Annotated in this window: 46 protein-coding genes and 2 pseudogenes; 23 read left to right on the top strand and 25 right to left on the bottom strand. The window is 70.1% G+C overall.

The features are described from left to right. The first annotated feature begins 138 nt into the window (after window positions 1–138). The 3 genes from ACIP6U_RS47835 to ACIP6U_RS47825 all read left to right on the top strand — a co-directional run bounded on the left by ACIP6U_RS47835 (window position 139) and on the right by ACIP6U_RS47825 (window position 2,788). Window positions 139–321 carry a DUF6104 family protein gene (locus ACIP6U_RS47835; protein ID WP_019058231.1) on the top strand — a complete coding sequence of 61 codons (183 nt, stop codon included), beginning with the start codon at window positions 139–141 and terminating at the stop codon, window positions 319–321. Window positions 322–513: 192 nt separating this feature from the next. Then, window positions 514–1,674, top strand: a complete 1,161-nt coding sequence (locus tag ACIP6U_RS47830) for a DUF4097 family beta strand repeat-containing protein (RefSeq protein ID WP_401729738.1) — start codon at window positions 514–516, stop codon at window positions 1,672–1,674. Window position 1,675: 1 nt separating this feature from the next. Beyond that, window positions 1,676–2,788, top strand: a complete 1,113-nt coding sequence (locus ACIP6U_RS47825; RefSeq protein WP_401729736.1) for a helix-turn-helix transcriptional regulator — start codon at window positions 1,676–1,678, stop codon at window positions 2,786–2,788. Window positions 2,789–2,917: 129 nt separating this feature from the next. Here the strand turns inward: ACIP6U_RS47825 and ACIP6U_RS47820 are convergent, their stop codons facing one another. The 5 genes from ACIP6U_RS47820 to ACIP6U_RS47800 form a co-directional block, all read right to left on the bottom strand. Beyond that, complete coding sequence (locus ACIP6U_RS47820) at window positions 2,918–3,559, bottom strand: hypothetical protein (RefSeq protein WP_401729734.1); 642 nt, start codon at window positions 3,557–3,559, stop codon at window positions 2,918–2,920. Between the two features lie 142 nt (window positions 3,560–3,701). Next, window positions 3,702–4,328, bottom strand: a complete 627-nt coding sequence (locus ACIP6U_RS47815; RefSeq protein ID WP_401729733.1) for a Clp protease N-terminal domain-containing protein — start codon at window positions 4,326–4,328, stop codon at window positions 3,702–3,704. Continuing rightward, the gene (locus tag ACIP6U_RS47810; RefSeq protein ID WP_123997798.1) at window positions 4,328–4,537 is read right to left on the bottom strand and encodes a helix-turn-helix domain-containing protein; all 210 of its coding nucleotides are present in this window, start codon (window positions 4,535–4,537) and stop codon (window positions 4,328–4,330) included. Before ACIP6U_RS47810 ends, ACIP6U_RS47815 begins: the two co-directional genes overlap by 1 nt. Before the next feature lie 118 nt (window positions 4,538–4,655). After that, window positions 4,656–5,621: a zinc-binding dehydrogenase gene (locus ACIP6U_RS47805; protein WP_401729731.1), complete on the bottom strand. Its 966-nt coding sequence runs from the start codon at window positions 5,619–5,621 to the stop codon at window positions 4,656–4,658. 268 nt (window positions 5,622–5,889) lie between these two features. Continuing rightward, window positions 5,890–7,122, bottom strand: a complete 1,233-nt coding sequence (locus tag ACIP6U_RS47800; protein WP_401729729.1) for an NADP-dependent malic enzyme — start codon at window positions 7,120–7,122, stop codon at window positions 5,890–5,892. A gap of 588 nt (window positions 7,123–7,710) precedes the next feature. On the opposite strand from ACIP6U_RS47800, the gene ACIP6U_RS47795 reads away from it, so the two are divergent. The 3 genes from ACIP6U_RS47795 to ACIP6U_RS47785 are packed head-to-tail and all read left to right on the top strand — an operon-like array spanning window position 7,711 to window position 10,409. Continuing rightward, window positions 7,711–8,673: an ABC transporter substrate-binding protein gene (locus ACIP6U_RS47795; RefSeq protein ID WP_401729727.1), complete on the top strand. Its 963-nt coding sequence runs from the start codon at window positions 7,711–7,713 to the stop codon at window positions 8,671–8,673. Window positions 8,674–8,705: 32 nt separating this feature from the next. Next, complete coding sequence (locus ACIP6U_RS47790; protein ID WP_401729725.1) at window positions 8,706–9,635, top strand: amino acid ABC transporter permease; 930 nt, start codon at window positions 8,706–8,708, stop codon at window positions 9,633–9,635. 21 nt (window positions 9,636–9,656) lie between these two features. Next, on the top strand, window positions 9,657–10,409 hold the full coding sequence (locus ACIP6U_RS47785; RefSeq protein WP_401729739.1) for an amino acid ABC transporter ATP-binding protein: 753 nt from the start codon (window positions 9,657–9,659) through the stop codon (window positions 10,407–10,409). A gap of 62 nt (window positions 10,410–10,471) precedes the next feature. On the opposite strand, the gene ACIP6U_RS47780 is transcribed toward ACIP6U_RS47785, so the two are convergent. Next, a complete protein-coding gene (locus ACIP6U_RS47780) occupies window positions 10,472–11,230 on the bottom strand; it encodes a methyltransferase domain-containing protein (RefSeq protein WP_401729723.1) in 759 nt (252 codons plus the stop codon). 100 nt (window positions 11,231–11,330) lie between these two features. Between ACIP6U_RS47780 and ACIP6U_RS47775 the strand changes: the two genes are divergently transcribed. Continuing rightward, on the top strand, window positions 11,331–11,960 hold the full coding sequence (locus ACIP6U_RS47775) for a CGNR zinc finger domain-containing protein (protein WP_401729722.1): 630 nt from the start codon (window positions 11,331–11,333) through the stop codon (window positions 11,958–11,960). On the opposite strand, the gene sodX is transcribed toward ACIP6U_RS47775, so the two are convergent. Continuing rightward, a complete protein-coding gene (gene sodX / locus ACIP6U_RS47770; protein ID WP_401729720.1) occupies window positions 11,864–12,298 on the bottom strand; it encodes a nickel-type superoxide dismutase maturation protease in 435 nt (144 codons plus the stop codon). The two genes, ACIP6U_RS47775 and sodX, sit on opposite strands and share 97 nt — an antisense overlap. A gap of 144 nt (window positions 12,299–12,442) precedes the next feature. Here sodX and sodN point away from each other — a divergent pair, with 144 nt between their 5' ends. After that, window positions 12,443–12,838 carry a superoxide dismutase, Ni gene (gene sodN, locus ACIP6U_RS47765; protein ID WP_019058247.1) on the top strand — a complete coding sequence of 132 codons (396 nt, stop codon included), beginning with the start codon at window positions 12,443–12,445 and terminating at the stop codon, window positions 12,836–12,838. 110 nt (window positions 12,839–12,948) lie between these two features. Here sodN and ppk2 read toward each other — a convergent pair whose 3' ends face one another. Genes ppk2 through ACIP6U_RS47750 form a run of 3 tightly spaced genes read right to left on the bottom strand, consistent with a single transcriptional unit; the run spans window position 12,949 to window position 15,288 of the window. Then, entirely contained in the window at window positions 12,949–13,851 is a 903-nt protein-coding gene (gene ppk2, locus ACIP6U_RS47760) for a polyphosphate kinase 2 (RefSeq protein ID WP_401729718.1), read from the bottom strand. 32 nt (window positions 13,852–13,883) lie between these two features. Beyond that, a complete protein-coding gene (locus ACIP6U_RS47755; RefSeq protein ID WP_401729716.1) occupies window positions 13,884–14,117 on the bottom strand; it encodes a hypothetical protein in 234 nt (77 codons plus the stop codon). 16 nt (window positions 14,118–14,133) lie between these two features. Continuing rightward, window positions 14,134–15,288, bottom strand: a complete 1,155-nt coding sequence (locus ACIP6U_RS47750) for an anion permease (protein ID WP_401729715.1) — start codon at window positions 15,286–15,288, stop codon at window positions 14,134–14,136. Window positions 15,289–15,390: 102 nt separating this feature from the next. On the opposite strand from ACIP6U_RS47750, the gene ACIP6U_RS47745 reads away from it, so the two are divergent. From ACIP6U_RS47745 to ACIP6U_RS47735, 3 genes are read left to right on the top strand one after another with little or no spacing between them, the layout of a single operon-like run. Beyond that, window positions 15,391–15,783 (top strand): helix-turn-helix transcriptional regulator, encoded by a 393-nt coding sequence (locus ACIP6U_RS47745; protein WP_401729714.1) that lies wholly within the window; start codon window positions 15,391–15,393, stop codon window positions 15,781–15,783. Window positions 15,784–15,809: 26 nt separating this feature from the next. Then, a complete protein-coding gene (locus ACIP6U_RS47740) occupies window positions 15,810–16,223 on the top strand; it encodes a VOC family protein (protein WP_401729712.1) in 414 nt (137 codons plus the stop codon). Continuing rightward, complete coding sequence (locus ACIP6U_RS47735; protein WP_401729711.1) at window positions 16,220–16,984, top strand: VOC family protein; 765 nt, start codon at window positions 16,220–16,222, stop codon at window positions 16,982–16,984. The genes ACIP6U_RS47740 and ACIP6U_RS47735 overlap by 4 nt, the downstream gene beginning before the upstream one ends. On the opposite strand, the gene ACIP6U_RS47730 is transcribed toward ACIP6U_RS47735, so the two are convergent. From ACIP6U_RS47730 to ACIP6U_RS47710, 5 genes are all read right to left on the bottom strand, one after another. Further along, a complete protein-coding gene (locus ACIP6U_RS47730; protein WP_401729710.1) occupies window positions 16,968–17,231 on the bottom strand; it encodes a hypothetical protein in 264 nt (87 codons plus the stop codon). The genes ACIP6U_RS47735 and ACIP6U_RS47730 overlap by 17 nt on opposite strands. Then, window positions 17,228–17,545, bottom strand: coding sequence for a DUF952 domain-containing protein (locus ACIP6U_RS47725; protein WP_401729708.1), 318 nt, complete (start codon window positions 17,543–17,545; stop codon window positions 17,228–17,230). Before ACIP6U_RS47725 ends, ACIP6U_RS47730 begins: the two co-directional genes overlap by 4 nt. Window positions 17,546–17,627: 82 nt before the next feature. Beyond that, window positions 17,628–18,845 (bottom strand): RNA polymerase sigma factor, encoded by a 1,218-nt coding sequence (locus tag ACIP6U_RS47720; protein ID WP_401729707.1) that lies wholly within the window; start codon window positions 18,843–18,845, stop codon window positions 17,628–17,630. Between the two features lie 5 nt (window positions 18,846–18,850). Then, window positions 18,851–19,264 (bottom strand): YciI family protein, encoded by a 414-nt coding sequence (locus ACIP6U_RS47715; RefSeq protein ID WP_401729705.1) that lies wholly within the window; start codon window positions 19,262–19,264, stop codon window positions 18,851–18,853. Window positions 19,265–19,554: 290 nt separating this feature from the next. Beyond that, window positions 19,555–20,139, bottom strand: coding sequence for a dihydrofolate reductase family protein (locus ACIP6U_RS47710; RefSeq protein WP_401729703.1), 585 nt, complete (start codon window positions 20,137–20,139; stop codon window positions 19,555–19,557). Between the two features lie 147 nt (window positions 20,140–20,286). Here ACIP6U_RS47710 and ACIP6U_RS47705 point away from each other — a divergent pair, with 147 nt between their 5' ends. Continuing rightward, the gene (locus tag ACIP6U_RS47705) at window positions 20,287–20,883 is read left to right on the top strand and encodes a TetR/AcrR family transcriptional regulator (protein ID WP_401729701.1); all 597 of its coding nucleotides are present in this window, start codon (window positions 20,287–20,289) and stop codon (window positions 20,881–20,883) included. 75 nt (window positions 20,884–20,958) lie between these two features. Here the strand turns inward: ACIP6U_RS47705 and ACIP6U_RS47700 are convergent, their stop codons facing one another. From ACIP6U_RS47700 to ACIP6U_RS47690, 3 genes are all read right to left on the bottom strand, one after another. Continuing rightward, a complete protein-coding gene (locus ACIP6U_RS47700) occupies window positions 20,959–21,579 on the bottom strand; it encodes a GNAT family N-acetyltransferase (RefSeq protein WP_401729699.1) in 621 nt (206 codons plus the stop codon). A 298-nt stretch (window positions 21,580–21,877) separates the two neighbouring features. Beyond that, window positions 21,878–22,969 carry a family 2 encapsulin nanocompartment cargo protein polyprenyl transferase gene (locus ACIP6U_RS47695; RefSeq protein ID WP_401729697.1) on the bottom strand — a complete coding sequence of 364 codons (1,092 nt, stop codon included), beginning with the start codon at window positions 22,967–22,969 and terminating at the stop codon, window positions 21,878–21,880. A gap of 113 nt (window positions 22,970–23,082) precedes the next feature. Continuing rightward, complete coding sequence (locus ACIP6U_RS47690) at window positions 23,083–24,489, bottom strand: family 2B encapsulin nanocompartment shell protein (protein ID WP_401729695.1); 1,407 nt, start codon at window positions 24,487–24,489, stop codon at window positions 23,083–23,085. A gap of 210 nt (window positions 24,490–24,699) precedes the next feature. Here ACIP6U_RS47690 and ACIP6U_RS47685 point away from each other — a divergent pair, with 210 nt between their 5' ends. Continuing rightward, window positions 24,700–25,620, top strand: coding sequence for a 1-aminocyclopropane-1-carboxylate deaminase/D-cysteine desulfhydrase (locus ACIP6U_RS47685; RefSeq protein WP_401729694.1), 921 nt, complete (start codon window positions 24,700–24,702; stop codon window positions 25,618–25,620). Here the strand turns inward: ACIP6U_RS47685 and ACIP6U_RS47680 are convergent. Next, window positions 25,598–26,095 carry a hypothetical protein gene (locus tag ACIP6U_RS47680; protein WP_401729692.1) on the bottom strand — a complete coding sequence of 166 codons (498 nt, stop codon included), beginning with the start codon at window positions 26,093–26,095 and terminating at the stop codon, window positions 25,598–25,600. The genes ACIP6U_RS47685 and ACIP6U_RS47680 overlap by 23 nt on opposite strands. Before the next feature lie 93 nt (window positions 26,096–26,188). Beyond that, window positions 26,189–27,784: a Na+/H+ antiporter gene (locus ACIP6U_RS47675; protein WP_401729691.1), complete on the bottom strand. Its 1,596-nt coding sequence runs from the start codon at window positions 27,782–27,784 to the stop codon at window positions 26,189–26,191. A 63-nt stretch (window positions 27,785–27,847) separates the two neighbouring features. Between ACIP6U_RS47675 and ACIP6U_RS47670 the strand changes: the two genes are divergently transcribed. From ACIP6U_RS47670 to ACIP6U_RS47660, 3 genes are all read left to right on the top strand, one after another. Then, window positions 27,848–28,108, top strand: a complete 261-nt coding sequence (locus tag ACIP6U_RS47670) for a UBP-type zinc finger domain-containing protein (protein WP_401729689.1) — start codon at window positions 27,848–27,850, stop codon at window positions 28,106–28,108. A 261-nt stretch (window positions 28,109–28,369) separates the two neighbouring features. Further along, entirely contained in the window at window positions 28,370–28,783 is a 414-nt protein-coding gene (locus ACIP6U_RS47665) for an anti-sigma regulatory factor (RefSeq protein WP_030784224.1), read from the top strand. Further along, window positions 28,780–29,937: a SigB/SigF/SigG family RNA polymerase sigma factor gene (locus tag ACIP6U_RS47660; RefSeq protein ID WP_401729687.1), complete on the top strand. Its 1,158-nt coding sequence runs from the start codon at window positions 28,780–28,782 to the stop codon at window positions 29,935–29,937. Before ACIP6U_RS47665 ends, ACIP6U_RS47660 begins: the two co-directional genes overlap by 4 nt. Before the next feature lie 592 nt (window positions 29,938–30,529). Here ACIP6U_RS47660 and ACIP6U_RS47655 read toward each other — a convergent pair. Continuing rightward, entirely contained in the window at window positions 30,530–30,979 is a 450-nt protein-coding gene (locus tag ACIP6U_RS47655; protein WP_401729685.1) for a hypothetical protein, read from the bottom strand. Window positions 30,980–31,116: 137 nt separating this feature from the next. Here ACIP6U_RS47655 and ACIP6U_RS47650 point away from each other — a divergent pair, with 137 nt between their 5' ends. Both ACIP6U_RS47650 and ACIP6U_RS47645 read left to right on the top strand, forming a co-directional pair. Next, window positions 31,117–32,085: a diacylglycerol/lipid kinase family protein gene (locus tag ACIP6U_RS47650; protein ID WP_401729683.1), complete on the top strand. Its 969-nt coding sequence runs from the start codon at window positions 31,117–31,119 to the stop codon at window positions 32,083–32,085. Window positions 32,086–32,404: 319 nt separating this feature from the next. Further along, window positions 32,405–32,662, top strand: coding sequence for a WhiB family transcriptional regulator (locus ACIP6U_RS47645; RefSeq protein ID WP_010353616.1), 258 nt, complete (start codon window positions 32,405–32,407; stop codon window positions 32,660–32,662). Between the two features lie 226 nt (window positions 32,663–32,888). Here ACIP6U_RS47645 and ACIP6U_RS47640 read toward each other — a convergent pair whose 3' ends face one another. Both ACIP6U_RS47640 and ACIP6U_RS47635 read right to left on the bottom strand, forming a co-directional pair. Then, entirely contained in the window at window positions 32,889–34,364 is a 1,476-nt protein-coding gene (locus ACIP6U_RS47640; RefSeq protein ID WP_401729681.1) for a sensor histidine kinase, read from the bottom strand. 357 nt (window positions 34,365–34,721) lie between these two features. After that, window positions 34,722–35,804 carry an SIS domain-containing protein gene (locus tag ACIP6U_RS47635; protein ID WP_401729679.1) on the bottom strand — a complete coding sequence of 361 codons (1,083 nt, stop codon included), beginning with the start codon at window positions 35,802–35,804 and terminating at the stop codon, window positions 34,722–34,724. Between the two features lie 206 nt (window positions 35,805–36,010). On the opposite strand from ACIP6U_RS47635, the gene nagB reads away from it, so the two are divergent. The 4 genes and pseudogenes from nagB (at window position 36,011) to ACIP6U_RS47615 (ending at window position 39,119) form a co-directional block, all read left to right on the top strand. Next, window positions 36,011–36,796: a glucosamine-6-phosphate deaminase gene (gene nagB / locus ACIP6U_RS47630; protein WP_401729677.1), complete on the top strand. Its 786-nt coding sequence runs from the start codon at window positions 36,011–36,013 to the stop codon at window positions 36,794–36,796. A gap of 398 nt (window positions 36,797–37,194) precedes the next feature. Further along, a pseudogene (locus tag ACIP6U_RS47625) lies at window positions 37,195–37,641 on the top strand (sensor histidine kinase); the annotation flags it as partial. After that, window positions 37,638–38,309 carry a response regulator gene (locus ACIP6U_RS47620; protein WP_401729676.1) on the top strand — a complete coding sequence of 224 codons (672 nt, stop codon included), beginning with the start codon at window positions 37,638–37,640 and terminating at the stop codon, window positions 38,307–38,309. The pseudogene ACIP6U_RS47625 and the gene ACIP6U_RS47620, both read left to right, overlap by 4 nt. 429 nt (window positions 38,310–38,738) lie before the next feature. Continuing rightward, window positions 38,739–39,119, top strand: a complete 381-nt coding sequence (locus ACIP6U_RS47615; protein WP_401729674.1) for an AQJ64_40280 family protein — start codon at window positions 38,739–38,741, stop codon at window positions 39,117–39,119. An 85-nt stretch (window positions 39,120–39,204) separates the two neighbouring features. On the opposite strand, the gene ACIP6U_RS47610 is transcribed toward ACIP6U_RS47615, so the two are convergent. After that, window positions 39,205–39,708 carry a transposase domain-containing protein gene (locus tag ACIP6U_RS47610; protein WP_401729672.1) on the bottom strand — a complete coding sequence of 168 codons (504 nt, stop codon included), beginning with the start codon at window positions 39,706–39,708 and terminating at the stop codon, window positions 39,205–39,207. Between the two features lie 242 nt (window positions 39,709–39,950). Here ACIP6U_RS47610 and ACIP6U_RS47605 point away from each other — a divergent pair. Beyond that, a pseudogene (locus ACIP6U_RS47605) lies at window positions 39,951–40,091 on the top strand (IS5/IS1182 family transposase); the annotation flags it as partial. A 43-nt stretch (window positions 40,092–40,134) separates the two neighbouring features. On the opposite strand, the gene ACIP6U_RS47600 reads toward ACIP6U_RS47605, so the two are convergent. Further along, on the bottom strand, window positions 40,135–40,407 hold the full coding sequence (locus ACIP6U_RS47600) for a transposase (protein ID WP_401729670.1): 273 nt from the start codon (window positions 40,405–40,407) through the stop codon (window positions 40,135–40,137). Between the last annotated feature and the right edge of the window lie 458 nt (window positions 40,408–40,865).

Raw genomic sequence — 40,865 nt, 5'->3', positions numbered from 1 at the left:
CGGGGACGCTGGGGGTGCTGTTTGCGTTGTGGGGTCAGTTGTCGGTGGGTTCCCCGATGGCGGGTTTCTTGTGGGGCGGGCCCCCCCCCCCGCGGGGGGGGGGCGCCCCGGCCGTTTCCGCGCACTTATCCTTGACCCATGTACTTCACGGACCGTGGCATCGAAGAACTGGAGAAGCGGCGCGGCGAGGAGGAAGTCACCTTCGAGTGGCTCGCCGAGCAGCTGCGGACGTTCGTCGATCTGAACCCGGACTTCGAGGTGCCGGTGGAGCGGCTGGCGACGTGGCTGGCCCGGCTGGACGACGACGAGGACGACGAGTAGAGACCGACAACCAGACAACGACGAGCAGTTGGCTACGCCGAAGGCGTCCCCTGGCAGGGGGCGCCTTCGGCGTCTCGGGCGCACGGCCGCGCTCCGGATCCCCTGAACGAGTGGCTTGACTTTCCTCGACCGCGATATATCGTGAATAGCGGAAGACGCGATATGGCGCGTCAGGACGGGGAGGTCCGGAACATGTCCGAGTGGTCCGTCGCAGAGCCGAGGAAGCTCACGTTCGATGAGCCCGTGCGAGAGCTGCATGTGCGAGTCGTCAACGGAACGGTGAACGTGGTGGGCGCCGAGGAAGGTTCCGCCCGCCTGGAGGTCTCCCGGATCGAGGGACCTCCCCTGACAGTGACCCAGCGGGACGGCACCCTCACGGTCGCCTACGAGGATCTGCCCTGGAAGGGCTTCCTCAAGTGGCTCGACCGGAAGGGCTGGCGGCGCTCCGCCGTCGTCTCCCTGGCCGTTCCGGTGGACACCCGCGTCGAGGTGGGCGTGGTCGGCGCGGCGGCCGTGGTCTCCGGGCTCGACGGGCGCGCGGAGGTCAAGGGAGTCACCGGCGACACCACGCTGGTACGGCTCACCGGCCCGGTCCGCGCGGACACCGTCTCGGGGAACGTGGAGGCGCAGGCTCTCAGCGGCGACCTCCGTTTCAACTCCGTCTCCGGTGATCTGACCGTCGTCGAGGGCGCGGGCTCCTCTGTCAAGGCGGAGTCGGTGAGCGGCTCGATGATCGTCGACCTCGACCCGGCCGGTCGCCCGACCGACGTCAGCCTGACCAGCGTCTCCGGCGAGATCGCCATCCGGCTGCCGCACCCGGCGGACGCGGAGGTGGAGGCCAACACCGCGAGCGGCTCGGTCTCCAACGCCTTCGAGGACCTGCGGGTGAGCGGCCAGTGGGGCGCCAAGCGGATCACCGGCCGGCTCGGCTCGGGCAGCGGCCGCCTGAAAGCGACCACCGTCTCGGGCTCCATCGCCCTGCTGCGGCGCCCTCCGACGGAGGACGGGCCTGAGGACGGGCCCTGGGACTCGACGCCGGACGACTTCGAGGCCAAGGTCGACGACTTCGAGGCGGAGGTTCCGGATGCGGCTCCGAGCTCCGGCGACGCGGCCCGGGACGCCGACCTGTTGACCAAGGACGCCACCGAGGACACCGCTGAGGACACCCAGGACATCGAAGACACCGCCAAGGACATCGACCCGGCGGCCGAGGGTTCCGCCCCGGCGACCCGGTCCGACGACACCCCGTCGGCCGAACCTGACAGCAACTCGGGGGACAATTCCGTTTCCGGCCCGGGCGACGGCACGAGTGACGCCCCGACCGACGGTACGACCGACAAGAAGGTGCTCTGACATGCCCCCCGTCTTCGCCCACGGCCGCCTGCGCCTCTACCTGCTCAAGCTGTTGGACGAGGCCCCGCGCCACGGCTACGAGGTGATCCGCCTCCTCGAAGAACGGTTCCAGGGGCTGTACGCGCCGTCGGCGGGCACCGTCTACCCCCGGCTCGCCAAGCTGGAGGCGGAGGGCCTGGTCACCCACACCACCGAGGGCGGCCGCAAGGTGTACGCCATCACGGACGCCGGCCGCGCCGAACTCGCCGACCGCAGCGGCGAACTGGCCGACCTGGAGCTGGAGATCCGCGAGTCGGTCGCCGAGCTGGCCGCCGAGATCCGCGCCGATGTGCGCGGCGCGGCGGGCGATCTGCGGCGCGAGATGCGGGCCGCGGCGAGCGAGGCCCGCAGCGGTGCCGGCGCCGGCGCCAGGAGCCGCGGGGATGGCGAACACGCCGGTCCCGCCGGCGACTTCGGGGACTTCACCGACAAGGAGTCCTGGCGCGTCGCCAAGGAGGAGATGCGGCGGGTCAAGCAGGAGTGGAAGGAACAGGCCCGACGGGCCAAGGACGAGAGCCGGCGGGCCCGTGACGAGGCCCAGCGGGCCCGGCGCCAGGCCAAGGAGGCTCAGGAGCGGGCCCGGGCCCAGGCGCAGGAGGAGTTGCAGCGCATCGGCAAGCGGGTCCAGGAGCAGGTGCAGGACCACTTCTCGCGGGGCGACTGGCCGACCGGGGTGCGCGAGGGGCTGACCGAACTGGCCAAGGAGTTCGGCGAGTTCGGGAAGGACTTCGGCAAGGAGTTCGGGAAGGACTTCGGGTTCGGGCGGGGCGGCGCGGGAGCCGGCGCCGGCGCTGGTACCACCGGTGCGGGTGCGGACGCTTCCGGCACGCAGCCCGACTACTCGCAGACACCTGAGGACTTCCCTGCCGAGTTCGAGCCGAGCTGGGCGCACGACGACTCGACGACCGGTGACGCGGCACGTGACCTCGACCGGTTGCTCGACCGCTTCCGGGACGACATCCGCGACGCGGCCCGGGATCACGGGGTCACGGACGACCAACTGCGCGATGCCCGACGCCACTTGTCGACGGCGGCGGCGCACATCGGGGCGATACTGCGTACGCCGAAGGCCTGAGCGGGCGAGCGGGCGAGCGAGCGGGACGGCACCAGGCGCACCCCACAGTGCGCCCGGCCTGCCCCTCACAGCCGGCGCCAGTCACACGCGCCACCAGCCGCATGCGCCGCCGGCCGCATACAGCGCCAGTCACATGCACTGCCAGAGGAACCGGCCCTCCTTGCCGTCCGGGGCGAGAAAGGCGTAACCGACGCCCGAGTCGCCGAAGTCGACGTCGAAGGGCAGTTTGCCGGAGTCGAGCTGGACGACCAGGGACCAGTCGTCGCCGGGAGGCTCCTCGCCCTGGAGCCAGTGCGGTTCGACCCCGGGTCCACCGAGGTACTGCCAGGGCCGACGGTTCACCCCGTCGCCGTCTCCTTCGGCCCCCTCGGCGTCGGCGGCACCCGGCAGATGGTCGACGCCCGCGCTCGGCCCCTCCGCCCGATCCTCGACGGTCACGAACTCAGGGACGCGGCCGTCGGGTTGGATCACGAGGGCGTTCTCCCCGCCCTCAGGGTCGAAGGTGCCGTCGACGGAGTCGTTGCCGCTCCCGGTCATGAAGAGGTACGCGAGCCGACCGCCCGCCAGGGCGAACTGCCCCAGGAACTCCATCGGTCGCCCGGTCTCCCGGGACAGCGGCCACTGCGGCCCCGCCAGCCACACCGGCTGCCCGCCCACCTTGGTCACCGCGTCCCGCACGGCTCCGTCCGCCGGGACGAGGACGAGCGGCACGGGCTCGGACACGGACACGGTCTCGGACACCGGATCGGACACCGGTTCGGACGCAGTCATGGGCTCTCCTTCGAAGGACCAGGTCATTCTCGGCAGGCCCAACCCCAGTACCCATCCCTGACACCCCCACGGCCACATCTTCGCCACCCTGTTCGCCGAGCCCTGGTCGCCGCTGTTCGCCGCTCTCCGGCGCCCGGCCCGATCAGCCGGCCTTGGCCTCGCCGCCGTCGGCACCCGCCCCGTACAGCACCCGTGACAGCGACTCGTACGTCACGCCGTGATCGGCGAGCACTTCGGCCGGTACGCCCGGCATGACAGTGAGGGCCAGGAGGAGATGTTCGTCGCCGACGTGCCGGTCTCCGTGGGCGAGGGTGGCGCGCAGTGCTCGTACGAGGACGTCCTTCGCGCCCCGTTCGAAGGGCCGGCGCCCCAGCCCACGGCTACCGGACCCGCGGCCTCCAGGCCCGCGACCGCCGGTCACACGGCCGCCGCTCCCGCGGTCCCCGGACATCGCCCCGACTCCGTGGACCTCCTCGACCCGGGCGACGATCTCCGAGACGTCGATGCCGAGCCCGGCGAGGGCCTCCGCCTCGGCCTGGGACAACCCGGCCCGGCGTCGCGCCTCGGACAGGGCCCGGCGTACGGACTCCTTGCGCTCGGGGTCGGTCACGCCGAGCGCGGCCAGGGCGAAGGACGCGCGGCTGCCTTGGCGGTCCAGCAGCGCGAGCAGTATGTGCTCGGCGTCCACGGACCGCGCCCCCGACCGTTCCGCCTGCTCCACCGCGCCCTGGACCACCGTGCGGGCGTCCTTGGTGAACCGCTCGAACATCAATGCCTCCCGTACTTCTTGTGCACGGCCTGCCTGCTCACTCCGAGTTCCGCGGCGATCTCCTGCCACGACCAGCCCTGATTGCGGGCGTTGCGCACCTGCACCGCCTCCAACTGCTCCAGCAGGCGGCGCAGGGCGCTGACGGCCCGTAGGCCGACCCGTGGATCGCGATCGCCCGCGCGCTCGGCGAGATCCGTTGCTTCGGTCATGATGTCAACTTACGTTGACACACCTCGCATGTCAACCACAGTTGACAAACGCCGACGGCCGACCCGTCGTGAAGCACAGGTCGGCCGTCGTGGAGGGAGTGGAGAGAGAAGAGCGGGGTCAGCCGTTCGTGAGGACGATCTTTCCGAACTGGTCGCCGGACTCCAGTCGTTCGAAGCCCTCGCGGGCGCGGTCCAGCGGGAGGATCTCGTCGATGACGGGACGTACACCGGTGGCGGCGCAGAAGGAGAGCAGGTCCTCCAGCTCGTCCTTGGTGCCCATCGTGGAGCCGACGACCTTGAGTTCGAGGAAGAAGATGCGGGTCAGTTCGGCGTGCGAGGGGCGGTCGCCGCTCGTCGCGCCGGAGATGACGACCGTGCCGCCGGGACGCAGGGACTTGATCGAGTGCGACCAGGTGGCCGCGCCGACCGTCTCGATGACGGCGTCCACACGCTGCGGCAGCCGCGCGCCCGACTCCACCGCCTCGACCGCGCCGAGTTCCAGCGCCCGCTTCCGCTTGGCCTCGTCCCGGCTGGTGGCGAAGACCCGCAGCCCCGCGGCCTTGCCGAGCACGATCGCGGCGGTCGCGACCCCGCCGCCGGCGCCCTGGACGAGGACCGAGTCGCCGGGGCGGACACCGGCGTTGGTGAAGAGCATGCGGTACGCCGTGAGCCAGGCCGTGGGCAGACAGGCGGCCTCCGCGAAGGAGAGTTCCTTCGGCTTGGGCAGGATGTTCCAGGTCGGGACGGCGACCTGCTCGGCGAAGGTGCCCTGGTAGCGCTCGGTGAGGATGGAGCGGGGTTCCTTGGGGCCGACGCCGTGACCGCTCTGGCCGATCACGGAGTGCAGGACGACCTCGTTGCCGTCCGCGTCGACACCGGCGGCGTCACAGCCGAGGATCATCGGCAGCCGGTCCTCCGGGAGGCCGACGCCCCGGAGCGACCAGAGATCGTGGTGGTTGAGGGAGGCGGCCCTGACATCGACGGTGCTCCAGCCGGGACGGGCCTCGGGGGCGGGTCGGTCCCCCGACTCCAGTCCGGCGAGCGGTTGGTCGCGGTCGATTCGGGCGGCGTAGACGGCGAACATGGCGTCGACGATAGGCTCCGCGGGTTTCGCGGGGAACCGATGGGCGTTGTGACACACGCCCTCTTGCCATGAACGCAGACCAGCGCTTGTCAGCCCGGCCGCACTCAGGGGCCTTCTGCCCGCGCGACGACCGGCGTTTCCTTCTCAGCCGGCTTGGCTTGGCGTCTTTCAGCCCGTCCGGCGTTTGAGGACGAGGCCGCAGGCCGATGGGGGTCTGGGGGCGCAGCCCCCAGGACGCGCACCCCCACCGGCCCGCACAAACGAACCGTCAGCGACGGGCAACGCCCTCGGCCCGAGCAGCCGCAGCCACCGCCGAGGTCACCGCCGGGGCAACCCGCTCGTCGAACGGCGACGGAATCACGTAATCCGCGGCGAGGTCATCCCCGACAACCCCGGCCAGGGCCTCCGCCGCCGCGATCTTCATCCCCTCCGTGATCCGAGAGGCCCGCACCTGCAGCGCACCGGCGAAGATGCCCGGGAACGCCAGCACGTTGTTGATCTGGTTCGGGAAGTCGGACCGCCCGGTCGCCACGACCGCCGCGTACTTGTGCGCGACGTCGGGGTGCACCTCGGGGTCCGGGTTGGCCATGGCGAACACGAACGCGCCCTTCGCCATGGAGGCGACGGCCGCCTCCGCGACCGTACCGCCGCTGACGCCGATGAAGACGTCGGCGCCGGACAGGGCGTCCTCCAGGGAGCCGGTCAGGCCCGCCTTGTTGGTGAAGCCGGCCACCTCGCGCTTGACGGAGGTCAGGTCGTCCCGGTCGGCCGAGACGACGCCCTTGCGGTCGGCGACCGCGACGTCGCCGATACCGGCCTCGACCAGCATCCTGGCGATCGCGACCCCGGCCGCGCCGGCGCCGGAGATGACGGCCCGCAGATCCGCGATGGACCGCCCGCTCAGCCGCGCCGCGTTGCGCAGGGCGGCCAGCGTCACGACCGCCGTGCCGTGCTGGTCGTCGTGGAAGACCGGGATGTCCAGCCGCTCCTGGAGCTTGCGCTCGATCTCGAAGCAGCGGGGCGCCGAGATGTCCTCCAGGTTGATGCCACCGAAGGACGGGGCGAGGCGCACCACGGTCTCGACGATCTCGTCGACGCCGGTGCACGCCAGCGCGATCGGCACCGCGTCCACGCCGCCGAACTGCTTGAACAGGATGGCCTTGCCCTCCATCACCGGGAGGGAGGCCTCCGGGCCGATGTCGCCGAGGCCGAGCACCGCCGTGCCGTCGGTGACGACGGCCACCACGGACGACTTCCACGTGTAGTCGTTGACCAGGTCCGGCTGCTCGGCGATGGCGGTGCACACGCGCGCGACGCCGGGCGTGTAGGCCAGGGACAGGTCGTCCTTGTCACGGAGCGGCACGGTGGCCTGCACGGCCATCTTGCCGCCACGGTGGAGCGCGAACGCCGGGTCGAAGGAATCGAGGGGCTCGGCCCCGCCGTCCTGGTCGCTATGTCCCGGCTTGTTGTCGCTGCGAGGATTGACGATCTCCGCTGCCACTTTGTTTTACCCCTTAAGTCTTCAATGGTTGAGGGTGGGCCACTTCGGGTGAGAAGTGGGCGGGACCGCGCATGCCCACGTGATTGGTGCGTACGGGTCATACGCGACGGGCGCGTCGCACACGCGCCCGGGGCCCCGGATGAGGGGTGTAAAGCACCTTCTTACCGGACGTCCCGCGCCGAGGACGAGTCCATTCGGCGCAAGGTCACATCGCGGGTTGAGAAGGTCACATCTCGATGACAAGAATCGTCATGAAATAAGCGGACACGTCCTCGACAAGCCCCTGACCGGCGCCTAAACAGTGATCAACGCCTCGGGGCGCCGGTCCGCATCCTGGGATGCGCCGAAGATCTTCCGGCCGGAACAGTGGATTCCCGCAGATGGTCCGGACATGTCGTACCGAACCGGCGCGGTTCGGGGGTCACCCGTTATCCGATTTTGACATGGCTGGCACCTTGAACGGCTCAGTCCGAATGGCAAGATGCCGTAATCACACAAGGTCGCGACACCCGAAGCCGTGTGTTCTCGTCGACCCAACGGCACTGTCGACCTGTCGGCAAATCAACCCATCCGCCGGAGGAACCCAAGATGACCGCACGCTCCACGCTTCGTACCACCGCCGCGCACCACCGCCTGGCCGCAGTGGGTGCGATCGCGGTCGCAGGCACTCTGCTGCTCGCCGGCTGCGGCGACCAGACCAAGGACAAGGACAGCTCCGACAGCGGCAGCGCGTCCACCAGCTCGGCCCCGCTGGCCGCCAAGCTCCCCCAGGCGATCCGCGACAAGGGGGTCGTCAAGGTCGGCTCCGACGTCGCCTACGCCCCGGTCGAGTTCAAGGACTCCTCCGGCAAGACGGTCGGCATCGACCCGGACCTCGCGGACGCCATGGGCAAGCAGCTCGGCGTGAAGTTCCAGTTCGAGAACGGCACCTTCGACACCCTGATCACGGGTCTGCGCTCCAAGCGCTACGACATCGCCATGTCCGCGATGACCGACACCAAGGACCGCCAGGAGGGTGTCGACTCCGAGACCGGCAAGAAGGTCGGCGAGGGCGTCGACTTCGTCGACTACTTCACCGCCGGTGTCTCGATCTACACCAAGAAGGGCGACGACCAGGGCATCAAGACCTGGGCCGACCTGTGCGGCAAGAAGATCGCGGTGCAGCGCGGCACGGTCTCCGAGGACCTCGCCAAGGCCGAGGCCAAGAAGTGTCCGAGCGGCAAGAAGCTGTCGATCGAGTCCTTCGACAACGACCAGCAGGCCCAGACCCGGGTCCGCTCGGGCGGCGCCCAGGCCGGTTCCTCCGACTTCCCGGTCACCGCGTACGCGGTGAAGACCTCGGGCGGCGGCAAGGACTTCCAGATCGTCGGCGAGCAGGTCGAGGCCGCCCCGTACGGCATCGCGGTCGCCAAGGACAACACGCAGCTGCGGGACGCCCTGCAGGCCGCGCTCGACGCGATCATCAAGAACGGCGAGTACGACAAGATCATCACGAAGTGGGGCGTCGCCGACGGCGCCGTCACGGCCGCCGCCGTCAACGGCGGCAAGTGACCGCGGCCCGCGGACACTGAGAGGCAATCCCCGTGACTGCTGACATCGACAAGACGGCGGAGCCGCAGGACACTCCCCCGGCCGGACCGGAGGCCATCAAGGCCGTCCCGGTCCGGCACTACGGGCGGTACATCTCGGCCGTCATCGCGATCGCCCTCCTGGTCGCGATCATCTACGCGTTCGGCCAGGGCAAGATCAACTGGAACGCCGTTCCGGACTACTTCTTCGACCACCGCATCATCAAGGGCGTCGGCCAGACGATGCTCCTGACGGTGCTGTCGATGGTGATCGGCATCGTCGGTGGCATCCTGCTCGCCGTCATGCGGCTGTCGAAGAACCCCGTGACCTCGTCCATCGCCTGGTTCTACATCTGGTTCTTCCGGGGCACCCCGGTCCTGGTCCAGCTCTTCGTCTGGTTCAACCTGGGTCTGGTCTTCGAGTACATCAACCTCGGCCCGATCTACAAGAACTACTGGTCGGACTTCATGACGCCGCTCCTGACGGCGCTGCTCGGCCTCGGCCTCAACGAGGCCGCGTACATGGCGGAGATCTGCCGGGCCGGTCTGCTCTCGGTCGACGAGGGCCAGACCGAGGCCTCGCACGCCCTGGGCATGAGCCACGGCAAGACCCTGCGCCGGATCGTCATCCCGCAGGCGATGCGCGTGATCGTGCCGCCCACGGGCAACGAGGTCATCAACATGCTGAAGACCACCTCGCTGGTCTCGGCGGTGCAGTTCTACGAACTCCTGCGCTACGCCCAGGACATCGGCCAGACCTCCGGCGCCCCGGTGGAGATGCTGTTCCTGGCCGCCGCCTGGTACCTGATCCTCACCTCGGTGCTGAGCGTGGGGCAGTACTACATCGAGCGGTACTACGCCCGCGGCTCCAGCCGCAGCCTCCCGGACACGCCGTTCCAGAAGATCAGGGCGAACATGCTCTCCCTCGCGAGCTGGAGGCGCTGACCGATGAGCGACAACACGGCAATGGTCAAGGCCGAGGGCGTGCACAAGTCCTTCGGTCCGGTCGAGGTCCTCAAGGGCATCGACCTGGAGGTAAAGTCCGGCGAGGTCTTCTGCCTCATCGGCCCCTCCGGCTCCGGCAAGTCGACCTTCCTGCGGTGCATCAACCACCTGGAGAAGGTCAACGCCGGGCGGCTGTACGTCGACGGTGAGCTGGTCGGCTACCGCCAGAAGGGCGACAAGCTGTACGAGCTCAAGGACAGCGAGGTCGCGCTGAAGCGCCGGGACATCGGCATGGTCTTCCAGCGCTTCAACCTGTTCCCGCACATGACGGCGCTGGAGAACATCGTCGAGGCGCCGATCCAGGTCAAGGGCGCGAGCAGGGCCGCGGCCCGGGAGCGCGCCGGGCAGCTCCTGGAGCGGGTGGGCCTGGCCGACAAGGCGGGCAGCTACCCCTCACAGCTCTCCGGCGGCCAGCAGCAGCGCGTCGCCATCGCCCGGGCCCTCGCCATGGACCCGAAGCTGATGCTCTTCGACGAGCCGACCTCGGCCCTGGACCCGGAGCTGGTCGGTGACGTGCTCGATGTCATGCGCGACCTCGCCGAGTCCGGCATGACGATGATCGTCGTCACCCACGAGATGGGCTTCGCCCGCGAGGTGGGCGACAGCCTGGTCTTCATGGACGGCGGTGTGGTCGTCGAGTCCGGCAACCCGCGCGACGTCCTGACCAACCCGCAGCACGAGCGGACGCAGTCGTTCCTGTCCAAGGTGCTGTAGCGGTACGACGGTGAAGGGGCGGTACGGAGATCTCCGTACCGCCCCTTTCCGCATGGGCCGGCCTACTTGAGCGCGAGCAGCAGCGTGTCCGACGGCGAGCACCACACCGGACGCGCCTCCTCGAACCCCTTCTCGCGCAGCACGCGTGCGTGCCACTGGGCGGAGGGCATGTCGCCGTCCGCGTGGGCGCCGTAGATCTCGAAGCGGCGGGCGGTGGGGGCGGCGAGGACGGGGTCCTGGGCGGCGCGCTGCCACCACTCGGCCCAGTCCAGGGCGCCGTTGCGCAGGGCCTGGTCCATCTGCCGGTGACGCTGGCCGGATTCGGCCGCGTTGATCCGGGGCGTGGTCTCGTCGATCATGTGGTCGGCGTTCATGAAGACGCCGCCGTGGCGAACCAGTTCGCCGATCTGCCCGTAGAGGGCAGCGAGGGGTTCGGTGTGCAGCCAGTGCAGGGCCGTCGCGGTCAGGACGGCGTCGTACGACGCGTGGGGCAGTCGCGTGGGCCAGTCGGGGTCCTTGAGATCGGCCTCTACGAAGGTGACGCGGTCGTCGCCCTCGAAGGTGCCGCGGGCGATGGCGAGCAGGGCGGGGTCGAGGTCGATGCCGGTGCTGGTGGCGTTCGGGAAGCGGGCGAGCAGGCGGGCGGTGATGCTGCCGGTGCCGCAGGCGAGGTCGAGGACGCGGGGTTCGGGGCCGGCGAAGGCCTCGACCATGTCCAGCATGATCCGGAATCGCTCCTCGCGGTCCGGCATGTACCACTCCTGCTGCCGGTCCCAGCTCTCCTGCCAGGACTGCCAGTCGGTTCCGGTCGCAGTGGCCATGGAATCCCCTCTTCCCTTCAGCCGCGTAATACCCTGGATACACGACCGGCTGTTACCCGACCGCACCCACGACCATAGAGCGCCTCTGTAAGGACTACAAGTGGAACTGGCCTATTACTCGGATTACGCCGTACGTCTCGTCAACACCGAGGAGCCGGCCCGGGGGACGGACGGGCTGACCTCGGTCGAGGCCGTGCGGGAGCTGTTCGGTGCCAACCAGGAGTCGGCGCGGCGCACCACCGACGCCGACGTCACGCGCTTCCGTTCGGTCCGGGCGCGGCTGCGGGCGGTCTTCGAGGCGGCGGACGGCGGGGACGAGACGCTCGCGGTGAACCTGCTGAACTCGCTGCTGCTGGAGTTCCCGGTGAGCCCGCAGATCTCCGGGCACAACTTCCGGGACGACGACGGGCGTCCGCTGTGGCACATGCACCTGGCGGACCACCCGTCCAACGCGACGGCGGGCTACGCGGCGATCGCGGCGATGGGCCTGGCGTTCCACCTCACCGAGTACGGCGTGGACCGGCTCGGCCTGTGCGAGGCGCCCCCCTGCCGCAACGCCTACCTGGACACCTCGACCAACCGCTCCCGGCGCTACTGCTCCGACCGCTGCGCGACCCGCGCCAACGTGGCCGCCTACCGGGCCCGCAAGCGCCTGGAGGCCGACCGGCCGGAGAGCACGGGCCGGGCCGCCGAGAGCACCCAGCGGGCCACCGCGAGCGGCGAGCGCTGATCCGGCTTGGGCGGCCGGTAGCGGAAGCGCACCCTGCCCAGCACCAGGTCCTCGGGGACGGCGCCGTAGTCGGTGCTGTCCCCGCCCGCGTACGAGTTGTCGCCGAGCACCCACCAGCCGCCGTCGCGGCGCTCCACCGCGCGCTTGACGACCAGCAGGTCCTGTTGGAACGGATGCCGCAGGACGACCACGTCACCGGGCCGGATCCTGGCCCCCCACCGCACCACGAGACGGTCCCCGTGCCGCAGTGTGGGCACCATCGACGGCCCGGTCACCTCGGCCACCCCAAAGGGCAGCAGCGCCCTACTCCGCTCGATCTCCTGCGACAGCTCCGGCATCCCCGGCACCTCCCCGGTCGTTCGTCCACCAGTCTCAGTCTGACCCTGGACTTTTGTCCTAAGCCCTAGGGGGCACCCGCGAAATCAAGCTTCCCAGGGAGTAATGTCCCACCTGAGAAGACGATCACGAGGAAGGAATGCTCCATGCTTTCCCGCCTGTTTGCCCCCAAGGTGAAGGTCAGCGCGCACTGCGACCTGCCCTGCGGTGTGTACGACCCGGCCCAGGCCCGCATCGAGGCGGAGTCGGTGAAGGCCGTGCAGGACAAGATGGCCGCCAACGACGACCCGCACTTCCAAGCGCGCGCCATCGTCATCAAGGAGCAGCGCGCCGAGCTCGCGAAGCACCACGTTTCCGTGCTCTGGAGCGACTACTTCAAGCCCCCGCACTTCGAGAAGTACCCGGAGCTGCACCAGCTGGTCAACGACACCCTGAAGGCCCTCTCGGCCGCCAAGGCGTCCACCGACCCGGCGACCGGCCAGAAGGCCCTCGACTACATCGCCCAGATCGACAAGATCTTCTGGGAGACCAAGAAGGCCTGACGGACTTCCCGTCCACAGACCGGCGATCGGTGCACCATCGCAGGTCGACGGGCATCCCGAAGGGGCCCGGCCGAAGTTCTGGCCGGGCCCCTTCGGCGTGCGGACCGGCCTCAGGCGCTCTCGAAGATCCCCTGGTCGTCCTCGCCCGCCTCCAGGAGTCCCGCCGCCTCGCCCACGATGCGTGGGTCGGGGCTGCCCACGACCTCCTCGTCCTTGTCGTGGTAGTCGAAGCGGGCCAGGACGCTGCGCATGGCCTCGACGCGGGCGCGCTTCTTGTCGTTGCTCTTGACCACGGTCCAGGGGGCGTGTTCGGTGTCGGTCTCGCGGAACATGGCGACCTTGGCGGCGGTGTAGTCGTCCCAGAGGTCCAGGGACGCGAGGTCCATGGGGCTGAGCTTCCACTGCCGTACGGGGTCGACCTGGCGGATGGTGAAGCGGGTGCGCTGTTCGCCCTGTGAGACCGAGAACCAGAACTTGATGAGGTCCACGCCGTCGTCCGCGAGCATCCGCTCGAACAGCGGGGCCTGGCGCATGAAGCGGCGGTACTCGTCGTCCGAGCAGAAGCCCATGACCCGTTCGACGCCGGCCCGGTTGTACCAGGACCGGTCGAAGAGGACTATCTCGCCGGCGGTGGGCAGGTGCTGGACGTAGCGCTGGAAGTACCACTGGCCGCTCTCGCGTTCGGTGGGCTTCTCCAGGGCCACCACCCGTGCCCCGCGCGGGTTGAGGTGCTCCGTGAACCGCTTGATGGTGCCGCCCTTGCCGGCCGCGTCCCGTCCCTCGAAGACGATGACGAGCCGGCGCCCGGTCTCCTTGATCCAGCTCTGCAGCTTCAGCAGCTCGATCTGCTGGAGCCGCTTGTGCCAGTCGTACTCCTTGCGCTCCATGCGCTCCGGGTACGGGTAGTTCTCCCGCCAGGTGTCCACCGGGCTTCCGTCCGGGCGGATGAGCACGGGCTCGTCGGGGTCGCTGTAGTCGACCTTCAGGTCGGACAGCAGGGGTTGCGTCGTCATCCCGTCCTCCTCCTGTGGTGGGGTCATCGGCGTCAGTGGAACTGCGGCACGATCAGATAGATCCCGTACGCCACCACGGCCGAACACGCCAGGAAGCAGAGCCCGGCCTGGGCCGCGCCGACGGTCGACGTGCCCCCGCCATCCTCCCGCGCTCCCTCGAAACGGGCGAGACCGAGGACGCCGAGGGCGAAGACGACGACCACGGCCACCGTGACGCCGATGCTCACCGCGGCGACCTGGCCGAGTGCGTTCCAGTCGAGATTCATGTCGGGTCTCCCTGGCTCAGGCGGCGGTGCCGACGTGGGTCGGTGCCACGGTGCGGACGGCGACCTCGTGGTGGTCGTTGACGTTGTCGGCGTGCACCGGGTTGCGGCGCGAGAGGACGACGATGCCGACGGCGACCGCGGCACCGACCAGCGCGACGACGACCGTCCCGAAGTTGCCGCCGTGCTTGACCGCGGCCGCCGAGACGCCGCCGACCAGCGCCGCGCACGGCAGGGTGATCAGCCAGGCGGCGGCCATCCGGCCGGCGACGCCCCAGCGGACCTCCGCCAGACGCCGGCCCAGGCCCGCGCCGAGGATGCTGCCCGAGGCGACCTGCGTGGTGGACAGCGCGAAGCCGAGGTGGGCCGAGGTGAGGATGACGGTCGTGGAGGCCGTCTCCGCGGCGAAGCCCTGCGGGGACTGGATCTCGGTGAGCCCCTTGCCCATGGTGCGGATGATGCGCCAGCCGCCGAGGTAGGTGCCCAGGCCGATGGCGAGACCGGCGCACGCGATCACCCACACCGGCGGCCCCGCGTCGTGGCCGAGGGCGCCCGCCGAGATCAGGGTCAGAGTGATGACGCCCATCGTCTTCTGGGCGTCGTTGGTGCCGTGCGCGAGCGAGACCAGCGAGGCCGAGGCGATCTGACCGAGCCGGAAGCCCTTGGTCACCGACTCCTTGCGGCCCCGGGCGGTCAGCTTGTAGGCGAGGTAGGTGGCCAGCAGCGCCGCGACACCCGCCACGATCGGCGAGGCGACGGCCGGGATCAGGATCTTCTCGACCACCTTGTCGAAGTGGACGCCGTCGGCCCCCGCGCCGACCCACACCGCACCGATCAGACCGCCGAACAGCGCGTGCGAGGAACTGGACGGCAGACCGACCAGCCAGGTCATCAGGTTCCACAGGATCGCGCCGATGAGCCCGGCGAAGATCATCCCCGGTGTGACCAGGGTGTCGTCCACGATGCCACCGGAGATCGTCTTGGCGACCTCCGTCGACAGGAAGGCGCCGACGATGTTGAGCACCCCGCTGATGAGCACGGCGGTTTTCGGCTTGAGGGCACCGGTGGCGATGGAGGTGGCCATCGCGTTCGCGGTGTCGTGGAATCCGTTGGTGAAGTCGAAGGCCAGGGCCGTGACGATGACGACGGCCACGAGGAACGTGATGTGGTCCATTCCTTTATGGGAACAAGCGCTTCCGTACAGCAGGCGAACTCAAGGCAAAGGCAGGTTCAGGACCCGGCACCCGTGCAGTGAGGATCGTGCGATCCTGACGAGGTGAACCTCGACGACCTGGTACGGCTGCGGCAGGCCCGCGACCGGATGGACCGCGAGTACGCCGAGCCCCTCGATGTGGCCGCCCTCGCGAGCACCGCGCTGATGTCGCCGGGCCACTTCCAGCGCAGCTTCCGCACCGCCTACGGCGAGACCCCGTACGGCTACCTCATGACCCGCCGGATCGAGCGCGCCAAGACGCTGCTGCGCCGCGGGGACCTCACGGTCACCGAGGTCTGCATGGCGGTCGGCTGCACCTCCCTCGGCTCGTTCAGCGCCCGCTTCACCGAGCTGGTGGGCGAGACGCCGAGCTCCTACCGGGCCCGCTCGCACGAGGAGAGCGCGGAGATCCCGCCCTGCGTGGTGCGGGCGTACACACGCCCCCGCCGGACGTGACGCCGTATCGACCTTAGGTTGGATCCATGGACCTGAAACTGAGCAACTGTTTCATCGCCGTCGACGACCACGACAAGGCTGTCACCTTCTACTGCGACGTCCTGGGCCTGGAGATCCGCAACGACGTCAAGTACGAGGGGATGCGCTGGGTGACCGTCGGGTCGCCGCTGCAACCGGACGTGTCGATCGTCCTGGAGCCGCCCGCGGCGAACCCGGACCTCTCCCCGGCCGACCGCGAGGCGATGGAGCAGCTGCTGGCCAAGGGCATGCTGCGCGGGGTCAACTTCACCACCGAGGACTGCGACGCCCTCTTCGCGCGCGTCCGGGAATCCGGCGCCGAGGTGATCCAGGAGCCGACGGACATGCCCTACGGAGTGCGTGACTGCGCGTTCCGGGACCCGGCGGGGAACATGTTGCGGTTCATGGAGCGGGCCGCGTGAACCAACCGGTCCTGTGGATCCACGCCTTCATCGACCGACCCCTCACGCACTTCGACCGTGCCTGTGAGTTCTGGACGGCGGTCACGGACACCCGGTTGTCCGAACTGCGCGGTGAGCGGCAGGAGTTCGTGACCCTGGTGCCGAAGGACGCCGATGCCGCGTTCAAGGTCCAAGGGGTCGTCTCGGGCGAGGGCGGTGCGCATCTCGACTTCGCCGTCGAGGACGTGCCGGCGTTCGTGGACTCGGCGCTGAAAGCGGGGGCGGAGGTCGTCACCGAACACGCGCGGTGGGCGGTGCTCGGCTCGCCCGCCGGGCAACTGTTCTGTGTCGGCCCCTGGGAGAACGGGGAGTCGACCCGGCCCCCCGTCGTACGCGGCAGCCGTCTCGACCAGGTGTGCCTCGACCTCGCACCGTCCGTCTTCGACGCCGAAGTCGCCTTCTGGAGCGCCCTGTTGGCCGACTGGCGGTCACTGCCCGGCTCGCGCCCCGAGTTCCACGTGCTCGAGCCGCCGGCCGGCCTGCCGATCCGCATCCTCCTGCAACGCCTCGACGAGGAGCGGCCGGCCTCCGCCCATCTGGACCTCGCCTGCGCCGACATCGACGCCACCCGGGCCGAACACGAGCGCCTGGGCGCCGAGTTGGTGTCCCGCGCCACCCACTGGACGGTGCTGCGCGACCCGACGGGCGGCCTGTACTGCCTGACCGGCCGGGACCCGGAGACGGGCGGACTGCCGAAGGGGGCCGCTACGGCCGGGTCCTGATGAAGCACAGGACGCCTGCGTCATGGTCCCCGTCCCGGTCGGCGGTGGCCGTGGCCGTGACCTGCGGGCACAGGCTCTCCCAGCCCTCCGGAAGCGACGGACTCGGGCTGCTCTCCCCCGGCCCGAGCTGCGACGCCGACTCCGCCGCGTCCCGCAGCAGGAACGTCAGTCCGCCCCCGAGGACCACGACGACCGCCCACACGAGCAGCGCCCGGCGCCACACCAGGCCGCGCGGTAAGCCGGTCACGTCCACCGCTCCACGTCGACGACCGCGGCCACCGGGATCGGCCCGTACACGTGCGGGAACTCCTCGCCGCCGGGCTTCGCGGACTCGTACTTCAGGGGTACGTCGAGCAGATCGGGGTCGACGACCAGGACCACCAGGTCGTCCAGGCCGGCGAAGAACGCGGCGGCGGTGCGCGGGAGTTGGGCGCGGGTCGAGCAGTGGATGAAGCCCTCCTCCTGGAGGGTCCGGCCACGCGTCGAGATCTCGTACGTGCCCGTCGCGCGGGCGGCGTCCCAGTGGGAACGTTCGGTCAGGTGCAGGATCGGCTCGGGCATGGGATCACGGTACGGGGCGCGGCCCCGCCGCCGACACAGCACCGTCCCGCCGCCGACACATCATCGTCCCGCCCCCAACACGTCACGGCCCCAGCCGCGCCGCCCGCGCCCGCAGATACCGCTGCTCCGGCAGGCTCAGGGTCTGCCCGGCGGCCGACTCGTAGGCGGCGCGGGCCTCCTCGTACGCCCCCGCCCGCTCCAGGAGATGTCCGCGCACCGCGTCCGGGCGGTGGCCCAATTCCCCTTCCAGGACGGTGAGTTCCGCGAGCCCGGCGTGCGGTCCTTCGACCATGGCGACGGCGACGGCACGGTTGAGGCGCTCGACGGGACCGGGGACCAGGCGGACCAGGACCTCGTACAGGCCGAGGATCTGGGGCCAGTCGGTGGCCGCCGCGTCCGGTGCCTCGTCGTGCAGGGCTGCGATGGCCGCGCGCACCTGGTAGGGGCCGGCCGGTCCCCTGGCCAGCGCACCCGTGACCAGCGCGACGCCCTCCTCGATCGCCGACTTGTCCCAGCGCTCGCGGTCCTGTTCGTCGAGCGGGACGAGTTCGCCGTGCGGGCCGGTGCGGGCCTCGCGGCGGGCGTCGGTGAGCAGCAGCAGGGCGAGCAGTCCGGCCACCTCGCCGTCCTCGGGCAGCAGCCGGTGGACGGTGCGGGTCAGCCGGATCGCCTCGCCGGACAGCTCACGGCGCTGCAGGCTCGTACCGGAGGTCGCCGTGTAGCCCTCGTTGAAGATCAGGTAGAGGGTGTGCAGGACGGCGGGCAGCCGGTGCTGCCAGTGGTCCGGGCGGCCGAAGCGCACGCCCCGCACCTTCGCCTTGGCCCGGCTGATGCGCTGGGCCATTGTCGGTTCGGGGACCAGGTACGCGCGGGCGATCTCGGCGGTGGTCAGGCCGCCGACCGCGCGCAGGGTGAGCGCGATCTGGGCGGGCGGGGGCAGGTCGGGGTGGCAGCACAGGAAGAGCAGCGAGAGGGTGTCGTCCTCGCGCGGGGCCCGGTCCCCGGCGGTGAGCGGCGCGCGCGGTTCGAGGGCCACGGCCCGCTCCTCGCGCGCCCGGCGGGCCTCGTCGGCGCGCAGCGCGTCCGTCAGCCGCCGCGAGGCGACCTTGATCAGCCAGCCGCGCGGGTTGTCCGGCACACCCGCCGACGGCCACTGCCCGGCCGCCGCGAGCAGCGCTTCCTGTACGGCGTCCTCGGCCGCGTCGAAATGGCCGTACCGGCGCACCAGCGCGCCGAGGACCTGCGGCGCGTGGCGGCGCAGCAGGTCCTCGATGCCGGTGCTCCCGGTGGTGTCGCGCATCCGGCTCAGATGTCCCCGGCGCCGTCCGGGATGGGCCGGATGACCACCGCGCGCTTGACGGCCTCGGCGGGCTGGGGGCAGCGGGTGACGTGTTCGGCGATCTCCGTGACGCGCTCCAGGCTCGCGCAGTCCAGGACCCAGTAGCCGGCCATCAGCTCCTTGGTCTCGCTGTACGGTCCGTCGGTGATCACGGCCTTGCCGTCCTCGCCGAGCGCCACCAGCCGGGTCTTCGCCGGTTCGGCCAGCCCCTGCGCGTCGATGAACTCACCCGACTCGGACAGGTCGTCGTTGAGGGCGCCCATGTAGGCGAACATCGCCTGCATCTCGGCCTCGCTCCAGGCCGGGCAGCCCGGGCTGGGCTTGCCCTGCATGCCGTCGTACTCCGCCTGTGTGCCCTGCACCATGACCAGGTACTTCATGAGTCCGCTCCTTCGGCTCGTGCCGCCCGGTCGTGGGCGGCTTCTCACGGGGGACGTCGGAGCCGGGTCCAGGTTCTCGACAGGGGTGAGGATATTTCTCAGGACTTTTTTTCCGGGGGTTCTTCCGCCGGGTTCGGGAACGTCTCGCACTCGGGGTTCCTGCACGGTCCCGCCACCCATCGCGGGACCCACGCGCCCAGCGTCTTGTGGCGCCGGACGACCGTCTCCACAGGCTGTCCGCAGGCCGGACAGACGTGCTCTGAGCTGTCCATGCCCTCAGCGTAGGACGGTCAGCGCTTGCGCGCGTACGTGCGGACGAGGACGCCGTTGGTGAAGGCGCGTACGGACTCCAGGGTGAAGTCGGTGGCGGAGAAGCCGGCGCCGAACATCGGCATACCGGAGCCGTACACCTGGGGGTAGGTCTTGATGACCAACTCGTCGACCTCGTCGAGCAGTTCGCCGGCCACCCGGGAGCCGCCGCAGAGGTAGACGCCGAGTTCGCCGTCCTCCGCCTTCAGCGCGCGGACCCGGCCGGCCAGGTCCTCGGCGATGATCTCGACGTCCGGGTCAGGGGACGCGTCGAGCGTGCGCGAGGCCACGTACTGGCGCAGGTGGGCGTAGGGGCTGGTGACACCCTCCTTCAGGGCGAGCTCGTAGCTGGCCCGGCCCTGGACGATCGTGTCGAACCGCTTGTTGGGCAGGTCGTCGAGGCCGAGGTGGCGACGGCCCCGGGTCGCGAGGGTCTCGGGGTACTCCGCCGCGAGGAAGCCGAGGAACTCCTCGTCGACGAAGGCGTACATGGACGTCGCGTCACCGGCCGGGTCGCCGATGAAGCCGTCGATGGAGCAGGCGATGAAGTAGGTGAGCTTTCGCAAGCTGTGCTCTTTCCGTAGGCTGCGGATGCCGTGTGAACCACTTCAGTTGTAGTACTTCAGTTGTAGTGGTCGCAAGGGTGTTTCCGGGTGAACCCCGGAACGGGCTCGAGCCGGGCGTAGCCGGTCAGGCAGGAGAGGGGATTCCGTATGGCGGGCAACCCGCGGCGCAGGGCCGCTCTCGTCGACGCGGGCGTCGAGGTGCTGGCGCGCGAGGGCGCGCGGGGGCTGACGTTCCGCGCGGTGGACGCTGAGGCGGGGGTGCCCGCGGGCACGGCCTCCAACTACTTCACCGGCCGCGACGAACTGCTCCGCCAGATCGACGCCCGACTGCACCAGCGCCTCGCGCCCGACCCCGAGGTGACCGGCGAGCTGATGAAGGCGCCGAAGGACCGGGCCCTGGTCGCCGCCCTCATGCGGGACATCTTGGCGCGGGCGACCGGCGACCGGACGGGCTATCTCGCCCTCCTGGAGATGCGCCTGGAGGCCACCCGGCGGCCCGAACTGCGCGCCTCCTACACCGAGTCGGTCCGCGCCGACCTGGAGGAGGGCATGGCGTTCCACCGGGCGGCGGGTCTGCCGGGCGGCGACGAGACGGTCACCGTGCTCTACCTCGCCATGCTCGGCCTGATCCTGGAGCACCTGACCCTGCCGGGCGTCCTGGACGGCGTACTGCCCGGGGTGGGTGTGCCGGAGGGGCTGGTGGAGCGGATCGTGGCGACGGTGGTGCCGGAGGAGGACCCCTGAGGTACGGGGCCCCGTCCGTGCGGCGGCGGGCTCGCGTCGGATACGTCCGGTACGACACGGGGCTCGCGGGATACGTCAGATACGGGGCTCGCGCCACATCGGCCACATCTGCGGGCCGTCGGGCAGGTCGAGGGGGCGGTCGTTGAGTTCGAAGCCGAGACGTTCGTACAGGGCGCGGCTGCGGGCGCTGCTCGCCTCCAGGTACGCGTGCAGGCCCTCGCGGTCGCAGCGGTCGAGCTCGTGGCCGATGAGCGCGGCGCCGAGGCCTTCGCCCTGGCGCCCCGGTACGACGCCGATCATCCACAGGTACTCGTGCGGGCGGTCGGTGGGGTGGATGTCCTGCGTCAGCCGGCCGATCAGCTCGACGCGCTCGTTCTCCGGGTCGACGGCGGCGCGCAGTTGGACGGGCCCGTCGTCCTCGCCGTCGGAGCCGGCTTCACCGTCGGAGTCGGCGTGCTCCCCCGCGGGCACGGACAGCCACAGCGCGCACGCGGCGCCGTCCTCGGCGATGTCTATCCGGCCCTCGGCGAACACGATGTCCGTGAAGGCCGCCATCAGCCGGTGATGGGTCGCCCGGAAGTACTCCTCGCCGGGGAAGACCCAGTTGCTGACCGGATCCTCCTGGAAGGCCTCGTCCAGCAGCCTCACCACCAGCTCCCGGTCGCCCTCGCCCGCCGTCCGGATCACCACGCCCATGGATCGCCCCACCCCTCGTCTCAACCAGCCTTGGCTGTACGGGCGTTGACCCTACCGAGTGCGTGTGGGCGTACAAGGGCGGGCCCCGCACACCGTGGGGATGTGCGGGACCCGCCCGAACCGGAGCCGACGCCGACCGTGCGGGGTCAGGAGCCGCATGATCGGTCGATCGGGTCCGGGGTCCAGATACCTGCCCAGAACCTGCCCAGAACCTGCCTCCGCTATCTGTCCGGTGGCCGCCCGGTATCCGCGCTTCGGCTGAACCGGTCCTGTGGGGGCCCGGTATCCGTGTTCCGGCTCAACTGCTGCGCCGCGTAACGAATTCCGCCAGCGCCAGCAGTCCGCCCGCCGCCTCCGGGTCGGCGACCGCGCGGGTCAGTTCGTCCATCGCGCGGGCCATCCGGTCGGCGGCCTGGACCTGCGCCCAGTCGCGTCCGCCGGCCCGCTCCACGGCCAGCACCGTCCGCTCCAGATCCTCCTTGGCGTAAGGGAGTTCGTACAGCTGGGCCAACTCGGCAGCCGCCGGGGTGCCCGAGGTGAGCGCGGCGACGACGGGCAGGGACTTCTTGCGGACGGCCAGGTCCGCGCCGGCCGGCTTGCCGGTGCGCTTCGGGTCGCCCCATATGCCGATGACGTCGTCGATCAACTGGAAGGCGAGCCCGGCCTGGCGGCCGAACGCGTCCAGCGCCTCGACGTCGTCGTCCGACGCCCCCGCGTACAGCGCGCCCAGGGCGCACGCGCACCCCAGCAGAGCGCCCGTCTTGGCCTCGGCCATGGTCAGCACCTCGTCGAGGGTGACCTCGCCGGGGTGCCGCCGCTCCAGCGCCGTGTCCGCGTGCTGTCCCGCGCACAACTCGACGACACAGGCGGCGAGTCGGGCGGCGGCCGCCGAGGACGCCGGGTGCGGGTCCTCGGCGAGCAGCCCCAGGGCCAGTGCCTGCAACGCGTCCCCGGCGAGGATCGCGTCGGCGTCGCCGAACACGGTCCACGCCGTGGGCCGGTGCCGGCGGGTGGTGTCGCGGTCCATCACGTCGTCGTGCAGCAGCGTGAAGTTGTGCACCAACTCCACGGCCGCGGCTGCCCGTACGGCCGCTGCGCGCGCCCCCGGTCCGCCGAGAGCGGCGGCCGCGGTGAGGACCAGCGCCGGGCGTATCGCCTTGCCCGCGCTGCCCGCCGCCGGTGTGCCGTCCGCGTGTTCCCAGCCGAAGTGGTAGAGCGCGATCCGGCGCATGGAGCCGGGCAACGAGTCGATGGCGGCGCGCAGTTCGGGGTCGACGGACGCCCGGGTGCGCTCCAGGATCTCCGCCGCCTCGTGCCCGTCGAGCGACGGCCCGGCGACGGACGACTGCTCCGCCGCCGGCTGTTGCTCCGCCGTCCTGAACTCGGCCATGGGATCTCCCTCGGTCAGTCCGCGGACGGTGGAGCTTCCGCTGCCGCTGGGCGCGTACGACCGAGATCTACCCTCCCCGACCGGCGCGGACACGGCCCGGAGGTGCAGAAACGTCACCTCCAGCGGCCGATCTCGACGTTCTCCAGAACGCCGAGCGCGTCCGGCACCAGGACCGCGGCCGAGTAGTACGCCGTCACCAGGTAGTTGATGATCGCCTGTTCGTTGATGCCCATGAAACGCACGGACAGGCTCGGCTCGATCTCGTCCGGGATGCCCGCCTGCTGCAGACCGATCACGCCCTGCTCGGCCTCGCCGGTGCGCATCGCGATGATCGAGGTCGTACGGGCCTCGCTCACCGGGATCTTGTTGCACGGGTAGATCGGCACACCGCGCCAGGTCGGGATGCGGTTTCCGGCCACCTCGATGGTCTCCGGGACCAGTCCGCGCTTGTTCAGCTCGCGGCCGAACGCGGAGATCGCGCGCGGGTGGGCGAGCAGCAGCTTGGTGCCGCGGCGCCGGGTGAGCAGCTCGTCCAGGTCGTCGGGGCTGGGTACGCCGTCGTGCGGCTGGAGGCGCTGGTCGTACTCGCAGTTGTTGAGCAGTCCGAACTCGCGGTTGTTCACCAGCTCGTGCTCCTGGCGCTCCTTCAGCGCCTCGACCGTCAGCCGCAGCTGCTGCTCGGTCTGGTTCATCGGCTGGTTGTAGAGGTCGGCCACGCGCGAGTGGATGCGCAGGACGGTCTGCGCGATGCTCAGCTCGTACTCGCGCGGCCGGGCGTCGTAGTCGACGAAGGTGTGCGGGATGTCCGGCTCGCCGGAGTGGCCGGCCGCGAGGTCGACCTCCTTCTCGCCGAACTTGTTGGTGCGCTGCTCCGGGATCGAGCGCGCCTGCTGGAGGTGCTCGCGCAGGGAGTCGGAGCGCTCGGCGACCATCTCGACGTCCGAGCGGGTCAGCGTCAGCACCGTGCAGGCGGTGACCGCGCGGGCCGTGCACTCCCAGATGGCGTCCGGGCCCAGCAGGGCCGCCTCGCCGAAGTAGGCGCCGTCGGCGAGCACGCCGAGGACCGCGTCGTCGCCGTAAGGGCCCTGGCCGATCTTCTCGACCCGGCCGTGTGCCAACAGGTAGACCTCGTCGGTCGGGCTGCCGAACTCGGCGATCACCTCGCCCGCCGCGATCTCCCGCTGCCGGCAGCGCTGGGCGAGTTCGGCGAGCACCTCCTCGTCCTCGTAGGAGCGCAGGACCGGCAGTTCGCCCAGCTCGGCGGGGATGACCTCGACCCGGTCCCCCGTCTTCACGAATGTGACCCGCCCGTCCCCCACGGCGTAGCTCAGTCGCCGGTTCACCCGGTACGTACCGCCCTGGACGTTCACCCACGGCAGCATGCGCAGCAGCCAGCGCGAGCTGATCTCCTGCATCTGCGGCGCGGACTTGGTCGTGGTGGCCAGGTTCCGCGCGGCAGCCGTGCCGAGACTCTGCTGCGGCTTGCCCTGCTCCGTACGGACCTCTTCGCCTACCGACATATGAGAATTGCCCTCCCGGTCTGCACCGGCGCCGGTCAGCGCCGGAGCATCAATGTGCACGGGCAACCCTTCCATCACGGAGCGTGCCGGTGCTATTACACGAAAGAGCGGGAATGGATCACCAGCGGCTGGGAAGAGTCGGACGCATAGTCGATTGGCACGTCGAACACCGAACGAGCGGGACCGCCCCACGGCCGGGACAATGGCCGGGTGACCGGCTCCGACAACCCCGCCGCCCCCGACCCGGCGGCCGCCCTGCACCCCCGACTCCCCTCCCCTCTCCAGGAGTTGGCCGACGAGCGGTTCGCGCGCCACGGCGTCCGTCTCCTCCTCAAGCGGGACGACCTGATCCACCCGGAGCTGATCGGCAACAAGTGGCGCAAACTCGCCCCCAACCTCACCGCCGCAGCCGGCCGCCCCGTCGTCACCTTCGGCGGCGCGTACTCCAACCACCTCCGGGCCACGGCCGCCGCCGGCCGCCTGCTCGGCCTGCCCACGATCGGTGTGGTGCGCGGCCAGGAACTGGCGGACCGACCCCTCAACCCCTCACTCGCCCGCTGCGCGGCCGACGGCATGCGACTCCACTTCGTCGACAGGTCGACGTACCGCCACAAGACCGACCCCGACACCCTCGCGCGCGTGCTGCGCGAGGCCGACGCGTCGGACGCCTACGTCGTCCCGGAGGGCGGCAGCAACACCGAGGCGGTACGCGGCTGTCGGGCCCTGGGTGAGGAACTGCGCGGCCACGCGGACGTCGTCGCCCTCCCCTGCGGCACCGGCGGCACCCTGGCGGGCCTGGCAGCGGGCCTCGCCCCCGGCCAACGCGCCCTGGGCGTCCCGGTCCTCAAGGGCGGCTTCCTGGGCGCCGACATACGATCCCTGCAACACGCGGCCTTCGGCGGCCCCCGCGGCGACTGGACCCTCGACGACCGCTTCCACTTCGGCGGCTACGCGCGCACGTCCCCCGAACTCGACGCGTTCGCGGGGGATTTCGAGGAGCGGCACGGGGTGGCCGTCGAGCGGGTGTATGTCGCCAAGTTGCTGTACGGACTTGTCGCCCTTGCCGACGAAGGCGCGTTCCCACGCGGGACGACGGTGGCGGCGGTGATCACCGGACGGCCCTTTCCCTGAGCCGGCCTATGGCACGCAGGACGTCGTCCCGGTTCTTCGCCCGCTTGATCCACACCGGCAGGCGCGCCACCAGCGTCATCTTCCGTCCGGTGTCGTACCAGGGCGCCCGCTCACGAAGCCGCGCCTGGACGAAACGGCTGATCAGGTCGAGGTGTTCGAGGTCGTACGCCCACAGCCACCCGTGTCGGGTCTCGACCTGGAGCCACAGCGGCGTGCCGAAGTACGGATCCGTCACGGGACCGGCCGAGCCGCGGGCCGGCGCGACCTCGCGGCCGCTCCACATCCGCGACAGCCCACAGCCGCGGCAGACGAGACGTCGAGGCCTGAACAGCAACCAGGCCCGGGGGTCGTAGGCCCCCGGCTCCGGAACCACACGGGCGGCCTTCGCGCAGCCCGGGCAGCACACGATGATCGAGCCGAGGAAGTCGTCAGCGGTGTGTCGCGGGTCCCGGAAGCGGCCGGAGGGCGGAGCCATGCCGGGAGTATGCGATCGCCCCGCGGGCCGGCGCATCCGGATTTCGATCGCCGCGATCGGTCGACGCCCTCACCCCGCGCTTCCGGCGGAGCCTCACGCCGCTTCCCGGAAGGCCGCTGCCTCCTCCAGGTCGAGTCTGCGCAGCATCGTGCGCAGCATTTCGTCGTCGATGTAGCGGCCGTCGCGGAGGCGGACGAACATCGCGCGTTCGGCGCTGATCATCTCGCGGGACAGGCGGCGGTAGGTGTCGTCGACGGATTCGCCGGTGATGGGGTTGACCTGGCCGAGGCGTTCCCAGACCGCGTTGCGGCGGCGTTCCAGGGCCGAGCGGAGGCGGTCGGCGAGGGGCGGCGGGAGCGCGTTGCTCTCGTCGGCGAGGAGTTCGTCCAGGCGCTGTTCGGCGACTCGTGAGGCCTGCGCCTGGGCGTTGGCCTCGGCGAGGGTCTCGGCCTGGGTGTCGCGGCCGGGGAGCTTCAGCAGGCGGATCAGCGGGGGCAGGGTGACGCCCTGGACGACGAGGGTGCCGATGACCGTCGTGAAGGTCAGGAAGAGGATGAGGTTGCGGCCGGGGAATTCCTCGCCGTTGTGCATGTGCTCCGGGATGGAGAAGGCGATCGCCAGCGAGACCACGCCCCGCATGCCGGCCCAGCCGATGACGAACGGCGCCTTCCAGGTGGGGTTCTCCTCGCGTCTGCGGATTCTGGCCGAAAGGATCCGGGGCAGGAAGGTCGCCGGATAGACCCAGATGAAGCGGGAGGCGACGACCACGAGGAAGACGGCGACCGCGTACCAGGCGGCCCGGCCACCCTCGTAGGCACCAAGGCCCTTGAGGACTACGGGCAGTTGCAGGCCGATCAGGGCGAACACCGCTGATTCCAGGACGAATGCCACCATCTTCCAGACGGCCTCCTCCTGGAGGCGGGTCGCGAAGTCGACCTCCCAGTTGCGGTGGCCCAGGTAGAGCGCGACGACGACCACGGCGAGCACACCGGAGGCGTGCACCTGCTCGGCGACCGCGTACGCGACGAACGGGATCAGCAGGGAGAGCGTGTTCTGGAGCAGCGCTTCCTTGAGGTGGGTGCGCAGCCAGTGGAGCGGCACCATCAGGATGAGGCCGATGCCCACGCCGCCGACCGCGGCCAGCAGGAACTCGCCGATCCCGCCCGCCCAGGTCGCGCCCTCGCCGACCGCGGCGGCGACCGCGACCCGGTAGGCGGTGATGGCGGTGGCGTCGTTCACCAGGGACTCGCCCTGAAGGATCGTGGTGACTCGGGAGGGCAGTCCGACCCGGCGCGCGACGGCCGTGGCCGCGACCGCGTCCGGCGGCGCCACCACCGCGCCCAGCACCAGCGCCGCGGTCAACGGCAGCCCCGGCACGATCTGGTAGGCGGCCCAGCCGACCACGAAGGTCGCGAAGAGCACGTACCCGACCGACAGCAGCGCGACCGGCCGCAGTTGCGCGCGCAGGTCGAGATAGGAGCTGTCGGTGGCCGAGGTGTAGAGCAGCGGCGGGAGCACGAGCGGCAGTACTACGTCAGGATCGAGGGTGTACCCCGGCACTCCGGGGACGTACGAGACCACCAGGCCCGCCGCGACCAGCAGCAGCGGCGCCGGCACCGGTGTGCGCCGCGCCGCCGCGGCCACCGCGGCGCTGCCCGCCACCAGCAACAGCAGTGGCATCACGTCCATCGTCCTCGCCCGCCCTCTGGTTTTCCGCGCGGCCATCCGCACGGCCGTCGTAATCTGGCAATCATGAAACAGTGCACGCATGCCGACGCGCTGCCGCACCCGCAACCCGGACCGCTCAACGAAACCTGCCCCGAGTGTCTACGGGACGGTACGCACCCGGTCCAGCTCCGGCTGTGCCTCACCTGCGGCCATGTCGGCTGCTGCGACTCGTCTCCGGGACGGCACGCGACCGAGCACCACAAGGATTCCGGTCATCCGATCATGCGGACCTTCGAACCCGGTGAGAGCTGGCGCTGGTGCTTCGTGGACCATGTGCTCGTGTGACGCGGCACGACTCCGCTTCACCGACGGTTCGACGGTCTGACGTCTGGGTACGTCAACCCGGCGCGCGCTCTTCCCAATTGGGCCCGCCGACCCCCTAGCCACGGAGCGTATCCGAAGGTTTACTATGAGTGACAGCAAGGGGTTGGGGTCCTGGGGACAGGAAAGTTCGGAGCGCGATAGCGTCACCGCTGAAGCACACGTCGCGTTACTCCGGGGGGCGACCCTCGGCCCTGAAATGCTTGTACCACCTTGGAGGTGAGGGTGTCCCAGATCGCAGGCGAGCCCGCGACCCAGGACTTCGTGGAAGTCCGGCTGCCGGCTGCGGGTGCCTACCTGTCGGTGCTGCGTACGGCCACGGCCGGCCTCGCGGCCCGTTTGGACTTCACCCTCGACGAGATCGAGGACCTGCGCATCGCTGTGGACGAGGCCTGCGCGATCCTGCTCCAGCAGGCCGTGCCCGGCTCGGTGCTCAGTTGTGTCTTCCGGCTTGTCGACGACTCGTTGGAGGTGACCGTCTCGGCGCCGACCACGGACGGTCACGCCCCCGCGCGGGACACCTTCGCCTGGACCGTCCTGTCCGCCCTGGCAGGCAAGGTCTCCTCCGCGGTGGACGACGACAAAACCGTTTCGATCAGCCTCTACAAACAGCGCGGCGCGGGACCCGGGCCGGCGTGAGGACAGGGGACGGGCCGGTGCGTGACGAAGAGCGCGGCACACGGGAGCTGCCGGCCGAGGGCACAGGCGGGTCCCGACGCATTGGTGACGGCATCGACGGTATGGCCGGCATCCCCGAGCAGGCCCGGCCGCATCCGGAGGAGGACTCCTCGGAGACCGCTTCCCCGGACGGGCTGCGGAATCGGGAAGGTGCCGTGCAGAGCGCGCCCGTGGACGGACGGACCGGGATCCCCCCGCTCCGTCCGGCGGCCGGCGCTCGGAGAAGGACAACGGGCGGGACGATGAGCGAGCACGAGCGAAACCCCGAGGCCGACGGGCAGGGCGCGCCGAGCGTCCAACAGGGCGCTCCCGGCGTCCAGCCGGGCGCACCGAGCGTCCAGCAGGCCACGCACCACGACCCACGGGACCGCAGCGGAGCGCGTCTGCTCTTCATCGAGCTGCGCACGCTGAAGGACGGCAGCCCGGAGTACGCGGACCTGCGCAACCGGCTGGTCCGCATGCACCTGCCGCTCGTCGAGCACCTCGCCCGCCGCTTCCGCAACCGCGGCGAGCCGCTGGACGACCTCACCCAGGTCGCCACCATCGGCCTGATCAAGTCGGTCGACCGCTTCGACCCGGAGCGCGGCGTCGAGTTCTCGACGTACGCGACCCCGACGGTCGTCGGCGAGATCAAGCGGCACTTCCGTGACAAGGGCTGGGCGGTCCGCGTCCCGCGCAGGCTCCAGGAGCTGCGTCTGTCGCTGACCACGGCGACCGCGGAGCTCTCGCAGCTGCACGGCCGCTCCCCCACGGTCCACGAGCTGGCCGAGAAGCTGGGCATCTCGGAGGAGGAGGTCCTGGAGGGCCTGGAGTCCGCCAACGCGTACTCCACGCTGTCGCTGGACGTCCCCGACACCGACGACGAGTCCCCGGCCGTCGCGGACACCCTGGGCGCGGAGGACGAGGCCCTGGAGGGCGTCGAGTACCGCGAGTCCCTCAAGCCCTTGCTGGAGGATCTGCCGCCGCGCGAGAAGCGGATCCTGCTGCTGCGGTTCTTCGGCAACATGACGCAGTCGCAGATCGCCCAGGAGGTCGGCATCTCGCAGATGCACGTCTCCCGGCTGCTCGCGCGCACGCTGGCACAGCTGCGGGAGAAGCTGCTCGTCGAGGAGTAGGGGCGCGTCGGGGCAGGGGCCGCTTTGCGTCCGACCTGAGGCAGGGGCTGCTGACGGTCGCCCTGAAGGAGCGGCTACTTCCGGTGCCCCGACACAGGGGCTCCATCCAGTCGCCCCGCCCCAGGGGCAACGTCCGGGCACCCGGGGAAGCAGGAGCCACTTCCGGTGGCCCTGAAGGAGCAGCTGCTTGCGGTGCCCCGCCCGCGGAGGCTTCGTTCGGTCGCCTCGCCCGCAAGGGCTCCGTCCGGTCGCCCCGCCCCAGGGGCAACGTCCGGGCGCCCGGAAGGCAGGAGCCACTTGCGGTCGCCTTGAAGGAGCAGCCGCTTGCGGTGCCCCGCCCGCGGAGGCTTCGCTCGGTCGCCTCGCCCGCAGGGGCTCCGTCCGGTCGTCCCGACGCAGAGGCTCCGTCCGGTCGCGCCGCCCCAAGGGCAACGCCCGGGCACCCGGAAGGCAGGAGCCACTTGCGGTCGCCCCCAAGGAGCAGCTGCTTGCAGTGCCCCGCCCTCGGAGGCTCCGTTGGCTCGTCCCGCCGCGGAAACTCCGTCCGGTCGCCCCGTCGCAGGTGTTTCGTCCGGTCGTCCCGGCGCCGTGGCTACTTCTGGTCGCCCTGTGCTCCGCCGGGGCCCCGGATGCCGAGGGCTCGGTTCGTCTCCGGGTTTACCAGGAGTACCAGTGCGGCCACGGCCACGACGGCGAGTGCGATCCCGGCCGGGATGGCGATGCTGTCGGCCTGGAGCAGGGTGTAGGCCACCGGCAGCGCCATGATCTGCGTGATGACGGCGGGGCCCCGGCTCCAGCCACGGCGCAGCAGCAGCCCGCGTGCGGCGAGCAGCGGCAGCAGTGCGAGGACGGCCAGGGTGATGCCGCCGGTGACGGCGGACCCGCGGTCGTCGGGGTCGCCGGCCAGGCCCTCCACGAGCATCCACAGGCCCCCGACGGCCAGCGCGATTCCCTCGAGACCCGCGAGCGCGGCAGCGTAGGTCAGGCGGCGCGGGCGCGGGTCGGTGCTGTCCGAAGCGGTGGGAGTCTGCTCACTGGTCACCTCTGAAGGGTAGTCCCGGGGGCGGCGCCGTCCGGAGCGGGCCGGACGGTCCGCCGTGGTGAGGCTCACGTCCTCTGCTCTTACCTGATCCCTACTCGACCTGTGCCGAGTACCACCCAGTAGGTACGCTGCAACTCATGCGTGCACTTCTCGTGGTCAATCCGGCGGCAACCACCACAAGCGCACGTACGCGCGATGTCCTGATTCATGCACTCGCGAGCGAGATGAAGCTGGAAGCGGTCACCACCGAGTACCGCGGCCACGCACGCGACCTGGGCCGGCAGGCGGCAGACAGCGAGGACATCGACCTGGTGGTCGCCCTCGGCGGCGACGGCACGGTCAACGAGGTGGTCAACGGCCTGCTGCACGCGGGCCCCAACCCCAACGGTCTGCCCCGCCTCGCCGTGGTCCCCGGCGGCTCCACCAACGTCTTCGCCCGCGCCCTGGGCCTGCCCAACGACGCCGTCGAGGCGACCGGCGCCCTGCTCGACGCCCTGCGCGAGGGCAGTGAACGGACCGTGGGAATGGGTCTGGCCGCCGGCACCCCGGGCACCGAGGACGAGGCGGTGCCCTCGCGCTGGTTCACCTTCTGCGCGGGGCTCGGCTTCGACGCCGGTGTGGTCGGCCGGGTCGAGCAACAGCGGGAGCGGGGAAAGAAATCCACGCACGCCCTTTACCTGCGCCAGGTCGCACGCCAGTTCATCCAGGAGCCCAATCGCCGGCACGGCACGATCACACTGGAGCGGCCCGACGCCGAACCGGTGACCGATCTGGTGGCCTCCATAATCTGCAATACCTCACCGTGGACGTATCTGGGTAATCGTCCGGTGTACGCAACGCCTAAGGCTTCGTTCGATACCGGGCTCGACGTACTCGGTCTCAGCCGCATGTCCACGGTCTCCGCCGCCCGGTATGCCACACAATTGCTCACTTCGTCCCCCGAACGCGGAGCACACGGCAAGCACGCCGTGACCCTGCATGACCTGGACCAGTTCACCTTGCATTCGAAGGTCCCCCTGCCCCTTCAGATGGACGGCGACCACCTCGGACTGCGCACGAGCGTGACGTTCACAGGCGTACGCCGTGCACTGCGTGTGATTGTGTGAGCAGAAAGGGCTGAAGTCCTTTCACTCGAACGTTTAGGCCAGGGTCCACCCCATGGAAGTACGGCTGTGACCTAGTCGACACCGAGGAATCAAAAAAAACTTTCCAGAAGGGGTTGTATCCGCCGCTGAGGTTTGCGAGTCTCTACGTGGCGATCGAGACGGCCCGCAACACCGGCCTCCACGGATCACCGGAACCCCTCTTCAATCCACAGGACCCCGCCAGCGAACCTGGCGTTCGGCCCTTCACTTGTTGAGGGATTCGTGAAAGCGTTCACATTCACAAGCAACCCGCACGTAATACCAAGGAGAGGTAGCAGCCATGGACTGGCGTCACAACGCCGTTTGCCGCGAGGAAGACCCCGAGCTCTTCTTCCCCATCGGCAACACCGGTCCTGCGCTGCTGCAGATCGAGGAAGCCAAGGCCGTCTGCCGTCGCTGCCCCGTTATGGATCAGTGTCTGCAGTGGGCGCTCGAGTCCGGTCAGGACTCCGGCGTCTGGGGTGGTCTCAGCGAGGACGAGCGTCGCGCGATGAAGCGCCGTGCCGCCCGCAACCGGGCCCGTCAGGCAACCGCCTGACAACACCCGCCCCACAAGCCTGAGCTTGGCGGCGCGTACAGCGAGTACGCATCTCCCGCCCCCGAGCCGCAGCGCGCAGTACCCCCGATGCGCTTACGCTTTGCGAACGAGCAGCAACGAGCACTGGCCCCGGACCACACAAGGTCCGGGGCCCTTTGCTGTCCCCGGGCTTCTCCCCTGCCCCGGGCTTTCCTCGGGCTCTTCCCGGGATCTTCCCGGGAGTTGACTACTTGTCGGCTTCCACCGGCACGTCCAGGATCACCCGGGTCCCCCGCTCCGGCGCCGGGACCATGTCGAACGTGCCGCCCAACTCGCCCTCCACCAGGGTCCGTACGATCTGCAGGCCCAGGTTGCCGTCGGTGTGCGGGTCGAAGCCCTCGGGCAGGCCGACGCCGTCGTCCTGGACGGTGACCAGGAGGCGGGCCTCCTTGCTGGTGCCGCCGCGGACGGCCGACACCTCGACCGTGCCGGTGTCGCCCTCGCGGAAGCCGTGTTCGAGGGCGTTCTGCAGGATCTCGGTCAGGACCATCGACAGCGGGGTGGCGACCTCGGCGTCCAGGATGCCGAAGCGGCCGCTGCGCCGGCCGGCCACCTTGCCCGGCGAGATCTCGGCGACCATCGCGAGGACACGGTCGGCGATCTCGTCGAACTCCACACGCTCGTCCAGGTTCTGGGAGAGCGTCTCGTGCACGATCGCGATCGAACCGACCCGCCGCACCGCCTCCTCCAGGGCCTCCCGGCCACGGTCCGACTCGATGCGCCGGGCCTGGAGCCGCAGCAGGGCGGCGACCGTCTGGAGGTTGTTCTTCACCCGGTGGTGGATCTCCCGGATGGTGGCGTCCTTGGTGATCAACTCCCGCTCGCGGCGACGCAGTTCGGTGACGTCACGGAGTAGGACGAGCGAACCGATGCGCGTGCCCTTGGGTTTGAGCGGGATGGCGCGGAACTGGATGACCCCGTCGCGCGCCTCGATCTCGAACTCGCGCGGCGCCCAGCCGCTGGCCACCTTGGCGAGCGCCTCGTCCACCGGCCCCCGGGTCGGGGCGAGTTCGGCGGTGGTCCGGCCCAGGTGCTGGCCGACCAGGTCGGAGGCGAGGCCCATGCGGTGGTACGCCGACAGCGCGTTCGGTGAGGCGTACTGGACGATGCCGTCCGCGTCGAGGCGGATCAGGCCGTCGCCGACGCGGGGCGCGGCGTCCATGTCCATCTGCTGGTTCGCGAACGGGAAGGCGCCGGCCGCGATCATCTGCGCGAGGTCCGAGGCGCTCTGGAGGTACGTCAGCTCCAGACGGCTCGGGGTGCGCACGGTCAGCAGGTTCGTGTTGCGGGCGATGACACCCAGGACGCGCCCCTCCCGTCGTACCGGGATCGACTCGACCCGGACCGGGACCTCCTCGCGCCACTCGGGATCGCCCTCGCGCACGATCCGGCCCTCGTCCAGGGCCGCGTCCAGCATGGGGCGGCGGCCGCGCGGGACGAGGTGGCCGACCATGTCGTCGTGGTAGGAGGTGGGGCCGGTGTTGGGGCGCATCTGGGCGACGGAGACATAGCGCGTGCCGTCGCGGGTGGGCACCCACAGGACCAGGTCGGCGAAGGAGAGGTCGGAGAGCAGCTGCCACTCCGAGACCAGCAGATGCAGCCACTCGAGGTCGGAGTCGTCGAGTGCGGTGTGCTGGCGGACCAGTTCGTTCATGGAGGGCACGTGGCGAGCGTACCTGGGGGTATGTGAGGGGCGTAAAAACACCCGCGGGCCGCGGCGCCTGGGAGGGACCCTCAACCCTCCCGGCACCGCAGCCCGGAGCAACAACGGCCGTGGGGTGTGCGATCCCGGTCGGCCGAAGGATGAGGACCCGGGGCAGTCAGGGCAGAGAGCTCCGGTTCCTCGGTCCGCCTTCCTGTGCGGGGAAGGCGGAAGTCTCGCGGTTGTGCGTACAGCGCTTCAATTCTGGACTAGACCACTCTGCGTGTCCATGCGTTGAAGCCTGTTGATTGTTGTTATTTCCCCGACGGCAGCCTAACCCGTGGGGGTTCCTGTGCGGGGGTGCTCGGCGAGGCGATCTCAGCGGGTCTCCGTCACCTTCGCCAGGGCGCGGGGCGCGTCCGGGTCCTGGCCGCGGGCGATGGTCACCTCGTAGGCCAGGAGCTGGAGCGGGAGGATCTCCAGGATGGGCTGGACTTCCTCGGCCACGCCCTCGGTGGGCAGCACGAAGCCGGCCGAGGCCTGCTCGACCTGGCTTTTGGGGCCGATGACGACGAGGTCGGCGCCGCGTCCGCGCAGCCGGTCCAGGACGGGCTGGAGGGCCTCACCGCCCTTGCCGTCGGTGACGACCGCGATGACCGGCGAGACGTTGTCGACCATGGCGAGGGGGCCGTGCAGGAGGTCGGCGCCGGAGTAGGAGAGGGCGGGGATGTAGCTGGTCTCCATCAGCTTGAGGGCCGCCTCCTTGGCCGTGGGGTAGCCGTAGCCGCGCGAGGTGATGACCATGCGCTCGGCGAAGCGGTAGCGGCCGGCGAGGGCGCGGATCTCGTCCTGCCGGGCGAGGAGCTGCTCGGCGAGGTCGGGGAGCACCTGGGCGGGGGCGCCGTCGCCGTCGCGCAGGCCCTCCACGAAGAGGTAGAGCGCGAGCAGGGAGGCCGTGTACGTCTTGGTGGCGGGGAGGGCCTTCTCCGGTCCGGCCAGGATGTCGATGTGGTACTCGGAGACGCCCGCCAGCGGTGAGTCGGGGTTGTTGGTGACGGCCAGCGTGATCGCGCCGGCCTCGCGGGCGGCGCGGGTCGAGGCCACCAGGTCCGGGGAGCCGCCGGACTGGCTGACGGTGACGACCAGGACGTCGGTGAGGTCGGGCAGGGCGCCGTAGGCCGTGGTGGTGGACATCGAGGTGAGTCCGCAGGGCAGGCCGAGGCGGATCTCCAGGAGGTACTTGGCGTAGAGGGCCGCGTTGTCGGAGGTGCCGCGGGCGGTGAGCAGGACGAAGCGGGGGTTGCGGGCGGCGATCTCCCGGGCCACCTGCCGGATGCCGGGGGCACCCTCGGCGAGGATGCGGCGCAGTACGGCGGGCTGTTCGGCCATCTCGCGGGCCATGATCCCGCCCGGGAGGTCGCCCGGGAGGTCGCGCTGGGGATCCGGTGTGGTGGCGGTCATGGGTTTCCTCCGAGCGGGCTGGGTGCGGGTGGGGCTCATTCGACTCCCCCACGGCGAATGATGCCCGTCCTCCGAGTGGAATGCGGGTGCCGCCCGATCACCTGGGAGAACAGCAGGTTCCACCTGGGAGGACAGATCCGATTCTGTTAGATTGGCCTCACTATTGGTCTAAACCACATGACACTCTTCAGATCGGCAGGCCCAGCGTGGAAGTTGTCATCGTTCCGGACGCCAAGTCGGGCGGCGAGCTCATCGCCGAGGCCATGGCACAGCTGCTGCGGCGCAAGCCGGACGCCCTGCTCGGCGTGGCCACCGGCTCGACGCCGTTGCCCATCTACGAGGCGCTGACGGCCAAGGTGCGCTCCGGTGACGTGGACGCCTCGCGGGCGCGGGTCGCCCAGCTCGACGAGTACGTGGGGCTGCCGGCCGAGCACCCGGAGTCGTACCGCTCGGTGCTGCGGCGCGAGGTGCTGGAGCCGCTGGGGATCTCCATGGACGCGTTCATCGGGCCGGACGGGACGGCCGCCGATGTGCAGGGGGCCTGCGAGGCGTACGACCTGGCACTGGCCGAGGCCGGCGGTGTCGATCTGCAGGTGCTCGGGATCGGGACCGATGGGCACATCGGGTTCAACGAGCCCTGTTCCTCGCTTGCTTCTCGTACGCGGATCAAGACGTTGACCGAGCAGACTCGGGTGGACAACGCGCGGTTCTTCGACGGCGATATCGATCAGGTGCCACATCACGTGATCACTCAGGGGATCGGCACGATTCTTGAGGCGCGGCATTTGGTGTTGCTGGCGACGGGTGAGGGCAAGGCGGATGCGGTGGCGGCGACTGTGGAGGGGCCGGTTGCTGCGGTGTGCCCTGCGTCAGCCTTGCAGTTCCACCGGCATGCGACGGTTGTCGTCGACGAAGGGGCCGCTTCCAAGCTGAAGTTGGCCGATTATTTCCGGCATACCTTCGTCAACAAGCCTGCGTGGCAAGGGATTTAAGGCGCGGATTCGTCTGCCTGGTTCTGTGAGTTTCGGGGCGCGGGTCGTGCGTGGCTGGTCGCGCAGTTCCCCGCGCCCCTAACCCGCGCGTTTCACTTACTGTCGTGTCCGGATCTTGAGCGGAAACACGAAAGTGCCTTGTGAGCTGGGACGTTGAGGCAGCCACGCGGGATCACGCCTGCTGGCCGATCTCGCCGACGCCACCGGTCTGACCGGCTCCTTCGCCAATGCGCTGCACCGGTTGCGGCCGTGCGGCACCTGCTCGTGACCAGCGCGAGGTATACGGTCCGGTTGCCTCCACCCTCACGGCATGGCGCCGGATCTTGGGCGAACCCTGCGGGCCCGGGCTGGCCATAGAGCTCCACGAGGCCCTGGACCCGCTGGCCGGTTCTGTTTCCGGGGCCGAGGACATGCGGGGGCCGCTGCCCGGGATCGACGGACTGGCGGGTCTCGCGGAGACCGGCCGGGTGGCCGGGGCCAGGGTCGAACTGTCCGTCCGTGCGGACGGCATCCCGCCCTCCGTGGGCGCCGCCGCGTACCGGATCGTGCAGGAGGCGCTCACCAACGCCGTACGTCACGGTGGCCGCGAGGACCTCACCGTGCGGGTGGGGCTGTGGACCGCGGACGGTGCACTGCGGGTGAGTGTCAGGGACGACGGGACGGGCGGGGACGCCGGTTCGGGCGGCGGGGCGGGCCCGTCCGAGGGCGGGGCGGGGTTCGGGCTCGTCGGAATGCGGGAGCGGGCCCGTAGCGTGGGCGGCACACTGGACGCCGGTCCGGGGCCCGCCGGGGGCTTCGAGGTGAGCGCCGCACTGCCGCTGTCCCGGGAGGACGAGGTCCGATGAGCATCCGCGTACTGCTGGCCGACGACCAGAACCTTGTACGGGCCTCCTTCGCGATGCTCGTTTCGTCGGCCAAGGACATGGAGGTCGTCGCCGAGGCGGGCACCGGGCGGGAGGCCGTGGCGCTGGCCCGGTCGGCGCGGGCCGATCTCGTCGTGATGGACATCCGCATGCCCGACCTCGACGGGATCGAGGCGACCCGGCTCATCGCCGCCGACGAGGATCTCGCGGGGGTGAAGGTGCTCGTCCTGACGACGTACGAGACCGACGAGCACATCGTCGAGGCGTTGCGGGCCGGGGCGTCCGGCTTCCTCGTGAAGGACATCAGGCCGGCCGAACTCCTCGATGCCATCCGGACGGTGGCCGCGGGGGAGTCCCTCCTCTCGCCCGGTCCCACCTCGCGGCTGATCGCCCGTTTTCTGCGCGCGCCGAACACCGGGACGACCTCCGCGGTGGGCGGGCCGAGCGGGCTGTCCGAACGGGAGCGGCAGGTGCTCGCGCTGGTCGCGCGTGGTCTCAACAACACCGAGATCGGTGACGCGTTGGGGCTCAGCCCGCTGACCGCGAAGACCCATGTCAGCCGGATCATGGGCAAGTTGGGGGCGCGGGACCGGACACAGCTGGTGATCGTGGCGTACGAGTCGGGGCTAGTGATACCGGGGACCGTCTGAGCTCGGACCGACTTCTGGGCGGGTTCAGGTCGCGTTCCGGGGGTCGGTTGTACGGTCCCTCAACTCCCTGTGGTTGCACGGGCATTGCACCCTGGTCACCTCCCACCCGAGAAGGAGCAGGCAGCGGCGACCTACAAGCGCGGCTTCGGCCACCACCCGCTGCTGTGCTCCGTGGACAACACCGACGAAGCCCTGGCCGGAGTTCTTACTGATCGTCGCAAATGAGGTCGCGGTGTCGGCTGGTGATCTGCCGCGATCCGAGAGGGAAGGCAGAAAGTCGGAAGTGTTCGGTCCGCGTTCGTCCCGGCTCACTCAACCTGCGCAAGCGCCGGGCAGTCCTACCGGATGCCGAGATCGGTACAACGGTCTTGCCGATGTGCGGGCGCATGGGCGAAGAACAGGCATCCGAACGCTTGACTGAGGAGAGGGATGGCGAATCTGAACACCCAGACGACCTGGATCGACGCACGTGAAAGGCTGCCGCAGGACGGTGTACCGGTGGCAGCGGCGGTCACGGGCCGGTACCCAGCTGCCAGCGCCGAGTCCGAGAACCCGGTGAAGGAGGCGTTCTGGCTGGTAAGGCCGATGTACTTCACGACTCGGCACTTCAGTGAGGACGGAACGGAACACAGGAATTGCTTCGTCGACTCTGACGGATATGTCCGTCTGCCCTACGGTCTTGCCGACGATGACACGGTGACTCATTGGGCTGAGCTGCCCACCCTGCCGGGCAGGACGACACACCTCGTTCTCGGGGAAGACGTGCAGCCGGCGCTCCAGGAAGCGTGGCGTGCTCGCCCTGGCACCTGACACACATCCCGCGGTCGGCCAGGACCAGTTGACCGGCGTCGCAGGAGCGGGGCAGGCGGCCCACCAGGGTGACTTCCCCGGTGCGTCAGTCGGCCGGCTCGGCGTCCAGCACGAGGTGCGTGCCCACCTCGATCAGGCAGGCCATCCGCACTCGGGGAAGGGAACTCTTGTCGTGGCCGCGGGCGTTGTCGGGGCGGCCGAAGGCGGCCTCGTTGGCGGGACTGTCGGCAACATCCCAGCAGGTCCCGTCCAGCGTCAGTAGCCGCAGCCCCCGCCAGAACGCCCCCGGAGTGGCCTCGGTGCCCATCGGTTTCGCGGTCGTGGTGAACAGCACTGGCAGCGGCTCCGGGCCGAGCCGCTGCCGGGCCCGGAACAGTGACGACTTCGCCGGGATGTGCCGTTCGCCCAGCAGGCCCTGACCCCGAAGGCCCTCGACCAAATGCCGCATCACGTCCAGATACGGCGCCGGCGAGAACAGGGTCAGCCCGAGCACGAAATACATCACCAGCCGGGCCGGCAGCAGGCGTCTGCGTTGTTCCGTCCGACTGCACGCAGCCACCGCACGATCCACCAGACCTGACGGATACACCCACCCATGAGGGCTGGGCCTGTCAAGGGCGTAGTGCACCCTCTGGGCGGAGGAATGCTGGCCCGCCCCGAGGGCCGAACTCGTAGTGCGTGCCGGGTGGTTCGAGACGCCTTTGCGCCAGGCGCGGGCGAGGAGTTTGCGGGCGATCGCCGTCGTGGCGATCTTCTTGCCCCGGCGGTGCGCGATCCGTCGGTAGCAGTCGGCGAACTCCGCGGACCGCTTGGCGGTCTGAGCGATCTGGTCGCGGCGGGGTGTGGGGCCGCCCGCACGAGGCGGTGCTGCACCGAATCGATGACGCCGGCCTCATCGACGTCTCGCGCGTGGTTCTCGACTCCGCTCACGGGGGGGGCTGGAAATGGGGGCGAACTCAAGGTCCGGGACCCCCTTTTTAATGTCGATGTGACTGCCGTCGATCACCGCCCGGGATCAGTTGATCTCGTTTGCCGCGTTCAGCTGAGCAAGCAGGATCCGATACAGATCGTCGAACACCCCGGCGTTGATCCACCGCTTGATCCGCCGCCAGCACGTCATGCCTGACCTGAAGCCGAATTCCTGCGGAAGGTCTTCCCAGCCGATCCCGGTATGCGGCACGTACAAGATGCTCTGCGGGCACTGCCGATCCGGCACCGGCCGCGGACCGGGCGCCTTTATCGGGCCACGGCGGAAGCAACGGCGCGAGAAGCTCCCACAACTGATCATTCACCAGAGCGCGTGAGCAGCTCTTTAACGTTCGTCTCAGGTTCGCTCGGTGGGAAGTAGGAATGCGGATAAGCGATGCAACCCGTACGCAGAAGGCTAGTGATGGCAGTCGACGCAGCACCATCGGGGAAAGCGCAGGGCACCCGCACGGCGCTCCGGAGAGTACTCCCGTCGGAGTAACGTCGTACCGCCTGTCTCCCGAGGGATGACGACCGCAGTATGACGAAACAGAACGGAATCGGGCCTAGCGTTGAGGCCATGCAGAAACCTGCTATTCCACTGCGGAGGTTCGGGGTGGCCACCAGGGCGCTGGCGACGGCGTTCTCTGTCGCCGCATGCGGGGTCACACGCCGACAACAGTGCGGGCCCGCCGCGGCCGGCCCGCACAGCGCGCACGCGGGCGGTCGTCAGCTCCACCACAGCCGCTGCGCACCGGCGAGCGGTTCCTCGACCTGAGC

Origin of the sequence: Streptomyces sp. NPDC088794, assembly GCF_044750545.1 — a bacterium.
Classification (GTDB): domain Bacteria; phylum Actinomycetota; class Actinomycetes; order Streptomycetales; family Streptomycetaceae; genus Streptomyces.
Note: the sequence above shows the minus strand (reverse complement) of the source record. Positions and strands in the feature narration are given on the sequence as shown.

Coding starts and splice junctions, on each gene's coding strand:
- ACIP6U_RS47835 (WP_019058231.1), top strand. CDS start 139: ATGTACTTCACGGACCGTGGCATCGAAGAACTGGAGAAGCGGCGCGGC.
- ACIP6U_RS47830 (WP_401729738.1), top strand. CDS start 514: ATGTCCGAGTGGTCCGTCGCAGAGCCGAGGAAGCTCACGTTCGATGAG.
- ACIP6U_RS47825 (WP_401729736.1), top strand. CDS start 1,676: ATGCCCCCCGTCTTCGCCCACGGCCGCCTGCGCCTCTACCTGCTCAAG.
- ACIP6U_RS47820 (WP_401729734.1), bottom strand. CDS start 3,559: ATGACTGCGTCCGAACCGGTGTCCGATCCGGTGTCCGAGACCGTGTCC.
- ACIP6U_RS47815 (WP_401729733.1), bottom strand. CDS start 4,328: ATGTTCGAGCGGTTCACCAAGGACGCCCGCACGGTGGTCCAGGGCGCG.
- ACIP6U_RS47810 (WP_123997798.1), bottom strand. CDS start 4,537: ATGACCGAAGCAACGGATCTCGCCGAGCGCGCGGGCGATCGCGATCCA.
- ACIP6U_RS47805 (WP_401729731.1), bottom strand. CDS start 5,621: ATGTTCGCCGTCTACGCCGCCCGAATCGACCGCGACCAACCGCTCGCC.
- ACIP6U_RS47795 (WP_401729727.1), top strand. CDS start 7,711: ATGACCGCACGCTCCACGCTTCGTACCACCGCCGCGCACCACCGCCTG.
- ACIP6U_RS47785 (WP_401729739.1), top strand. CDS start 9,657: ATGGTCAAGGCCGAGGGCGTGCACAAGTCCTTCGGTCCGGTCGAGGTC.
- ACIP6U_RS47780 (WP_401729723.1), bottom strand. CDS start 11,230: ATGGCCACTGCGACCGGAACCGACTGGCAGTCCTGGCAGGAGAGCTGG.
- sodX (WP_401729720.1), bottom strand. CDS start 12,298: ATGCCGGAGCTGTCGCAGGAGATCGAGCGGAGTAGGGCGCTGCTGCCC.
- sodN (WP_019058247.1), top strand. CDS start 12,443: ATGCTTTCCCGCCTGTTTGCCCCCAAGGTGAAGGTCAGCGCGCACTGC.
- ppk2 (WP_401729718.1), bottom strand. CDS start 13,851: ATGACGACGCAACCCCTGCTGTCCGACCTGAAGGTCGACTACAGCGAC.
- ACIP6U_RS47755 (WP_401729716.1), bottom strand. CDS start 14,117: ATGAATCTCGACTGGAACGCACTCGGCCAGGTCGCCGCGGTGAGCATC.
- ACIP6U_RS47750 (WP_401729715.1), bottom strand. CDS start 15,288: ATGGACCACATCACGTTCCTCGTGGCCGTCGTCATCGTCACGGCCCTG.
- ACIP6U_RS47740 (WP_401729712.1), top strand. CDS start 15,810: ATGGACCTGAAACTGAGCAACTGTTTCATCGCCGTCGACGACCACGAC.
- ACIP6U_RS47725 (WP_401729708.1), bottom strand. CDS start 17,545: ATGCCCGAGCCGATCCTGCACCTGACCGAACGTTCCCACTGGGACGCC.
- ACIP6U_RS47720 (WP_401729707.1), bottom strand. CDS start 18,845: ATGCGCGACACCACCGGGAGCACCGGCATCGAGGACCTGCTGCGCCGC.
- ACIP6U_RS47715 (WP_401729705.1), bottom strand. CDS start 19,264: ATGAAGTACCTGGTCATGGTGCAGGGCACACAGGCGGAGTACGACGGC.
- ACIP6U_RS47705 (WP_401729701.1), top strand. CDS start 20,287: ATGGCGGGCAACCCGCGGCGCAGGGCCGCTCTCGTCGACGCGGGCGTC.
- ACIP6U_RS47700 (WP_401729699.1), bottom strand. CDS start 21,579: ATGGGCGTGGTGATCCGGACGGCGGGCGAGGGCGACCGGGAGCTGGTG.
- ACIP6U_RS47695 (WP_401729697.1), bottom strand. CDS start 22,969: ATGGCCGAGTTCAGGACGGCGGAGCAACAGCCGGCGGCGGAGCAGTCG.
- ACIP6U_RS47690 (WP_401729695.1), bottom strand. CDS start 24,489: ATGTCGGTAGGCGAAGAGGTCCGTACGGAGCAGGGCAAGCCGCAGCAG.
- ACIP6U_RS47680 (WP_401729692.1), bottom strand. CDS start 26,095: ATGGCTCCGCCCTCCGGCCGCTTCCGGGACCCGCGACACACCGCTGAC.
- ACIP6U_RS47675 (WP_401729691.1), bottom strand. CDS start 27,784: ATGGACGTGATGCCACTGCTGTTGCTGGTGGCGGGCAGCGCCGCGGTG.
- ACIP6U_RS47670 (WP_401729689.1), top strand. CDS start 27,848: ATGAAACAGTGCACGCATGCCGACGCGCTGCCGCACCCGCAACCCGGA.
- ACIP6U_RS47650 (WP_401729683.1), top strand. CDS start 31,117: ATGCGTGCACTTCTCGTGGTCAATCCGGCGGCAACCACCACAAGCGCA.
- ACIP6U_RS47645 (WP_010353616.1), top strand. CDS start 32,405: ATGGACTGGCGTCACAACGCCGTTTGCCGCGAGGAAGACCCCGAGCTC.
- ACIP6U_RS47635 (WP_401729679.1), bottom strand. CDS start 35,804: ATGACCGCCACCACACCGGATCCCCAGCGCGACCTCCCGGGCGACCTC.
- ACIP6U_RS47620 (WP_401729676.1), top strand. CDS start 37,638: ATGAGCATCCGCGTACTGCTGGCCGACGACCAGAACCTTGTACGGGCC.
- ACIP6U_RS47615 (WP_401729674.1), top strand. CDS start 38,739: ATGGCGAATCTGAACACCCAGACGACCTGGATCGACGCACGTGAAAGG.
- ACIP6U_RS47600 (WP_401729670.1), bottom strand. CDS start 40,407: ATGATCAGTTGTGGGAGCTTCTCGCGCCGTTGCTTCCGCCGTGGCCCG.